Annotated in this window: 59 protein-coding genes (2 of these 59 running past the window's edge); 28 read left to right on the top strand and 31 right to left on the bottom strand. The window is 64.7% G+C overall.

Annotated features, from left to right (window positions below; translation table 11 throughout):
- Positions 1-190: the 3' portion of a hypothetical protein gene (locus AC1D0O_RS05215; RefSeq protein ID WP_477652483.1), read on the top strand. Its footprint begins 74 nt before the window's first position; only the last 190 of its 264 coding nucleotides appear in the window; the start codon falls outside the window, past its left edge; the stop codon is at positions 188-190.
- Between the two features lie 66 nt (positions 191-256).
- Here the strand turns inward: AC1D0O_RS05215 and grxD are convergent, their stop codons facing one another.
- The 4 genes from grxD to hemA all read right to left on the bottom strand — a co-directional run bounded on the left by grxD (position 257) and on the right by hemA (position 4,105).
- Positions 257-586, bottom strand: a complete 330-nt coding sequence (gene grxD, locus AC1D0O_RS05220; RefSeq protein WP_411877371.1) for a Grx4 family monothiol glutaredoxin — start codon at positions 584-586, stop codon at positions 257-259.
- Between the two features lie 147 nt (positions 587-733).
- Positions 734-1,588, bottom strand: coding sequence for a peptide chain release factor N(5)-glutamine methyltransferase (gene prmC, locus AC1D0O_RS05225; RefSeq protein ID WP_477652484.1), 855 nt, complete (start codon positions 1,586-1,588; stop codon positions 734-736).
- 10 nt (positions 1,589-1,598) lie between these two features.
- Positions 1,599-2,720: a peptide chain release factor 1 gene (gene prfA, locus AC1D0O_RS05230; RefSeq protein ID WP_477652485.1), complete on the bottom strand. Its 1,122-nt coding sequence runs from the start codon at positions 2,718-2,720 to the stop codon at positions 1,599-1,601.
- Between the two features lie 95 nt (positions 2,721-2,815).
- Positions 2,816-4,105, bottom strand: a complete 1,290-nt coding sequence (gene hemA / locus AC1D0O_RS05235; protein ID WP_477652486.1) for a glutamyl-tRNA reductase — start codon at positions 4,103-4,105, stop codon at positions 2,816-2,818.
- 121 nt (positions 4,106-4,226) lie between these two features.
- On the opposite strand from hemA, the gene AC1D0O_RS05240 reads away from it, so the two are divergent.
- Positions 4,227-4,517: a hypothetical protein gene (locus tag AC1D0O_RS05240; protein WP_477652487.1), complete on the top strand. Its 291-nt coding sequence runs from the start codon at positions 4,227-4,229 to the stop codon at positions 4,515-4,517.
- A gap of 4 nt (positions 4,518-4,521) precedes the next feature.
- Here AC1D0O_RS05240 and ugpQ read toward each other — a convergent pair whose 3' ends face one another.
- The 5 genes from ugpQ to ugpB form a co-directional block, all read right to left on the bottom strand.
- A complete protein-coding gene (gene ugpQ, locus AC1D0O_RS05245; protein WP_477652488.1) occupies positions 4,522-5,274 on the bottom strand; it encodes a glycerophosphodiester phosphodiesterase in 753 nt (250 codons plus the stop codon).
- A 7-nt stretch (positions 5,275-5,281) separates the two neighbouring features.
- Complete coding sequence (locus tag AC1D0O_RS05250; RefSeq protein ID WP_477652489.1) at positions 5,282-6,301, bottom strand: sn-glycerol-3-phosphate import ATP-binding protein UgpC; 1,020 nt, start codon at positions 6,299-6,301, stop codon at positions 5,282-5,284.
- Positions 6,302-6,338: 37 nt separating this feature from the next.
- Positions 6,339-7,190: a sn-glycerol-3-phosphate ABC transporter permease UgpE gene (ugpE, locus tag AC1D0O_RS05255; protein WP_477652490.1), complete on the bottom strand. Its 852-nt coding sequence runs from the start codon at positions 7,188-7,190 to the stop codon at positions 6,339-6,341.
- A 30-nt stretch (positions 7,191-7,220) separates the two neighbouring features.
- Entirely contained in the window at positions 7,221-8,102 is an 882-nt protein-coding gene (ugpA, locus tag AC1D0O_RS05260; RefSeq protein WP_477652491.1) for a sn-glycerol-3-phosphate ABC transporter permease UgpA, read from the bottom strand.
- A 131-nt stretch (positions 8,103-8,233) separates the two neighbouring features.
- Complete coding sequence (gene ugpB / locus AC1D0O_RS05265) at positions 8,234-9,547, bottom strand: sn-glycerol-3-phosphate ABC transporter substrate-binding protein UgpB (protein WP_477652492.1); 1,314 nt, start codon at positions 9,545-9,547, stop codon at positions 8,234-8,236.
- A 233-nt stretch (positions 9,548-9,780) separates the two neighbouring features.
- On the opposite strand from ugpB, the gene AC1D0O_RS05270 reads away from it, so the two are divergent.
- The 16 genes from AC1D0O_RS05270 (at position 9,781) to AC1D0O_RS05345 (ending at position 26,690) form a co-directional block, all read left to right on the top strand.
- Positions 9,781-13,683, top strand: a complete 3,903-nt coding sequence (locus tag AC1D0O_RS05270; RefSeq protein ID WP_477652493.1) for a DUF3683 domain-containing protein — start codon at positions 9,781-9,783, stop codon at positions 13,681-13,683.
- An 85-nt stretch (positions 13,684-13,768) separates the two neighbouring features.
- Positions 13,769-14,182 carry a gamma-butyrobetaine hydroxylase family protein gene (locus tag AC1D0O_RS05275; protein ID WP_477652494.1) on the top strand — a complete coding sequence of 138 codons (414 nt, stop codon included), beginning with the start codon at positions 13,769-13,771 and terminating at the stop codon, positions 14,180-14,182.
- 167 nt (positions 14,183-14,349) lie between these two features.
- The gene (gene ubiE / locus AC1D0O_RS05280; RefSeq protein ID WP_477652495.1) at positions 14,350-15,081 is read left to right on the top strand and encodes a bifunctional demethylmenaquinone methyltransferase/2-methoxy-6-polyprenyl-1,4-benzoquinol methylase UbiE; all 732 of its coding nucleotides are present in this window, start codon (positions 14,350-14,352) and stop codon (positions 15,079-15,081) included.
- A 54-nt stretch (positions 15,082-15,135) separates the two neighbouring features.
- Positions 15,136-16,146, top strand: coding sequence for a Tim44 domain-containing protein (locus AC1D0O_RS05285; protein WP_477652496.1), 1,011 nt, complete (start codon positions 15,136-15,138; stop codon positions 16,144-16,146).
- Positions 16,147-16,295: 149 nt separating this feature from the next.
- Positions 16,296-16,910: a ubiquinone biosynthesis accessory factor UbiJ gene (locus tag AC1D0O_RS05290; RefSeq protein WP_477652497.1), complete on the top strand. Its 615-nt coding sequence runs from the start codon at positions 16,296-16,298 to the stop codon at positions 16,908-16,910.
- A complete protein-coding gene (ubiB, locus tag AC1D0O_RS05295; protein ID WP_477652498.1) occupies positions 16,907-18,466 on the top strand; it encodes a ubiquinone biosynthesis regulatory protein kinase UbiB in 1,560 nt (519 codons plus the stop codon). Before AC1D0O_RS05290 ends, ubiB begins: the two co-directional genes overlap by 4 nt.
- A gap of 120 nt (positions 18,467-18,586) precedes the next feature.
- Entirely contained in the window at positions 18,587-18,958 is a 372-nt protein-coding gene (locus AC1D0O_RS05300; RefSeq protein WP_477652499.1) for an FmdB family zinc ribbon protein, read from the top strand.
- Positions 18,958-19,599 (top strand): DUF502 domain-containing protein, encoded by a 642-nt coding sequence (locus tag AC1D0O_RS05305; RefSeq protein ID WP_477652500.1) that lies wholly within the window; start codon positions 18,958-18,960, stop codon positions 19,597-19,599. The genes AC1D0O_RS05300 and AC1D0O_RS05305 overlap by 1 nt, the downstream gene beginning before the upstream one ends.
- A gap of 44 nt (positions 19,600-19,643) precedes the next feature.
- Entirely contained in the window at positions 19,644-21,449 is a 1,806-nt protein-coding gene (gene aspS / locus AC1D0O_RS05310; RefSeq protein WP_477652501.1) for an aspartate--tRNA ligase, read from the top strand.
- A 38-nt stretch (positions 21,450-21,487) separates the two neighbouring features.
- Positions 21,488-21,934 carry a dihydroneopterin triphosphate diphosphatase gene (gene nudB, locus AC1D0O_RS05315; protein WP_477652502.1) on the top strand — a complete coding sequence of 149 codons (447 nt, stop codon included), beginning with the start codon at positions 21,488-21,490 and terminating at the stop codon, positions 21,932-21,934.
- Between the two features lie 134 nt (positions 21,935-22,068).
- Complete coding sequence (gene clsB / locus AC1D0O_RS05320; protein WP_477652503.1) at positions 22,069-23,298, top strand: cardiolipin synthase ClsB; 1,230 nt, start codon at positions 22,069-22,071, stop codon at positions 23,296-23,298.
- Positions 23,299-23,431: 133 nt separating this feature from the next.
- A complete protein-coding gene (gene folE / locus AC1D0O_RS05325) occupies positions 23,432-24,154 on the top strand; it encodes a GTP cyclohydrolase I (RefSeq protein WP_477652504.1) in 723 nt (240 codons plus the stop codon).
- A gap of 2 nt (positions 24,155-24,156) precedes the next feature.
- Positions 24,157-24,579: a BLUF domain-containing protein gene (locus AC1D0O_RS05330; protein WP_436157645.1), complete on the top strand. Its 423-nt coding sequence runs from the start codon at positions 24,157-24,159 to the stop codon at positions 24,577-24,579.
- An 80-nt stretch (positions 24,580-24,659) separates the two neighbouring features.
- On the top strand, positions 24,660-25,412 hold the full coding sequence (locus AC1D0O_RS05335; protein ID WP_477652807.1) for a DUF429 domain-containing protein: 753 nt from the start codon (positions 24,660-24,662) through the stop codon (positions 25,410-25,412).
- Positions 25,413-25,528: 116 nt separating this feature from the next.
- Entirely contained in the window at positions 25,529-26,023 is a 495-nt protein-coding gene (locus AC1D0O_RS05340) for a thermonuclease family protein (RefSeq protein ID WP_477652505.1), read from the top strand.
- Positions 26,024-26,183: 160 nt separating this feature from the next.
- Positions 26,184-26,690 (top strand): BON domain-containing protein, encoded by a 507-nt coding sequence (locus AC1D0O_RS05345; RefSeq protein ID WP_477652506.1) that lies wholly within the window; start codon positions 26,184-26,186, stop codon positions 26,688-26,690.
- Positions 26,691-26,796: 106 nt separating this feature from the next.
- Here the strand turns inward: AC1D0O_RS05345 and AC1D0O_RS05350 are convergent, their stop codons facing one another.
- From AC1D0O_RS05350 to AC1D0O_RS05380, 7 genes are all read right to left on the bottom strand, one after another.
- A complete protein-coding gene (locus AC1D0O_RS05350; protein ID WP_477652507.1) occupies positions 26,797-27,111 on the bottom strand; it encodes a BON domain-containing protein in 315 nt (104 codons plus the stop codon).
- A 96-nt stretch (positions 27,112-27,207) separates the two neighbouring features.
- Positions 27,208-27,768: a ferritin-like domain-containing protein gene (locus AC1D0O_RS05355; RefSeq protein ID WP_477652508.1), complete on the bottom strand. Its 561-nt coding sequence runs from the start codon at positions 27,766-27,768 to the stop codon at positions 27,208-27,210.
- Positions 27,765-28,214 carry a hypothetical protein gene (locus AC1D0O_RS05360; RefSeq protein WP_477652509.1) on the bottom strand — a complete coding sequence of 150 codons (450 nt, stop codon included), beginning with the start codon at positions 28,212-28,214 and terminating at the stop codon, positions 27,765-27,767. The genes AC1D0O_RS05355 and AC1D0O_RS05360 overlap by 4 nt, the downstream gene beginning before the upstream one ends.
- A gap of 22 nt (positions 28,215-28,236) precedes the next feature.
- Positions 28,237-28,602 (bottom strand): hypothetical protein, encoded by a 366-nt coding sequence (locus AC1D0O_RS05365; protein WP_477652510.1) that lies wholly within the window; start codon positions 28,600-28,602, stop codon positions 28,237-28,239.
- A gap of 30 nt (positions 28,603-28,632) precedes the next feature.
- Entirely contained in the window at positions 28,633-29,016 is a 384-nt protein-coding gene (locus AC1D0O_RS05370) for a hypothetical protein (RefSeq protein ID WP_477652511.1), read from the bottom strand.
- A gap of 113 nt (positions 29,017-29,129) precedes the next feature.
- A complete protein-coding gene (locus AC1D0O_RS05375; RefSeq protein ID WP_007867921.1) occupies positions 29,130-29,294 on the bottom strand; it encodes a DUF1328 domain-containing protein in 165 nt (54 codons plus the stop codon).
- Between the two features lie 235 nt (positions 29,295-29,529).
- Positions 29,530-30,870, bottom strand: a complete 1,341-nt coding sequence (locus AC1D0O_RS05380) for a sensor histidine kinase (RefSeq protein ID WP_477652512.1) — start codon at positions 30,868-30,870, stop codon at positions 29,530-29,532.
- Positions 30,871-31,003: 133 nt separating this feature from the next.
- On the opposite strand from AC1D0O_RS05380, the gene AC1D0O_RS05385 reads away from it, so the two are divergent.
- Positions 31,004-31,636, top strand: coding sequence for a response regulator (locus AC1D0O_RS05385; protein ID WP_007867910.1), 633 nt, complete (start codon positions 31,004-31,006; stop codon positions 31,634-31,636).
- A gap of 2 nt (positions 31,637-31,638) precedes the next feature.
- Here AC1D0O_RS05385 and AC1D0O_RS05390 read toward each other — a convergent pair whose 3' ends face one another.
- Positions 31,639-32,019 (bottom strand): response regulator, encoded by a 381-nt coding sequence (locus AC1D0O_RS05390; protein ID WP_477652513.1) that lies wholly within the window; start codon positions 32,017-32,019, stop codon positions 31,639-31,641.
- A gap of 412 nt (positions 32,020-32,431) precedes the next feature.
- Between AC1D0O_RS05390 and AC1D0O_RS05395 the strand changes: the two genes are divergently transcribed.
- The gene (locus tag AC1D0O_RS05395) at positions 32,432-34,453 is read left to right on the top strand and encodes an AsmA family protein (protein ID WP_477652514.1); all 2,022 of its coding nucleotides are present in this window, start codon (positions 32,432-32,434) and stop codon (positions 34,451-34,453) included.
- A gap of 9 nt (positions 34,454-34,462) precedes the next feature.
- Here the strand turns inward: AC1D0O_RS05395 and AC1D0O_RS05400 are convergent, their stop codons facing one another.
- The 3 genes from AC1D0O_RS05400 to gpmA form a co-directional block, all read right to left on the bottom strand.
- Positions 34,463-35,218: a HesA/MoeB/ThiF family protein gene (locus AC1D0O_RS05400; RefSeq protein WP_477652515.1), complete on the bottom strand. Its 756-nt coding sequence runs from the start codon at positions 35,216-35,218 to the stop codon at positions 34,463-34,465.
- Between the two features lie 116 nt (positions 35,219-35,334).
- Positions 35,335-36,774, bottom strand: a complete 1,440-nt coding sequence (locus AC1D0O_RS05405; RefSeq protein ID WP_436157399.1) for a S41 family peptidase — start codon at positions 36,772-36,774, stop codon at positions 35,335-35,337.
- 185 nt (positions 36,775-36,959) lie between these two features.
- Positions 36,960-37,703, bottom strand: a complete 744-nt coding sequence (gene gpmA, locus AC1D0O_RS05410; protein WP_477652516.1) for a 2,3-diphosphoglycerate-dependent phosphoglycerate mutase — start codon at positions 37,701-37,703, stop codon at positions 36,960-36,962.
- A gap of 133 nt (positions 37,704-37,836) precedes the next feature.
- Here gpmA and AC1D0O_RS05415 point away from each other — a divergent pair, with 133 nt between their 5' ends.
- From AC1D0O_RS05415 to AC1D0O_RS05430, 4 genes are all read left to right on the top strand, one after another.
- A complete protein-coding gene (locus AC1D0O_RS05415) occupies positions 37,837-38,247 on the top strand; it encodes a rhodanese-like domain-containing protein (protein WP_477652517.1) in 411 nt (136 codons plus the stop codon).
- 107 nt (positions 38,248-38,354) lie between these two features.
- Positions 38,355-38,618: a glutaredoxin 3 gene (grxC, locus tag AC1D0O_RS05420; RefSeq protein ID WP_007867884.1), complete on the top strand. Its 264-nt coding sequence runs from the start codon at positions 38,355-38,357 to the stop codon at positions 38,616-38,618.
- A gap of 90 nt (positions 38,619-38,708) precedes the next feature.
- Entirely contained in the window at positions 38,709-39,176 is a 468-nt protein-coding gene (secB, locus tag AC1D0O_RS05425) for a protein-export chaperone SecB (protein ID WP_477652518.1), read from the top strand.
- A 43-nt stretch (positions 39,177-39,219) separates the two neighbouring features.
- Positions 39,220-40,230, top strand: a complete 1,011-nt coding sequence (locus AC1D0O_RS05430) for an NAD(P)H-dependent glycerol-3-phosphate dehydrogenase (protein WP_477652519.1) — start codon at positions 39,220-39,222, stop codon at positions 40,228-40,230.
- Between the two features lie 20 nt (positions 40,231-40,250).
- Here AC1D0O_RS05430 and AC1D0O_RS05435 read toward each other — a convergent pair whose 3' ends face one another.
- From AC1D0O_RS05435 to panD, 9 genes are all read right to left on the bottom strand, one after another.
- Complete coding sequence (locus AC1D0O_RS05435; RefSeq protein WP_477652520.1) at positions 40,251-40,580, bottom strand: cupin domain-containing protein; 330 nt, start codon at positions 40,578-40,580, stop codon at positions 40,251-40,253.
- Positions 40,581-40,670: 90 nt separating this feature from the next.
- Complete coding sequence (locus AC1D0O_RS05440; protein WP_477652521.1) at positions 40,671-41,129, bottom strand: N-acetyltransferase family protein; 459 nt, start codon at positions 41,127-41,129, stop codon at positions 40,671-40,673.
- A 2-nt stretch (positions 41,130-41,131) separates the two neighbouring features.
- A complete protein-coding gene (gene panC / locus AC1D0O_RS05445; RefSeq protein WP_477652522.1) occupies positions 41,132-41,980 on the bottom strand; it encodes a pantoate--beta-alanine ligase in 849 nt (282 codons plus the stop codon).
- A 144-nt stretch (positions 41,981-42,124) separates the two neighbouring features.
- A complete protein-coding gene (gene panB, locus AC1D0O_RS05450) occupies positions 42,125-43,027 on the bottom strand; it encodes a 3-methyl-2-oxobutanoate hydroxymethyltransferase (protein ID WP_477652523.1) in 903 nt (300 codons plus the stop codon).
- Between the two features lie 88 nt (positions 43,028-43,115).
- A complete protein-coding gene (gene bioB / locus AC1D0O_RS05455) occupies positions 43,116-44,135 on the bottom strand; it encodes a biotin synthase BioB (protein ID WP_477652524.1) in 1,020 nt (339 codons plus the stop codon).
- Between the two features lie 68 nt (positions 44,136-44,203).
- Positions 44,204-45,403 carry an 8-amino-7-oxononanoate synthase gene (gene bioF, locus AC1D0O_RS05460; RefSeq protein WP_477652808.1) on the bottom strand — a complete coding sequence of 400 codons (1,200 nt, stop codon included), beginning with the start codon at positions 45,401-45,403 and terminating at the stop codon, positions 44,204-44,206.
- Positions 45,400-46,092: a dethiobiotin synthase gene (gene bioD, locus AC1D0O_RS05465; RefSeq protein ID WP_477652525.1), complete on the bottom strand. Its 693-nt coding sequence runs from the start codon at positions 46,090-46,092 to the stop codon at positions 45,400-45,402. Before bioD ends, bioF begins: the two co-directional genes overlap by 4 nt.
- The gene (locus tag AC1D0O_RS05470) at positions 46,085-47,416 is read right to left on the bottom strand and encodes an adenosylmethionine--8-amino-7-oxononanoate transaminase (protein WP_477652526.1); all 1,332 of its coding nucleotides are present in this window, start codon (positions 47,414-47,416) and stop codon (positions 46,085-46,087) included. The genes bioD and AC1D0O_RS05470 overlap by 8 nt, the downstream gene beginning before the upstream one ends.
- Positions 47,417-47,477: 61 nt before the next feature.
- Positions 47,478-47,858: an aspartate 1-decarboxylase gene (gene panD / locus AC1D0O_RS05475; RefSeq protein ID WP_007867856.1), complete on the bottom strand. Its 381-nt coding sequence runs from the start codon at positions 47,856-47,858 to the stop codon at positions 47,478-47,480.
- A 169-nt stretch (positions 47,859-48,027) separates the two neighbouring features.
- Here panD and nadC point away from each other — a divergent pair, with 169 nt between their 5' ends.
- The 4 genes from nadC (at position 48,028) to AC1D0O_RS05495 (ending at position 53,482) form a co-directional block, all read left to right on the top strand.
- Positions 48,028-48,897 (top strand): carboxylating nicotinate-nucleotide diphosphorylase, encoded by an 870-nt coding sequence (gene nadC, locus AC1D0O_RS05480; RefSeq protein ID WP_477652527.1) that lies wholly within the window; start codon positions 48,028-48,030, stop codon positions 48,895-48,897.
- A 2-nt stretch (positions 48,898-48,899) separates the two neighbouring features.
- Complete coding sequence (nadA, locus tag AC1D0O_RS05485) at positions 48,900-50,015, top strand: quinolinate synthase NadA (protein ID WP_477652528.1); 1,116 nt, start codon at positions 48,900-48,902, stop codon at positions 50,013-50,015.
- A 6-nt stretch (positions 50,016-50,021) separates the two neighbouring features.
- Positions 50,022-51,803, top strand: a complete 1,782-nt coding sequence (gene pabB / locus AC1D0O_RS05490; protein WP_477652529.1) for an aminodeoxychorismate synthase component I — start codon at positions 50,022-50,024, stop codon at positions 51,801-51,803.
- An 83-nt stretch (positions 51,804-51,886) separates the two neighbouring features.
- A complete protein-coding gene (locus tag AC1D0O_RS05495) occupies positions 51,887-53,482 on the top strand; it encodes a tetratricopeptide repeat protein (RefSeq protein WP_477652530.1) in 1,596 nt (531 codons plus the stop codon).
- 252 nt (positions 53,483-53,734) lie between these two features.
- Here AC1D0O_RS05495 and AC1D0O_RS05500 read toward each other — a convergent pair whose 3' ends face one another.
- Together AC1D0O_RS05500 and nadB are read right to left on the bottom strand one after the other, a co-directional pair.
- Positions 53,735-54,094: a 5-carboxymethyl-2-hydroxymuconate Delta-isomerase gene (locus tag AC1D0O_RS05500; RefSeq protein ID WP_477652531.1), complete on the bottom strand. Its 360-nt coding sequence runs from the start codon at positions 54,092-54,094 to the stop codon at positions 53,735-53,737.
- A 40-nt stretch (positions 54,095-54,134) separates the two neighbouring features.
- Positions 54,135-54,886, bottom strand: the final stretch of a protein-coding gene (gene nadB, locus AC1D0O_RS05505; protein ID WP_477652532.1) for an L-aspartate oxidase. The gene runs 859 nt beyond the window's last position; 752 of the gene's 1,611 nt are visible here — the last part of the coding sequence; the start codon falls outside the window, past its right edge; it ends in the stop codon at positions 54,135-54,137.

Consider the following 54,886-nt stretch of genomic DNA (forward strand, 5'->3'; position numbering starts at 1 on the left):
GGCGCAGACCCAGCCGGCACCGGAGGGCGAGAAGCCCGCCAAGGCCAAATCAAAAAAAGCCGCGAAATCTGGCAGTAAAGCCAAATTCATCCCGGGTTCCGGTGAAACGGTCGCCCAGCGCACAGCCCGCCTCAAACGTGAATGCAAGGGTGCCGTGGACGCGGGCGCCTGCTCAGGCTATACGCGCTGAGCGGTAGTTGACGGTTGTGTGGCCGGCGGGCAGCTCACAGGCGCCCTGCCTTGGCCGCCGGGCCGCTCAGGCGGCGGGTGTGCCCAGCACCTGCTGGAGTTCGCCGCTCTGGTACATCTCCATCATGATGTCCGAGCCGCCTATGAATTCACCCTTCACATACAGCTGGGGGATGGTGGGCCAGTTGCTGAATTCCTTGATGCCGTGGCGGATTTCTTCGTCTTCCAGCACGTTCACGGTGGCGGGCTTGTTCACGCCGCAAGCCTTCAGGACCTGGATAGCGCGGCCGGAAAAACCGCACATAGGGAACTGGGCCGTGCCCTTCATGAAAAGGACCACGTCGCTGGATTTGACGATTTCGGCGATGCGTTGCTGGGTGGGGTCTGTGGTGCTCATGGTGAAATCCTTTGCAAATCCGTGGGGGTAGGGGTTTGGGCCCCGCGCCGGCTCCGTGTCGGGGCAGGCGACTTCAGTTAGATGGAATCTGGGAAGCAGAATTCAACAGCCCGATTATCCCGCCGTTTCACATCCCGCGTGGCTGCCTCACCCGCCTGCCCATAGCCCGCCCGAGCAGCGCGCGATACCGGCCAAGTCCAGCCGGCTCTGGACTTGCGCAAAGCCTGCCTGGGCCAGCAGATTGCACACCGCCTCGGCCTGGTCGTAGCCATGCTCCAGCAGCAGCCAGCCGCCCGGCAGAAGGTGGCCGGGCGCCTGCCGCACGATTTCGCGGATGTCGGCCAGCCCGTCGGTGCCGGCGGCCAGGGCGGACAGGGGCTCATAGGCCAAGGCCTCCAGATGATGATCAGCGCTGGCGATATAAGGCGGATTGCTGGCAATCAGGTGAAAGTGTCCGCTAACTTCTTCAAACCAGTGGCTCTGGAGGAAATCCAGGTCGAGCCCGAGGCGGGAGGCGTTACCCCGGGCCACCTCCAGCGCGGCCGCGCTCGCGTCCACGGCCACGACCTTGCCCTGGCGGCCCTCTGTTTGCAGGCTGTGCGCGATGGCCAGCGCAATCGCGCCGCTGCCCGTGCCCAGGTCCAGCACCGCCGGCACCGGCGGTATGCCGGAGGCCCGCAGCCGCTCAAGCGCCCAGCCCACCAAGGTTTCAGTGTCGGGCCTCGGCACCAGCACGCGGGCGTCCACCTGCAGCGTGAGACCGAAAAACTCCTTGTGGCCGAGGACGTAAGCCAGGGGCTCCCCGGCGATCCGGCGCAGGCACATGGCCCGGAAGTCTTCAGCCGCTTGCTCCGGCAGGGTATCAGTGTCGTGCGCCAGCAACCAAGCCCGCGCGTCGCCGGGCTTGCCCAGCGCATGCAGCAGCAGGAGCTGGGCGTCCAGCCGATCCAGCCCTTGGGACTGGGCGGCGGCCAGGGCTTGCGCGCAGTTTGACGGGTTCACGGCGAACGCCTCAAAGCCCGCTGTTCGCGGTTTCCAGCTCGGCGAGCTGCTCGGCGCCGCGCGCCACCTGCAGCGCGGTGATCACGTCGCCCAGGTCGCCTTCCATGATGGCCAGCAGCTTGTACAGCGTCAGGTTGATGCGGTGGTCGGTCAGCCGGCCCTGCGGGAAGTTGTAGGTGCGGATTCGGTCGCTACGGTCGCCCGTGCCGACCAGGCCCTTGCGCAGGGCCGCGTCCTTGGCGGCGCGCTCGGCGCGGTCTTTTTCATGGATGCGGGCGGTCAGCACCTTGAGCGCCTGAGCCTTGTTGCTGTGCTGGCTGCGGCCTTCCTGGCATTCGGCGACGATGCCGGTCGGGATGTGCGTGATGCGCACTGCCGAGTCGGTCTTGTTGATGTGCTGGCCGCCGGCGCCGCTGGCGCGGTAGGTGTCTATGCGCAGGTCGGCCGGGTTGATCTGTATGGCCACCGCCTCGTCGGGCTCGGGCATCACGGCCACGGTGCAGGCGCTGGTGTGGATGCGGCCCTGGGTTTCGGTGGCCGGCACGCGTTGCACGCGATGGCCGCCCGATTCAAAGCGCAGCTTGCCGTAGACGCCCACGCCCATGGCGTCGGCGGCGCCCTCGATGCGCAGCACCACCTCCTTGTAACCGCCCAGCTCGCTCGGCGACTCACTGATGATCTCGACCTGCCAGCGGTTGCGCTCGGCAAAACGGGTGTACATGCGGAAGAGGTCGCCCGCGAACAGCGCCGACTCGTCGCCGCCGGTGCCCGCGCGGATTTCCACAAAGGCCGGCCGCAGGTCGTCCGGGTCCTTGGGGATCAGCATCAGTTGCAGGGCCTCGTCGATTTGCGCGATGTCGGCCTTGGCCGCGTCAATCTCTTCCTCGGCCATGGCGGCCATCTCGGGGTCATCCTTCGCGTCGGCCAGCATGCTTTCGGCGCCAGCCAGGTCGGCCTCGCGGCCGGTCAGCCGCGTGTACTGCCCGGCGATCACGCTGGCTTCTGCGTGCTCCCGGGTCAGCGCGCGAAAGCGGTCCAGGTCGCTGACCACGTCGCTGGCGGACAGCAGCGAGTCCAGCTCGTGCAGCCGCAGAAGCTGGCGGTCCAGGGTTTGGCGAAGAAAGGGTTTCATGGAAATGGAGGCCGGAAAAGCCGAAAAAGGTGCCGCAAGGCTGTCGACAAAGGCGCCGGCGGGCGCCGGCAGGAGAAGTCAGCGCTGAGTGGGCGCTAACGCTCTTTGTCGCCGGACTTGATCTTGGGCAGCTGGCCGCGCAAGAACAGCCGGGAGACGGCCTGAGCCGTAGCTTCACGACTACTGGCATCGCCCGCGTGCAGTTCGGCCAGCGTGCCGTGCAGCATTTTCTGTGTCAGGCCCCGGGTCAGCGCGTCCAGCACGGTGTCTATGGGTTCGCCTCGGGCGAGCAGCTTCTTGGCCCGCACGATTTCGGCTGCGCGCCACTCGTCGGTTTGCGCATTGAGCTGCTGGATCAACGGCACGCTGCGGCGCTGGCCCAGCCAGTGCATGAAGTTCTGCACGCCGGCGTCGATGATGACCTCCGCCTGCGCCACGGCGGCCTTGCGGCTGTCCTTGCCGGTCTGCACCACGTGCGCCAGGTCGTCCACCGTGTAGAGGTAGATGTCGGGCAGGGCCTTGACTTCGGGTTCGATGTCGCGCGGCACGGCCAGGTCGACCATGAACATGGGGCGGTGCTTGCGCAGCTTGACGGCGCGTTCGACGGCGCCCAGGCCGATGATGGGCAGCGTGCTGGCGGTGCAGCTGATCACCGCATCGAATTCGTGCAGGCGGCTGGGCAAATCAGCCAGGCGCATCACTTCGGCACCGAAGCGGCCGGCCAGCTTTTCGCCGCGCTCCAGCGTGCGGTTGGCAATCGCCATGGCTTTCGGGTTTTTTGCGGCGAAGTGGGTGGCCGCGAGGTCGATCATTTCGCCGGCACCGACAAACAGCACCTTGATGTCGCTGAGGTTCTCAAACAGCTGGCCGGCCAGGCGCACGCTGGCCGCCGCCATGCTGATGCTGTGCGCGCCGATTTCGGTGCTGCTGCGCACCTCCTTGGCCACGGCAAAGGAGCGCTGAAACAGCTGGTGCAGCGTGGTGCCCATGGCGCCGGCGTCTTCGGCGGCGCGCACCGCGTCTTTCATCTGGCCCAGGATTTGCGGTTCGCCCAGCACCATGGAGTCGAGGCCGCTGGCCACGCGAAAGGCGTGGCGGGCGACCTGGTCGCCCTGCAGCGTGTAGGCATGCGATCGCAGCAGGGCCGGCGAGACACCGCCGTTGTGCGCCAGCCACTCCAGGGTGTGGTCCAGGTCGGTGTTGTCGCCGGCGCAGTAGATTTCGGTGCGGTTGCAGGTGGAGAGCAGGGTCGCCTCAGGCTGGCGCGCCAGCGAGGCGCGCAGGCCGCGCAAAGTGGGCTCGACCTGGTCCAGGGCGTAGGCAAATCGCCCGCGCAAATCGAGCGGTGCGGTGTTATGGTTTAGCCCAAGGGCCCAGACTGACATCCTCCGATTATAAAATTGAAGCGGCCGGCCCGGCTGGAAGCCCTGACAATCGCCTTGATAGCCCTTTTTTCGGGGCTTTTTGAGATGCTTCCCGGCGATTCTTCAACCGTTCCCCAAGCGCATGACCTTTTACCTGCTGGCCAACCACCTGTTCAACCTTGTCCTGCCGGCCGCCGCGGTCGCCGTGCTGCTGGTGCTGTCCAGCCGTATTTTTGGCGGAGTTTTCAGGTCTAAAAACCCCGTCGCCGCCAGTTGGTGGGCGCAGGCGGTGATTGTTTTCGCCGTGAATGTGCTGGTGCTGGTCGCCGGCCTGGTGTTTTTCGGCCATGACGGGAAGATGCTGACCTATGCCGCGATGGTGGCCGGCGCTGCGCTTTCCCAGTGGGTACTTCTGGGGGCCTGGAAAAACTGAAAGCCTAGTCTGGCTTGAAGACGTTCACCGCGTCCGTGATGATGCCGTCGGTGCCCAGCGCCAGCAGCCTCTGCACGTTGGCCTCATCGTTAACGGTGTAGCTCAGCAACTTGAATCCGGCTTTTTTGGCTTGCGCCACCGTGTCGGCATTCCACAGTTTGTGGTTGCAGACGATCGCCACACAGCCCAGCCCGGTCGCCGTTTCCAGCCAGTTGGCGGGGAGTTCGTCGAGCAGCAGGCCGCGCGGCAACTGGGGCTGCGCTGCACGGGCCGCTTCAAGCGACAGCGGCTGGAAGGACGTCAGCAGCGGCGGAATAGCCGTACCCTGCCACAGCCGGGCCGCCTCATTGGCCACGACGGTGCCGGTGCGGCTCTCGATACCCGGCGTGGGCTTGATCTCGATGTTCAGGAAATAGCCCTTGTCCAGGCAAAAGCGGGCGATGCGCTCAAAGCTGGCCAGGCCCTCGGCGGCAAAGACCGGCGAATGCCAACCGCCCGCGTCGAGCTTTGCCAAGGCCTCCCAGTTCAGCTCACCGGCCACGCCTTTGCCGTTGCTGGTGCGTTCCAGCGTGGCGTCGTGCAGCAAAAACGGGATGCCGTCGGCGCTGAGCTTCACATCGCACTCGAACATGCGGTAGCCATGGCTGGCGCCCAGCATGAAAGAGGCCAGGGTGTTTTCAGGCGCCAGCTTGCCAGCGCCGCGGTGCGCCACCCAGCGGGGATAGGGCCAGTTGGAGGCCGTCACGGGATTCGTCATGGCGCAATTACAGCCGTTTGCCCGTCTCGGCGTCAAACCAGTGCAGGCGGTCCGCGCGCGGCGTGACGTGAATGGTCGCGCCGATCTCTGGCGCTATTGACAGGCTTTCGTCGGTGCGCACGATGATGGCTTCGCTGCCCATGCGGCAGTACAGCAGGCGCTCGGCGCCCAGCATTTCAATCGTGTCGACCTGCACCGCCCAGCCGGTGGTGCCGACCTGCAGGTGCTCGGGCCGTATGCCCAGGATGGCGCCCGGCTTGCCGCCGAAGTCGGCGTTGGGCGCCTGCTTGAGCAGGTTCATGGGTGGTGAGCCCATAAAACTGGCCACAAAGGTGGTGGCGGGGCGGTTGTAGACCTCTTCGGGTGTGCCGAACTGCTCCATGCGGCCGGCGTTCATCACCATCATGCGCTGCGCCAGCGTCATGGCCTCGACCTGGTCGTGGGTGACGAAGAGCGAGGTGATGCCAAGTTCGCGGTGCAGCTTCTGGATTTCCAGGCGCGTCTGCACGCGCAGCTTGGCGTCCAGGTTGGACAGCGGTTCGTCGAACAAAAATACCTGCGGCTGGCGCACGATGGCACGGCCCATGGCCACGCGTTGGCGCTGGCCGCCAGAGAGGGCGCGGGGCTTGCGGTCCAGCAGATGGCCGAGTTCGAGGATCTTCGCGGCCTTGTCGACGCGGGTCTTGATCTCGTCCTTGGGCACCTTGGCGATCTTCAGGCCGTAGGCCATGTTGTCGAACACGCTCATGTGCGGGTAGAGCGCGTAGTTCTGAAACACCATGGCGATGTCGCGCTCCGAGGGTTCCAGCTCGTTGACGACCTTGCCGCCGATCGAAATCTGCCCGTCGCTGACTTCCTCGAGGCCGGCCACCATGCGCAGCAGGGTTGATTTGCCGCAGCCCGAGGGCCCGACGATGACGATGAATTCGTGGTCCTTGATTTCGGCGTTGACGCCGTGCAGCACCTGCAGCGCGTCCTTGCCGGTGCCGTAGCGCTTGATGATGTTGTTGAATGAAAGGGATGCCATAGTTGTGTTCCGTCTTGTCTTTGCTTGCGTGTTTCTTTTATTTCTCGGTGTCGACCAGGCCCTTGACGAACCATTTCTGCATCAGCACCACCACCAGGGCGGGCGGCAGCATCGCCAGGATGGCGGTCGCCATGACCACGTTCCATTCGTTCTGGCCGTCGCCGCCGGCGATCATGCGCTTGATGCCCACGACGACCGGGTACATGTCTTCACTGGTCGTGGCCAGCAGCGGCCAGAGGTACTGGTTCCAGCCGTAGATGAACTGGATCACGAAGAGCGCCGCGATCGAAGTCTTGGACAGCGGCAGCAGCACGTCGAAGAAAAAGCGCATGGGGCTGGCGCCGTCCATGCGCGAGGCCTCGGTCAGCTCTTCAGGCACCGTCAGGAAGAACTGGCGGAACAGAAAGGTCGCCGTGGCTGAAGCAATCAGCGGCACCGTCAGGCCTGCATAGGTGTTGAGCATGTTCAGGTCCGACAGCACCTTGTAGGTCGGCAGTATGCGCACCTCGACAGGCAGCATCAGGGTGATGAAGATGGCCCAGAAGCAGGTCTTCTTGAAGGGAAAGCGGAAGTACACGATGGCGAAGGCCGATAGCAGCGAGATGGTGATCTTGCCGACGGCGATCACCATCGCAGTGACGAAGCTGACCCACATCATGTGCGCCACCGGCGCATTGGAGCCGGTCGCGGACTCGCGCCCGAACAGCGCCGCCTTGTAGCTGTCGAGCATATTCGTGCCCGGCAGCATCGGCATGGGCGCCTGGACGATTTCCTGCGCCGTATGGGTCGAGGCCACAAAGGCCAGGTAGAGGGGGAAGGCGACGATGAAGACGCCCAGCATCACCACCACGTGGGCGAGGATGCCTTGTGTTCCGCGTTTTTCAACCATGGTGGGCCCTCGTTTTATTTTTTGTTTTCATCAGTATTGGACCTTTTTCTCGACATAACGGAACTGAATGACCGTCAGCGCGACCACGATCACCATCAGGACGACGGATTGCGCGGCCGAGCCGCCCAGGTCCATGGCCTTGAAGCCGTCGTGGTAGACCTTGTAAACCAGGATGGCCGTGTCTTTGCCCGGACCGCCTTCGGTAGCAGCGTGGACGATCGCAAACGTGTCGAAGAATGCGTAGACCACGTTGATGACCAACAGGAAAAAAGTGGTGGGTGACAGCAGCGGGAACTGGATGGTCCAGAAGCGGCGCCAGGGCCGGGCACCGTCAATGGCGGCGGCCTCGATCAGTGACTTGGGGATCGACTGCAGGCCCGCCAGGAAGAACAGGAAGTTGTAGGAAATCTGCTTCCACACTGCAGCCATCACAATCAGCGTCATCGCGTGACGGGAGTTCAGCAGGTGATTCCAGTCAATGCCTATCTTGCCCAGGGCATAGGCCACCACGCCCAGCGAGGGCGAAAACATGAAGACCCACAGCACGGCCGCGACAGCTGGGGCGACGGCATAGGGCAGCACCAGCATGGTCTTGTAGAACATGCCGCCGCGCGTGATGCGGTCGGCGAAAACGGCCAGCAGAAGTGACAGGCTGATGCCTATGCCGGCCACCATCACCGAGAAAAACGCGGTGGTCTTGAACGACTCCACATAGCTCGGGTCGTCGAACAACTGCTGAAAATTGGCCATGCCGACGAACTCGACGGAGGTGCCGAAGGCATCCTGCTGTTGCAGCGACTGCAGGATGGCCTGCGCGGCAGGCCAGAAGAAGAACACCAGGATGACCGCCATTTGCGGCAGCAGCAGCAGCCAGGGCAGCCAGCTGGATCGAAAGACAACGCGTTTTTCCATAGGGCCTTCAGTGGGCAGAAACTTGGGGGCGCTTAAACATAAAAACCCGCCTGGCCTTCTCTTGTCTGGAAGAGGGAGTCAGGCGGGCCGAGTGTAGCCCGTCGGGCGGGCTTGCTCTGTCGCTTGCGTGATCAGCCTTTGTTGGCTTTCTGGAAGCGCTCAATCTGTTCGTTGCCGCGCTTGACGATGGAGTCCAGGGCTTCCTTGGCCGTCTTCTTGCCGTTCCAGACTTGCTCGAGTTCCTCGTCCTCGATCGCGCGCACCTGCACATAGTTGCCAAGGCGGATGCCGCGGCTCTTGTCGGTCACCTTGCGAATCATCTGCGTCACGGCGACGTCAGTGCCCGGGTTTTGCGTATAGAAGCCCGATTTTTCGGTCAGTTGGTAAGCGGCAGTGGTCACCGGCAGATAGCCGGTGCGCTTGTGGCTGGCCGACTGCACTTCAGGCGTGGAGATAAAGCTGAAGAACTTGGCAACGCCCTTGTATTCGGCCGGTTTCTTGCCCGACATGACCCAGAGGCTGGCGCCGCCGATCACGGTGTTCTGCGGCGCGCCGGGAACGTCCTGGTAGTAAGGCAGCGGGGCCAGGCCATAGGCGAACTTGGCGTTCTTGGCCACGTTGCCGTAGAAGCCCGAGGAGGTGTTGATCATGGCGCACTCGCCCGACACAAAGCTGGCTTCCGGCACGTTGCCGCGGCCTTTGTAGACGAAAAGGCCTTGCTTAGCCATGTTGGCCAGGTTTTCGATGTGACGCTGGTGCAGCGGCGAGTTGATCTTCATGCGCGCGTCGAGCCCGGCCAGGCCGTTGCTCTTGGTCGCGAACTCGACGTTGTGCCAGGCCGAGAAGCTCTCCAGCTGGGTCCAGCCCTGCCAGGCGGTGGTGAAGGGGCACTTGTGGCCGGCGGCCTTGAGCTTGGCGGCGGCATTCACCACCTCGGGCCAGGTCACCGGCGCTTTGTCGGTAGGAAGGCCGGCGGCCTTGAAGGCATCCTTGTTGAAGTAGAAGATGGTGGTGGAGCTGTTGAACGGGAAGCTCAGCATCTGGCCGTTGGGCGCCGTGTAGTAGCCCGCGACGGCCGAAATGTAGGCGTTGGGATCGAATTTCTCGCCGGCGTCCTTCATGACCTGGCCGACCGGAATGACCGCGCCCTTGCTGGCCATCATGGTGGCGGTGCCGACTTCGAACACCTGCAGGATGTGGGGCGCGTTGCCGGCGCGAAAGGCCGCGATGGAGGCCGTCATGGATTCGTCGTAGCTGCCCTTGAAGGTGGGAACGATCTTGTATTCCTTCTGGCTTTCGTTGAACTGCTTGGCCAGGTCATTGACCCATTCACCGTTGACCGCCACCATGGAGTGCCACCACTGGATCTCGACTTGCGCCTGGCTGGCCAAAGGCATGCACAGGCCTAGGGCCGCAAAAGCAAACGCGGAAAGACGGTTTTTCATCAAAACTCCTGGGATTTGGGCGCGCACAAGGGGCGCCAAGTTAAACGGGACAGTCTAGAAACTGTTTATGACACACGGATTTAAGCGATTTCGAAGACCTCAGACAAGCGGGATTTCCATAAGACAACTTAGGACTATTCCCCCAGGCCTGTATGGTACGGCCCCGAATGTTGCGCTGCGGTAATATAGGGCAACAGCGCTGGACACGGGTCTGAAGCCGCTGGCTTTTCACGATGAACGCCCCTACCACACTCCAAGAACTCCACGTCTTTGCCGGTGACGCAAAGGCCGGCGAAGCCCGCATCCGCGAGATTCCCTACAACTACACCTCGTTTTCCGATCGCGAAGTGGTCATCCGCCTGCTCGGCGAGCGCGCCTGGGACCTGCTGAACCGCCTTCGCGACGAGCGCCGCACCGGCCGCTCCGCGCGCATGCTCTACGAAGTGCTGGGCGACGTCTGGGTGGTGCAGCGCAACCCCTATTTGCAGGACGACCTGCTCGACAACCCCAAGCGCCGCAAGCTGCTGGTCGACGCCCTGCAGCACCGCCTGACCGAGGTGGAAAAACGCCGTACGCCGGATGCGGACCCGCAGCGCGACGCCATCGTGGGCGAATTGCTGGACGCCGCCCGCGGTGCAGTCGCCCGCTTCTACACCTCCTTTAGCGAGATGTACGACCTGCGCCGCCTGACGGAACGCAAGCTGCGCAAGCTGACCCTCAAGGACAACATCAAGTTCGACGGCCTCTCGCGGGTTTCACACGTCACCGACGCGACCGACTGGCGCGTCGAATACCCCTTTGTGGTCCTCACGCCCGACACCGAAGTTGAAATGGCCGGGCTGGTCAAGGCCTGCATCGAACTCGGCCTGACCATCGTCCCGCGCGGCGGCGGCACCGGCTACACCGGTGGCGCGATCCCGCTGACCTGGAAGTCGGCCGTCATCAACACCGAAAAACTCGAGGCCATGACCGAGGTCGAAATGGTCTCGCTGCCGGGCCTTGAACAGCCGGTCGCCACCATCTGGACCGAAGCCGGCGTGGTCACCCAGCGCGTGGCCGATGCGGCCGAGCGCGGCGGTTTTGTGTTCGCGGTCGACCCGACCTCGGCCGAAGCCTCCTGCATAGGCGGCAACATCGCGATGAACGCGGGCGGCAAGAAGGCCGTCTTGTGGGGCACCGCGCTCGACAATCTGGCGTCCTGGCGCATGGTCACGCCCGAGGCTCAGTGGCTGGAAGTCACGCGCGTGGGCCACAACCTAGGCAAGATCCACGACGCCGAGATGGCCAGCTTCGAGCTGCAGTATTTCGAGGCCGACGGCAAAACCCCCATTCGCACCGAGCGGCTGGATATTCCCGGCAAAACATTCCGCAAGGAAGGCCTGGGCAAAGACGTTACCGACAAGTTCCTGAGCGGCCTGCCTGGTATCCAGAAGGAAGGCTGCGACGGCCTCATCACCAGCGCACGCTGGATCGTGCACCGCATGCCGGCGCATACCCGCACCGTGTGCCTGGAGTTCTTCGGCAATGCCAAGGACGCAGTGCCCAGCATCGTCGAGATCAAGGACTTCATGTTCGCCGAGCAAAAGCGCGGTGGCGCCATCTTGGCGGGGCTTGAACATCTGGATGATCGCTACCTGAAGGCGGTCGGCTACGCCACCAAATCGAAAAAGCATGGGGGCTTGCCGAAGATGGTGCTGTTTGGCGACATTGCCGGCGACGATGCCGATATCGTGGCGCGTGCCACGTCGGAAGTCGTGCGCATTGCCAACTCGCGCCACGGCGAAGGTTTTATCGCCATCAGCCCTGACGCCCGCAAGAAATTCTGGTTGGACCGCAAGCGTACCGCCGCGATCTCCAAGCATACAAACGCCTTCAAGATCAATGAAGACGTGGTGATCCCGCTGCCCCGTATGGCGGAGTACACCGACGGGATCGAGCAGATCAATGTCGAGCTCAGCCTGGCCAACAAGATCAAGCTGTGCAACGAGCTGGAGGCTTTTTTCCTCAAGGGCAACCTGCCCCTGGGCAAGTCGGACGACGCCAACGACATTCCGTCGGCCGAACTGCTGGAAGACCGCGTCGGCCAGGCGCTCGCTCTGGTGGGCGAAGTGCGCGCACTCTGGTCGGGCTGGCTCGAAGGCGTGGCCACGCTGTTCCCGCAACTGCAGGACCATTCGCTGCGCGCGAGCTGGAAAACCCAGATTCGCGCTCCGCTGCAGGCGATTTTCTCAGGCGGCGCGTTCTTGCCCATCCTCGAGGAATGCACGGCCATCCACAAGCGCGTGCTCAAGGGCCGCGTCTGGGCCGCGCTGCACATGCATGCCGGCGACGGCAACGTGCACACCAACCTGCCTGTCAACAGCGACGACTACGAGATGCTGCAGACCGCGCATGTGGCCGTGGCGCGCATCATGGTGCTGGCCCGCTCGCTGGACGGCGTGATTTCCGGCGAGCACGGCATCGGCATCACCAAGCTGGAATTCCTGACCGACGAGGAACTGCGGCCTTTCACCGAATACAAACAGAAGGTCGACCCTGAAGGGCGCTTCAACAAGGGCAAGCTGCTGCGAGACCAGGGGCACCTTGGCAAAGAAGGACAAAGTCTTCAAGCCGATTTGACCAACGCCTATACGCCCAGCTTCGGCCTCATGGGCCACGAGTCGCTGATCATGCAACAGTCCGACATAGGCGCCATCGCCGACAGCGTGAAGGACTGCCTGCGCTGCGGAAAATGCAAGCCGGTCTGCGCTACCCACGTGCCGCGCGCCAACCTGCTGTACAGCCCACGCAACAAAATCCTGGCGACCTCGCTGCTGGTGGAGGCTTTCCTCTACGAAGAGCAGACCCGGCGCGGCGTGAGCATCAAGCACTGGGAAGAGTTCGAGGACGTGGCAGACCACTGCACGGTCTGCCACAAGTGCCTCACGCCTTGCCCGGTGGACATCGACTTCGGCGAAGTTTCGATGAACATGCGCAACCTTCTGCGCAAGATGGGGCAGAAGTCCTTCCGGCCCGGCAATGCCGCCGCCATGATTTTCCTGAACGCGACCAGCCCGCAGACCATCAAGTTCATGCGCGGCGCCATGGTCGATGTGGGCTTCAAGGCCCAGCGCCTGGCCAACGACCTGCTGCGCCGGCTGGCGCGCAAGCAGACGGCCCTGCCGCCGGCCACGGTCGGAAAGGCGCCCGTGAAAGAGCAGGTGATCCACTTCATCAACAAGAAGATGCCGGGCGGCCTGCCCAAAAAGACCGCGCGCGCGCTGCTGGACATCGAGGACAAGGACTACGTCCCCATCATCCGCAACCCGAAAAGCACCACGTCGGAAACTGAAGCCGTGTTTTATTTCCCCGGTTGCGGCTCCGAGCGGCTGTTCAGCCAGGTGGGCCTGGCGACGCAGGCCATGCTCTGGCATGCGGGCGTGCAGACCGTGCTGCCGCCGGGCTATTTGTGCTGCGGCTACCCGCAACGCGGCAGTGGCCAGTTCGACAAGGCCGAAAAAATCATCACCGACAACCGGGTGCTGTTCCACCGCGTGGCCAACACGCTGAACTACCTGGACATCAAAACCGTGGTGGTCAGCTGCGGCACCTGCTACGACCAGCTGCAGGGCTATGAGTTCGAGAAAATCTTCCCGGGCTGCCGCATCATCGACATCCACGAGTACCTGCTGGAAAAAGGCATCACGCTGCGCACCGACCAGCCGGGCGCGGGCTACCTTTACCACGACCCCTGCCACAGCCCCATGAAGCTGCAGGAGCCCATGAAGACCGTCAAGGCCCTGATGGGCGACAACGTGCTCAAGAATGACCGCTGCTGCGGCGAATCCGGCACGCTGGGCGTGACCCGCCCCGACATCTCGACGCAGATCCGCTTTCGCAAGGAAGAAGAGCTGCGCAAGGGCGAAGCCGCCCTGCGGGCGTCCGGTGCCGTCGCCGAAAGCGGCAGCGTCAAGATCCTCACCAGCTGCCCGAGCTGCCTTCAGGGGCTTTCGCGCTACGGCGACGACCTGCAGAACGGCTTGCTCGAGGCCGACTACATCGTCGTGGAAATGGCCAACCAGATCCTGGGCAAGGAGTGGCTGCCGGCCTATGTGGAAGCGGCCAACCACGGCGGCATCGAGCGGGTGCTGGTCTAGCCAGGCTTCGGTGTCAATGGGCTTATTGCCAAAACCATGATGGCCGGATGCGTCCGGCCATTTCCTCTCAGAAAGCGATCACTCCATGGCAGGCCTTCAACCCGGCTCCCCGACGCCCACGGCGCTGACGGTTCACAGCCAGTCGCGCGTCCTTGAAATCGCTTTTTCCGATGGCGCCGAGTTCCGGATTCCGTTTGAACTCATGCGCATCTACTCGCCGTCGGCCGAGGTCCAGGGCCACGGCCCGGGCCAGGAAATCCTGCAGACCGGCAAGCGCGAGGTGAACGTGGTTGAGCTCGAACCCATCGGCAACTACGCGGTCAAACCGGTGTTTTCCGATGGCCACGAGAGTGGGATTTTTTCCTGGGACTACCTCTACCACCTGGGCGCCGAGCAGAGCCGCCTCTGGGACGACTACCAGCGGCGCCTGCAGGCGGCCGGCGTGGACCGCGACGCGCCCATGCCGCAAGCCGGCGGCCACGGCTGCGCAAGCCACTGACTGCGCAGGCTGCGCGAAGGCCCCGGCCGTGCCGGGCGAGTGCGGCGAAAGCCGGCTTCGCGGCACTGTTGTTTTTCCAGCATAAAAGCCGGCAATAAGGCCGCAATGCCCCGCGTCATCCCAGGGTTGTCGCGGTCATTCCGGGCATTGCCCTCTAGCATTGATGCATGAGCAGCACCCATTTCGGTTTTGAATCCGTCGATGAGCAGGACAAGGCGCGCCGCGTGCGCGGCGTTTTCGATTCCGTGGCGCCCAAATACGACGTGATGAACGACCTGATGTCCATGGGCCTGCACCGCGCCTGGAAGGCCTACACCGTGCTGGTGGCCAACGTCAAGGAGGGCTACCAGGTGCTGGACATCGCCGGCGGCACCGGCGACTTGGCGCTGGCTTTTGCCCCCAAGGTGGGCAGCACCGGGCGTGTGGTGCACACCGACATCAACGAGGCCATGCTGCGCGAAGGCCGCAACCGGCTGCTGGACGCCGGCGTGAACCTGCCGACGCTGGTCTGCGACGCGGAGCACCTGCCTTTCCCCGATGCGAGCTTCGACGTGGTGACCGTGGCCTTCGGCCTGCGCAACATGACGCACAAGGAAGACGCGCTGCGCGAGATGAGCCGCGTGCTCAAGCCCGGCGGCAAGCTGCTGGTGCTCGAATTCTCCAAAGTGGCCAAGCCGCTGGAAAAAATTTACGACTGGTATTCCTTCAAGGTCCTGCCCCGGCTGGGCAAGCTGGTGGCCAACGACGACTCAAGCTACCAGTACCTCGCCGAGTCCATCCGCATGCATCCGGGCCAGGAAGAACTTAAAGCCCTGATGCGCAAAGGTGGTTTCGGCCATGTGGACTATCACAACATGTCGGGCGGTGTGGTGGCATTGCATGTTGGAATCAAGTGCTGAGGCATTGAACCGCTGAATTGAAATTGACGTGTTGAGTGTGATTAAGGAGACGATATGAAAACGAAAATCTGGTCCGCGATTCTTTCCACCGTGCTGGTCACGGCCATGGCCCTGGCCGGCACGTCGGCCGAGGCCAAGCGCCTGGCCGGCGGCAAGTCGATCGGCAAACAGTCGTCCAACGTCACACAACGCGAGGCAGCGCCGGGCGGCGCCAGCTCGGCCACCAATTCCGCCGCCAAGCCGGCCACGCCCGCCGCGGCGCCCGCGCAGGCGCCTAAACGCCCCTGGGGCGCAATGCTGGGCGGCCTGGCCGCTGGCCTGGGCCTGGCCTGGCTGGCTTCGTCGCTGGGCCTGGGCGGCGCCTTCGGACAGATCATCATGTTCGCCCTGCTGGCGCTGGTGGTCATGGTGGTGATCGGTTTTGTCATGCGCAGGCTCAAGGGCGGGGCGTCAGCGGCGCCCGGCGCGGCGTCCGGCCAGGCGCCGTTCGCCTTCCAGGGTGCGGGCAATGCCACCACCCCCAAGAACTACAGCCCCGAGAACGTGGGCAACGATGCCTCCGCGCGCCCCTGGGAGCGCAGCAGTATGGCTTTCGACGCCAACAAATACGACGCGGCCGCACCCGCCGCGGGCGGCTCCATGATCGGATCGGCCCTGCTGGGTTCGCAGTCCTGGGGCGTGCCGGCCGGGTTTGACGCCGAAGGCTTCCTCAAGGCCAGCAAGGCCAACTTCGTGACCTTGCAGGATGCCTGGGACCGCTCCGACATCCAGAGCCTGCGCGCCATGATGACCGACGACATGCTCGAGCAGATCAAGACACAGCTCGCCGACCGCGAATCGCACACCGGCGGCCAGGTCAACAAGACCGAAGTCGTGATGCTGGACGCCCAACTGCTCGGCATCGAGGAACTGAGCGACGTCTACATGGCCAGCGTCGAGTTCTCCGGCATGATCCGCGAAGACGCCTCCGCAGGCGCCAGCCCCTTCCGCGAAGTCTGGAACATGACCAAGCCGCGCAGCGGCGGCAGCGGCTGGCTGGTAGCTGGGGTACAGGCTTTGCAATAAGCCCCCACGCTTTTCACTTCGTGTAATGCGCTGCCCCCCCGAGGGGACGCTGCGCCTGGGGCCTGGCAAAGCCGGTTCCGCGGCCCCGACTGGCAGATAAATAGGCTACTTACCTCGTCGGGCGTTTTATCCTGCAAAATCGGGGGCGTATGAATACTCCGCCCACGTCCCCTTTTTCATTTCTGGAATCCATTGCCACCCGCTTTCAGCCGCCCGCCTGGGTGGTCGATGAAGGGCAGCAACGGCTGGTGCTCTTCCTGAACCACGTCCTGATGCAGGAAAAGCAGGCACAGGACCGCCTGCTGCGGCAAAAGGGGCGGGTGGTGCACTTGCGCTGGGGCCTGTTTTCGATCGACCTGGTGGTCACGCCGGCGGGCCTGGTGGACCGGGCGGCACCCGGCGACACGCCGGACCTCACGCTGGCCGTCGCCACCGAATCGCCCCTGACAGTCATGCAATCCGTGCTGGCCGGCAAGCCGCCGCCGGTGAAGATCGAAGGCGACGTGCAACTGGCAGCCGAGCTCGGCTGGCTGGCGGAAAACCTGCGCTGGGATGCCGAAGAAGACCTGTCGCGCCTGATCGGCGACGCACCCGCGCACGCGGTGGCCGACGCCGGGCGCCGCCTGTTTGAAGGACTCAAGCAGTTCCTGGCCAGGACGCCGCTGTCCCCGGCTCCTGTGTCATCCGGGGTTGCCAGCCCGGCGGCCCCCGCAAGCCCCGCGGCGGCAGGTGAGGGCGCCTCGGCCGCGAAGGCTTCTGCATGACCCGGCTTTTCCGGGGTATCTTCATCGTCTGGACCGTGCTGCGGTTCGGGCTGGACGAACTGGTGTTGTCCAGTTTCGAGCGCCCCTGGATACGCTTGCTGACGCGCATTGTTTCAGTGGGCCGCAACCTGAAGGCGCCGCGCGGCGAGCGCCTGCGCGAAGCCCTCGAAAGCCTGGGTCCCATCTTCGTCAAGTTCGGCCAGGTGATGTCCACCCGCCGCGACCTGCTGCCGCCCGACATCGCCGACGAACTGGCCCGCCTGCAGGATCGGGTGCCGCCCTTCGAATCGGCCGTGGCCGTCGCCATCATCGAGAAAGCCTTCGGCCGGCCGCTGGACCGGATTTTTGCGAGTTTCGAGCAGACGCCGGTGGCCAGCGCCTCCATCGCCCAGGTGCACTTCGCCACCCTGCCGAACGGGCGCGAAGTAGCCGTCAAGGTGCTGCGGCCCAACATGCTGCCCGCCATCGAAAAAGACCTGGCGCTGATGCACATGATGGCTGGCTGGATAGAAAGCGCCTCGTCCGACGGCAAGCGCCTCAAGCCCCGCGAGGTGGTCGCCGAATTCGACAAATACCTGCACGACGAGCTGGACCTGCTGCGCGAGGCGGCCAATGCGGCCCAGCTGCGCCGCAACATGCAAAACCTCGACCTGGTGATGATTCCCGAGATGGTCTGGGATTTCTGCATGCCCGACGTGATGGTGATGGAGCGCATGAAAGGTGTTCCCATCAGTCAAGCGCAGCGCCTGCGCGATGCCGGCGTGGACATGAAAAAACTGGCGCGCGACGGCGTCACCATCTTTTTCACCCAGGTGTTCCGGGACGGCTTTTTCCATGCCGACATGCACCCGGGCAACATCCAGGTGAGCCTGGCGCCGGCAAGCTTCGGCCGTTACATCTCGCTGGACTTCGGGATCGTGGGCACGCTGACCGAGGTCGACAAGGAATACCTGGCGCAGAACTTCAGCGCCTTTTTCCAGCGCGACTACAAACGCGTGGCCGAGCTGCACCTCGAGTCCGGCTGGGTGCCTCCCGAAACGCGGGTCGACGAGCTGGAAGCCGCCATCCGCGCCTGCTGCGAACCCTATTTCGACCGCCCCTTGCGGGAAATCTCGTTGGGACTGGTGCTGATGCGGCTGTTCCAGACCTCGCGGCGCTTTCACGTTGAAATCCAGCCCCAACTGGTGCTGCTGCAGAAAACCCTGCTCAACATCGAAGGCCTGGGGCGGGAACTGGACCCCGACCTGGACCTCTGGAGCACCGCCAAGCCTTTTCTCGAAAAATGGATGCTGGAGCAGGTGGGCCCCGAGAAACTGCTGGCGCAGCTCAAGGCCGAGGCGCCGGCCTACGCCAAGCTGCTGCCGGGCCTGCCGCGCCTGCTGTCGCAGTACCTCAAATCCCCGCCCGGCTTGCACCGCCGCGAGATCGAGGAACTGCTGTACGAGCAAAAACGCACCAACAAGCTGCTGCAAAGCGTGATTTACGGCGGCCTGGGCTTTGTTTTGGCGTTGGTCACCATGCAAGTCGTGCAGGTGCTGCGGTTCCGCTTGTTCTGAGCTTGACGGGCCCCTCAACGGCCTATAATTGAAGGCTTTGCATCTGGGTGCCTTTTCCGGGCAATCCAGGCGAATTTCCCCGGGTATTCCTCGGAACACCCCCTCAAAGCCTTAAGCACTATGCCAATCTACGCCTATAAATGCGAGTCCTGTGGGCATGCCAAGGACGTCCTGCAAAAAATCTCCGATGCGCCGCTCACGGTGTGTCCGCAATGCGGCGCACCCGCGTTCAAGAAGCAGGTCACGGCCGCGGGTTTCCAGCTCAAGGGCTCGGGCTGGTACGTGACGGACTTCCGCGGCGGCAACAGCACGGGCGGCGCCCCCGCACCCAAGTCCGACGGCGGCGAAACGGGCGCGGCTAAAGGCGCCGACAGCAAGCCAGTCGATTCCGGCGCAGCCGCGCCGGCAAGCACCGCCGCGGCCCCCGCTCCCGCGCCGGCCGCGCCCGCCAAGGCTCCGGCCGGCGATTCTTCCTCCAAATCGTCTTCGTGATGGCTTCAATCCGCCGATGGCTTCTGGCCGGACTGCTGGTGCTGGTTCCCCTGGCGATCACGCTGTGGGTGCTCGACTGGATCGTCGGCACGCTGGACCAGACGCTGTTGATCCTGCCGGGCTCCTGGCATCCCGACAAGCTGCTGGGTTTTCACATCCCGGGTTTCGGCGTGCTGCTCACGCTGCTGATCGTGCTGCTGATGGGCGCCATCGCCAGCAACTTCTTCGGCAAGAAGCTGGTCCGCTGGGGCAATTCCTTCCTGAGCCGCATTCCCATCGTCCGCTCTATTTATTCCAGCGTGAAGCAGGTTTCCGACACGGTGTTCTCGGAAAACGGCAACGCTTTCCGCAAGGCGCTGCTGGTGCAATGGCCGCGTGAAGGCGTCTGGACCATAGGCTTTCTCACTGGCACGCCCGGCGGCGACGTCGTCAACCACCTGCAGGGCGACTACCTGAGCGTTTACGTCCCGACCACGCCCAACCCCACCGGCGGCTACTTCGTGATGCTGAAAAAAAGCGATTGCATCGAGCTCAAGATGAGCGTCGATGAAGCCCTGACCTATGTGATTTCCATGGGTGTCGTGGTGCCTGCAAAACCTGCGCCGCTGCCCGCGACCCTGCCCCTGACCCCTCCCCTTTAAACGGCGAAAACTGCCCCAAAGGCGCTGAAAGTTCGAGTATTTTTATGGCCATCGTTTCCCAAATGCGTTCCAACTATTGCGGTCTGGTGACCGAGAGCCTCATGGGCCAAACCGTGAGCCTGTGCGGCTGGGTGAACCGCCGCCGCGACCACGGCGGCGTGATCTTCATCGACCTGCGCGATCGCGAAGGTTATGTGCAGGTGGTCTGCGATCCTGACCGCGCCGACATGTTCAAGACCGCCGAAGGCGTGCGCAACGAATTCTGCGTGCAGGTCAAAGGCGTGGTGCGGGCCCGTCCCGAAGGCACGACCAACGACAACCTCAAGAGCGGCAAGGTCGAGGTGCTGTGCCACGAGCTGATCGTGCTGAACCCCAGCGTGACGCCGCCCTTCCAGCTTGACGACGACAACCTGTCGGAGACGACGCGCCTCACGCACCGCGTGCTGGACCTGCGCCGCCCCTACATGCAGAACAACCTGATGCTGCGCTACCGCGTGTCCATGGAAACGCGCAAGTTCCTCGACGCCAACGGCTTCATCGACATTGAAACCCCGATGCTGACCAAGAGCACACCCGAGGGCGCGCGCGACTACCTGGTGCCCAGCCGCGTCAACGAAGGCATGTTCTTCGCGCTGCCGCAAAGCCCGCAGCTGTTCAAGCAGCTGCTCATGGTGGCCGGCTTTGACCGCTACTACCAGATCACCAAGTGCTTCCGCGACGAAGACCTGCGCGCCGACCGCCAGCCCGAATTCACGCAGATCGATATCGAAACGTCCTTCATGGGCGAACAGGACATCCGAGACCTGTTCCAGGGCATGATCAGCAACATCTTCAAGACCGTGCTGGCCACCGACCTGGGCGAGTTCCCCGTCATGGCCTATGCCGACGCCATGCACCGCTTCGGCTCCGACAAGCCCGACCTGCGCGTGAACCTGGAATTCACCGAACTGACCGACGTCATGGCCGACGTGGACTTCAAGGTCTTCAGCGCACCGGCCACGGCCGTGGGTGGCCGCGTGGTAGCCCTGCGCGTGCCCGGCGGCTCCGAGATGAGCCGCGGCGAGATCGACGGCTACACCGAGTTCGTGAAGATCTACGGCGCCAAGGGCCTGGCCTGGATCAAGGTCAACGACGTGAGCAAAGGCCGCGAGGGCCTGCAAAGCCCCATCGTCAAGAACCTGCACGACGCGGCCATCGCAGAAATCCTCAAGCGCACCGGTGCGCAGAACAACGACATCCTGTTCTTCGGCGCCGACAAGGCCAAGATCGTCAACGACAGCATAGGCGCGCTGCGCCTGAAGGTCGGCCACAGTGAATTCGGCAAGAAGACCGGCCTTTTCACCAAGGGCTGGAAGCCGCTGTGGGTAGTGGACTTCCCGATGTTCGAATTCGACGAGGACGGCCAGCGCTGGAGCGCCGTGCACCACCCCTTCACCGCGCCCAAGGACGGGCACGAGGACTGGATGGACACCGACCCAGGCCGCTGCATCGCCAAGGCCTACGACATGGTGCTCAACGGCTGGGAACTGGGCGGCGGTTCGGTCCGTATCCACCGCGCAGAAGTGCAGAGCAAGGTGTTCAGCGCGCTGAAGATCGGCCCTGAGGAAGCGCAAGAGAAATTCGGCTTCCTGCTGGACGCGCTGCAGTACGGCGCGCCGCCGCACGGCGGCCTGGCTTTCGGCCTGGACCGCATCGTCACCATGATGACGGGCGCCGAGTCCATTCGCGACGTGATCGCTTTCCCGAAAACCCAGCGCGCGCAGGATCTGCTCACGCATGCGCCCAGCCCGGTGGACGAAAAGCAATTGCGCGAACTGCACATCCGCCTGCGCAATCCCCAGCCGGTTTAAAACTCCGCGCAAAACTGCCAGCCCAGAAAGGGGATGCCTTGAAAGCCTTCAAGATCCCCGAATCAGTACTGGTCGTCATCCACACACCGCAACGCGAGGTGTTGCTGATAGAGCGCGCCGACAATCCCGGTTTCTGGCAAAGCGTCACCGGCTCTAAAGACACGGTGGAGGAGGCTTTGCTGGAGACGGCCATGCGCGAAGTGCTGGAAGAGACCGGTATCGCGGCCGCCGCCGCGCAGTTTCGCGACTGGGGCTTGTCCAATGTGTACGAGATATACCCAGTTTGGCAGCACAGGTACGCAGCCGGCGTCACCCATAACACCGAACACGTCTTCAGCCTGTGCCTGCCCGATGCCTGTGAGGTGAGGCTCAATCCCGCGGAGCACACCGCCTGGCGATGGCTGCCGCACCACGAGGCCGCCGATTTGTGCTTTTCGCCCTCGAACGCGGAAGCGGTGCTGCTGCTGCCGACATTCATGGCGTGAGCCGCGCGGCGCGGCGGGCGCAACACTTTGTGAGTTGGCGTTTCATGGGATTGGCAAACACCGGTCGCTCGGTTTAAATGGGCTGGACCTCACGCCCACTTCTCGCCACTCGCAAGGGACGACTGCCACCGGCCATGCTGTACCCATTTCACAAGACAGGCGAGCTGCAGTTGCTGCAAGGCGGGCGAGACTATTTTCCCGCCTTGATCCGGGCACTGGACGCGGCGCGCACCTGGATACAGCTGGAAACCTATATTTTCGATTTCCATGGCGCCGGGGCCGAGGTGGCCGAGGCGCTGGTGCGCGCGGCCGGCCGCGGCGTGACGGTGCAGGTGCTGGTGGACGGCATAGGCACCAACCCCCTGCCGCCGCAGTGGCGGGAGAAATTCGCGCAGGCCAAAGTCGAGTGGTTTGTCTATTCGCCCCTGGGGACGGGCCTGCGCGGCCTGGGCCTGCTGCTTCCGGAGCGCTGGCGCAGGTTGCATCGCAAGCTCTGCGTGGTGGACCAGCACACGTTATTTTGCGGCGGCATCAATGTGCTCGACGATTTTTACGACCCCAACCATGGCGAGCTTCAGGCGCCGCGTGTCGATTTCGCCGTGTCCGCCACCGGGCCGCTGGCGCGGGAAGCCGCCGATGCCATGGCGCTGCTGTGGTGGCGCGTGCAGGCGGGTTACAGCGCGCGGCAGCGGCACATGACCGCGGCGTGGGAGACGTTCAAGGCGGCGGGCTACGGCGGGCGCACCCAGGCCGAGCCCTCTGTCGCAGGCAATAGCGCCGGCGCCACCGGTCCTCGGGCGGCGCTGGTGCTGCGCGACAACCTGCGCAACCGCAGCAGCATAGAGCGCGCCTACCGCAAGGCCATCGGCAAGGCGCATCGCGAGATCATCATCGCCAACGCCTACTTCCTGCCGGGCGGCAAGCTGCGGCGCGCCCTGATCGGGGCCGCGCGGCGCGGCGTGCGCGTGACGCTGCTGCTGCAGGGGCGCTACGAATACTTCATGCAGTACCACGCGGCCCGGCCTGTCTACGGTGCCTTGTTGGAGGCCGGCGTGGAAATCCATGAATACGAGGCCGGCTTTCTGCATGCCAAGGTGGCCGTGGTGGACGGGCATTGGGCCACTGTCGGTTCATCCAACCTCGATCCGCTGAGCCTGCTGCTGGCCCGCGAAGCCAATGTGGTGGTCGAGGACAAGGCCTTTGCCGAAGGCTTGGCGGCCATCCTGCGCGAGGCCATGCTGACCCAGGGGCGGCGCATGGAGCCGGCGGCCCACAGCCACCGCCCCCTGGGCCAGCGCCTGCGGGGCTGGGTGGCTTACGCGCTGGTGCGGCTTGCGCTGCTGGTGGCCGGCCAGCGTTATTGAGGCCTTGAGGTCGCGCTGCCTCTAACAGCTACCAAATTGATAGCTGCTTGTGCCCATGTGGAAAGGGAGAAATGCCAAAGACCCTGTCAAATTCCGGACAAGACGGCACAGGGTCAGGCTGGTAATATCTGGCATGCTTATGAAATCCGACACGCCCCCCCAGGACGCGACCGGCGAGGGTACGCCTGTCTCCGTCAAGATCCGCGAACGGCTCGCCCTGGCGCGCAAGCGCTTTCACGCCAATGACAACATCGCCCAGTTCATCCAGCCCGGAGAGCTCGAAAAACTGCTGGACGAGGTCGAGGTCAAGATGCAGGGTGTGCTCGACAGCCTGGTGATAGACACCGCCGGGGACCACAACACCAACAACACGGCGCGCCGCGTGGCCAAGATGTACCTCAACGAGGTGTTCAAGGGCCGCTATGTGCAGCCTCCCACCATCACCGAGTTTCCCAACGCCGAGCACCTCAACGAGCTCATGATCGTCGGGCCCATCACGGTGCGCAGCGCCTGCTCCCACCACTTTTGCCCGGTCATCGGCAAGATCTGGATAGGCGTGCTGCCCAATGAGCACACCAACGTGATCGGCCTCTCAAAATACGCGCGCCTGGCCGAATGGGTCATGGGCCGCCCGCAGATCCAGGAGGAGGCCGTGGTGCAGCTGGCCGACCTCATCATGGAAAAAACCCAGCCCGACGGCCTGGCCATCGTGATGGAAGCCAGCCACTACTGCATGGCCTGGCGCGGCGTGAAAGACATGGACAGCAAGATGATCAACTCGGTGATGCGTGGCGTGTTCCTCAAGGATTCGACCTTGCGCCGCGAATTCCTCGCACTGATTCCGCAGAAAGGCTAAGCATGTTGGTACGTTTACTTTACGCAAGCCGCGCGGTCGACACCAGTCCCGAAGCCATCGAGGGCATCCTGTCGCAGTCGCGCCAGCACAACCCGGCCACCGGCATCACCGGCATCCTCTGCTATGGCGGCGGCATCTTCCTGCAGGCCATCGAAGGCGGGCGCATGGCGGTCAGCGACCTGTTCGGCCATATCCAGCACGATGCACGCCACAAGGACGTGGTGCTGCTGCACTTCGAGGAAATCTCCGAACGGCGTTTCGGCGGCTGGACCATGGGCCAGGTCAATCTCTCCAAGCTCAACCATTCCATCCTGCTGAAGTATTCCGAGAAAGCCGAGCTCGATCCCTATTCCGTCTCCGGCAAGGTTTCGTACGCGTTGCTCGAAGACCTGATGGCCACCGCCTCCATCTGCGGGCGCGTTTGAGCCTGGCGGCAGCGCCGGTGACAGGGCTGCTTCTGGGCTGCGATTTCTCCAGCAGCCCGAGCCGCCGCAAACCCATCGTGATGGCCACCGGCTCCGCCGCCGGCGGCCGCGTGCTGCTCGCGGGCCTGGAACGCATCGAGTCGCTGGACGGCTTCGAGCAATGGCTGCGCCGCGAACCCGCCTGGCTGGGTGCTTTTGATTTTCCCTTCGGTTTGCCGCGCGAACTGGTCGAGCAACTCGGCTGGCCCGGCCAATGGCCGGAGTTGATGCTGCACTATGCGGCCCTGAGCCGACCCGACATCCGCACCGCCTTTGCCGCCTTTTGCGATGCCCGTCCCGTCGGGCGAAAATTCGCCCACCGCGCGGCCGACGGGCCGGCCGGCTCCAGCCCGTCGATGAAATGGGTCAACCCGCCGGTCGCCTACATGCTGCATGCCGGCGTGCCCCGGCTGCTGGCGGCCGGCGTGCACCTGCCCGGCCTGCATCAGGGCGACCTGAGCCGCGTCGCGCTGGAAGGTTACCCCGGCCTGCTGGCGCGCGAGGTGCTGGGCAGCCGCTCTTACAAAAGCGACGACAAGGCCAAGCAGACGCCGGAACGGCTGATCGCACGCAAAGACCTGATCACCGCGCTGGAAAACGGCCAAACCCGGCTGGGGCTGCGTCTCAAGGTCAGCCATGCCCAGCGCGATGCGCTGGCCGACGACGCCAGCGGCGACAGCCTGGACGCCGTGCTGTGCCTGATGCAGGCGGCCTGGGCCTGGCAGCAGGGCGCGCCGCGCTATGGCTTGCCGCTCGAGATGGACCCGCTCGAAGGCTGGATCGTCACGGCCTGAGATCTGCGCGAAGGCGGGCGAACCGTACTGTTTGTCTGTCCAGTATATTCAAGGCCCTTCCTTCCGCAGTTCACGGGCCTCTTCGAACAATGTCTTCCCTTTCACGCACCCTTGCCATGGCTGCATTGCTGATCGCATGGCTTCCGGCCCAAGCCTCTTCACCGGCCAAATCCTCGGCGCCGGCCTGGTCCGGTGTCGTCAGCTATGTGGTCGACGGCGATACCGTCAGGGTGCGGCCGCCCGGCGGCGGCAAGCCCATCAGTGTTCGCATCAACGGCATAGACGCGCCGGAAATCTGCCAGGCCGGCGGCACCGCCTCCCGCGACGCGCTCATGCGCAAGCTGCTGGGCCGGCGCGTGGCGGTGCATGGCCGGCACCATGACGACTATGGCCGCCTGCTGGAGAAGATCACGCTCAAGGGCGAAGACGCAGGCGGATGGATGGTGGCGCAGGGCCTGGCCTGGTCTTACCGCAGTCGCGGCAGCGCCGGCCCTTACGCAGTACAGCAGCGGCGCGCCAAGGCCGCAGGGCTGGGAATTTTTTCACCGTCGCACGCTATGCCGCCCGTGTATCCAGCGCAGTTTCGCAAACGGTACGGAAGCTGCCACTAGCCATGGGCGCTGTCCCTTGTCCTACGGCTGTTTCAGCCGGCGCCGATGTGCGGCAACGGGCCCGCTGGCTAGAGTGAATGTGCGCGAACGCTGCTTCGCCATCCCCTAGCGCCCGACCGGCCTAAGCCGGGCCGGCGCACATTCCCAACAAGGAGCCATCATGATTCCAAGCCTTTTGAACCCCTCGCATGCGGGCCATTCCCTCCGTCCCCTGGCTGTCGTCGGTGCGTTGTCCGTCGCGCTGGCTTTGTCGGCCTGCAACAAGCCGGACGATGGAAAAACCGCCGGCCAGCAGCTTGACTCGGCCATTGCGAAAACTGAAGACGCCGCCGCCCGCGCCAAGGCCAAGGCCGAAAGCGAAATGGCCAGTGCAGGTGCCGCCGTGAAAAACGCCACCCAGGGCGCCGAGTCTTCCGGCAAGGATATGGCTGCCAAAGCCGGTGAAAAAATCGACGACCTCACGATCACGACGACCCTCACCGCCGGGTTCGCGAAGGACCCCGATCTGAGCGTGCTCAAGATTAACGTGGACACCCGCAACGGCGCCGTGACTCTCAATGGCTCCGCGCCCACGGCGGCCGCCCGCGACAAGGCCGGTAGCCTGGCCAAAGACGTCAAAGGCGTCAGCTCGGTGGACAACAAACTCGTGGTGAAGGCCGCCGGCTAGTCCAGGCTGTCGGCCTTATCCGGCCGGACACAAAAAAAGGCAGGCATGGGAAACCATGCCTGCCTTTTTGCAGCCGCCTCGCGGGCGGCCGGCCTTGCAAAACCGTTTACGGACGAACGACGATGTCGTTGCGCACGGCCTTGACGTTCTTCACGTTGCGGGCAATGTTTTCAGCCTGGGCTTTTTCCGCACTGGATTTGGCAAAGCCGGACAGCTGGACCGTGCCGTTGAGCGTTTCCACCTTGATGGAGGAAGCCGCCACGGTTTTGTCCTCGACGAATTTCGCCTTCACGGAAGTCGTGATGGCGGCGTCGTCGACATAGGCGCCTGCGGACTCCTGGCCACGCCCGACAGCGCAGCCGCTGCCAATGATGGTGATGCCTGCCAGAGCGGCGAATGCAATTGCGCGAGCGTATTTCATATTGTTTTCCTCTTCGGTTGATTTCAATGGTTTTTGGTGCAGGGTTGAAAAAGCCTGCCGGTGGGCGGCACCACGCCCACCGGCCTGCGGTAACGGTTATTTCTCCAGCCAGTCCTTGAGTTCGTCGGCGTGCTCTTCCTCGTCGGCAAGAACGTCTTCGAGCATGCGCCGCGTCGTCGGGTCCTTGTCGCCGATCAGCGCGATCATCTGGCGGTAGGTCTCCACCGCGATGCGCTCGGCGACCAGGTTGACGCGCACCATGGTCTTCAGGTCGTTGGATTCGTCGTAGTCCGCATGGCTGCGCTGCAGCAGCGTGCCGGGGGAGAAGTCGGGTTCGCCGCCCAGTTGCACGATGCGCCTGGCGATGCGGTCCGCGTGCCCGGACTCTTCGTTGGCGTGCACCAGGAATTCGTCGGCGATGGGCGGAGACGACACGCCGCTGGCCATGAAGTAGTGGCGCTTGTAGCGCAGCACGCAGACCAGTTCCGTCGCGAGGGCGTCATTGAGCAGTTTCACGATGGCATCGCGGTGCGGCCCATAGGCCGGCGTGATGGCGCCGTCGGCCAGGCTGTTGCGGGCCGCGTCCAGGCCGGTCTCGTCCAGCACAAGTTCGCCGGAAGCCGCTGTGGGGAGTTTGGAAATGACGGAGGAGTTCATGGAGGTGTCCTTTGAGTCTGTTCGTTGCCTTGCGCCGGGCTGGAGAGCATCGACAGCAGGGCGCCGGAGATCTCCGACGACTTGAGCGCGGCCAGCAGCACGCTGCCCAGCGACACCAGCCGCCAGGGCTTGAATACCACGGCCGCCGCGCCCGCCACCGCGGCGATGCCCAGCAGCTGCAGGGGTTTTTCCCTGGCGTAATTGCCGAGCACCGGCCGCGCCAAGCTGAACGCGGCGCTCACGGGGTGGTGCTGCCACCAAGCGCCCAGCGCGTGTTTGATGAAGCCCCAGCCTCCGTCCCGGGCGTGTTCCGGATCTTCTTCACCATGCTGTCCGGATTGCTCCTGCTCATCGTGGGACAGCTTGTCGCGGCTCATGTGCCGGACGATGGCCTTGCGGCTGCTGGCCAGTCTTTCCTGCGGCGTGGGCTGGGTGAGCGATGTCATGGCGCGGTCTTTGGTACGGTGTTCACGCGGCCATGCGCAAGGCGCGGGCGTCGCTGTCGATCTGCGCCTTCAGCTCGGGAAAGCGTTCCGTGGCGAAAGGCTTGCGCGCCCGCAGCATGGCAACGACAAGAATCGCCAGTGCTACGCCCGGCACCACCACCAGCGCCCAGTGGAACTGGTTGTGCAGCATTCCCAGCATCACGGCCGTGCCGGCCAGGCCCAGGAAGACAGCGGCCGCCACAACCGCCACGGCCCAGGCCACCACGCGCGCCACCACCTCCGAGCCGGCTTCGGAAGCTTCTTCCTGGAACAGCGCCGCGTAGGCCGACAAATGGTCCACGACCAGGTCGGGCCGCTGCACGATGGTGGAGAAAAGAGGGTGGAGCATGGGCGGGATGGTCTTGGTGGCGGCGATGGCTCAATAACGGTCGTGGTTGCGGTGGCGTGCCGAGGAAATCAGCAGCGCGACACCGGCGCCCACCGCCGCGGCGATCAGCACGGAACGCAGCGGCTGGTCGGCGACGTAGCGCGAAGTGGCGCCCGCGGCATTGGACAGTGATCGCTGTGCGCGTTCCTTGGCTTCAGCGGCGAGGTCCAGGCTCTGGCGGGCCAGGTGCTGGGCCTTGGAGGCCAACATGTCGACCACGGGATCGACGCTGCCGCGCAGGTCGCGCACCTTGTTCTCGGCCTTGTCGAGGGCTTCGTTGGCGTAGCTGCGGGTGGTGCCCACGGCTTTCTCGGCGGTCTGCAGCAATTCATCGGAGGTTTGTCGTGCGGTGCTGGCGGCGGTCTGGGTGTTCATGGCAAATCCTTGGCGGGTTGAAGGGAGGAGTGAAAAGAAGAAGGGAAAACAAAAGCCGGGTCACCGGGTGACGCGGCTCATGCGGGGGAGCTCCGGTGAAAAACGCGGGGCCGTCAGTTCTTGCGCAGAAGGCTGATGACAAAACTCACCACGGCCATCACGGCGAAGATGAAGAACAGGATCTTGGCGATCTCGACGGCGCCGGCCGCGATGCCGCCGAAACCGAAGACGGCGGCGATCAGCGCGATGACGAGGAAAACGACGGAATAGTGCAGCATCTTGGGCTCCTTGGCTATGGGTGTGCGGCCTATGCTTCGTTTGAAAAGGCCTTGAGCCAAGCTTAGTGAGCGCCCCTGCTTTGCCTCATCGGCTGCCAGCGTGTGCCTCTGTCAGTTCGAATGGCCATGCCCTGTAGGAGGGGGCCGACAGTTTGTTACGCAGCTTTTGCGCGTCGTATGCGCGTCGCCGCCCCGGCCGACCAAAGGGATCGACGCGTCTTCGGGTCAGCGATGCTCAAAGCGTCTTCGGCAGCACTGCGGAAATTTTGGTGCCTTCGCCTTCGGTGCTGGTGACCGTCAGGCGCCCGCCGGCGGCCTCCACGCGATGCCGCATGCCGGCCAACCCATGGCTGCCGGCGCTCACGCTGCCGACCTTGAAGCCCTTGCCGTTGTCCTTGACCTCGACAGTGATGTAGCTGTCGAAGTTGTGCAGGCTGATTTCGGCCTGCTTGGCTTCCGCGTATTTGCCCATGTTGGTCAACGACTCCTGCACCAGGCGATAGACAGTCAGTTGCGCGGAGCCGCCGAGTTCGACGGCTTCCAGGTCGGTGGTGATGGACAGGCCCGAGCGTTCCTCGAACTCGCGCGCCAGGATCTCCAGCGATGCCACCAGGCCCAGGTGCGACAGCGAGGACGGCCGCAGGTCTTCCACGATGCGACGCTTGAGCGCGATGCCGCTGTTGAGCGTGTTGGTCAGGTGCGTCAGCCGTTCCGCGGCTTCCGGCAGGTTGCCCGCCAGGCGCGACTTCAAACGGGCCACGTCGAGCTTGGCCGCCGTCAGCAGTGCCCCCAGTTCATCGTGCAGTTCGCGCGCGAGGTGGCCGCGCTCGTCTTCGCGCACGTTCTGCAGGTGGGTGGCCAGCTCGGCCAGGTTGGCGGTCCGGTCGCGGACCTGCACCTCCAGGAAGTCGCGCTCACGCTGCAGCGATTCCTGCTCGCGGCGGCCGGAAGCCAGCAAGGCCTTGGTCTGCAGCAGGTACATGTAGAACGCCAGCAGGCCCGCAAGCGCCATGGTCGCCACGCCGATGCGCGACAGCTGCAGCGTTCGCCTGATCTGATCTTGCCCCTGTTCCATTTTGCTGACGCTGCTGGCGGCCAGCTTGGCGGACTGCTGGCGGATGGCCTCCATGTGCTCCTTGCCGACGTCGGTGGTCAGCACGAATTTCCAGGCGTCCTCGTTGCCCTCCTTGCGCATGCGGATGCTCAGGTCCATTTCGGCCAGCTTGCGCGAGACATGCCGCGACATCAGGCCGAATTCCGCGAGCTGCTCCCGGTACGGGGTGAACAGCTGGCGCAGCGCGTTCAGGTTGTCGTCGATATCGGCCAGGGCGGCGTTGTAAGGCTCCAGGTAGCGCACGTCACCCGTCAGCAGGTAGCCCCGCTGGCCGGTTTCCGCGTCCAGCATATGCTGCAGAAGTTTATTGATGGCGCCGCGCGTCAACTGCGCCTCTTCAATGCTGGCCGCCGCCTCGGTAGACTTGCGAAAACTCGCCTCATTGATGAAGATGAGGAAGGCGGCAGCCAGCACCGCCAAGGGCAGGCTGATGGCCATTCTGGGTATCGCAAATGGTTTCACGGCAAACTCCGTTTGGTACTTCGGTGAAGAATTCGTCAATAATGGATGCTGAAAATTAAAGCAGGTGCCGTTCCCGGCATCTCTCTTTCACGGCACCGCCGGCTTGCGCGGGCTTTATAAGGAAGACAGCGACATGATCAAAATCGGAATTGTGGACGACCACGCCATTGTGCGTTCCGGGCTTAAGCAGTTTTTCTCGGACCAGGTCGACTTGCGCGTCGTTGGCGAGGCCGGCAGCGGCCGCGAGGCCATTGACCTGGTTCGCAATGTCGAACTCGACATCCTCGTCATGGATTTGTCCATGCCCGGGCAGAGCGGTATTGATGCACTGGCCATGATCCGCGCGAAGGCGCCCGACGTCGGCATTCTGATCCTGAGCGGCTACCCCGAGGAACACTATGCGGTCAACCTGATTCGCCAGGGCGCCAGCGGCTACCTCAACAAGGAGTGCGATCCCTCCGAAATCGTCGACGCCATCCGCGTGATCTCGCTGGGAAAACGCTACATCACCCCGGCGGTGGCCGAGCTGCTGGCGCAACAGCTGAACCGGCCCAACGACGTGGCCTCGCACGAGCAGCTGTCCGAGCGGGAGTTCCAGGTGTTCCTGAAACTGGCCAAGGGTGAAACGGCGGGCGACATTGCCAAGGCGCTGTCGCTGAGCGTGAAAACGGTGAGCACTTACCGCACACGCGTGATGGAAAAAATGAGCCTTTCCTCCAACAGCGACCTGACTTATTACGCCCTCAAGAACAAGTTGATCGACTGAGTTCAATCGACGGCGGCGCTCTGCTGGATGCAATAGTCCACCAGGGCGTCGATCTCGTTGGATTTGTCGAACACCGCGTCGACACCCAGCTGGGTGCAACGCTGGCGGATATCGGCTGTGGCGTAGTTGCTCAGGACCACGACCTTCTGCCGCGAAGGGCGATCCCTGCAGGCGGCCAGCACGCCCAGGCCGCTCCCCTGTTTGAGAAACAGGTCAACGATCGCCAGATCCCAGTCCCCGCTGTTTTCCGTCAGCCAGGCCTTGCCTTCGTTCTCGGTTTCTGCGGTTCCCACGGCATCAATGCGTGCCAACTCCTCAAGCGTCCCGATCAGGTTTTCACGAATCGTGGGATTGTCTTCTACGATGTACGTTTTCAGTCTCACTGCTCAGGTCCAGGTAGGAGGCGGCGTGGCTCTCGAAGTATTACGAAAGTCCAAAGAATTCGAGAGTCTCTTGTTTCCTAATGTATCTTTTATCAGGGCCCATTCTGCCAGCGGCCAAGGCCAGCACTTGTAGGAGGGCTCCTACGCCCCCCGATTTGCCCAAGCGCTAGACGCTCGTTTGCGCGCTGTAGGCACTTGCCCACAGGGTGTCGTGGCGCCTGCCGACTGTTGCGTTGTGCGATTCCGATCGATAGTAAGGCACCTGGAAAAACAGAGCCCTGCGTCGTTCCCGACGCGGACATCACACCCACAAACGCAGGGAGGCGGCGCATGTCCGGCAGTGTTTCCAACGCCTTCCCGGCCACTGCATGGCAAGCCTCACGCCTTCCTTTTGATGCAGGCTTGACCCTCTATGCCATCCATGAACGACACACAGTCTCCCCCGGTCCTTTGGCGAAGATGGCTTGCCGGTATTGCCGCCGTGCTGGCCGTCCTTGTCCTGGTGCTGGTGTTTTTCCCCTGGGATGTGCTACGCGGCCCCATCAACCGCCATGTCTCCGACCAGCTGGGCCGGCGCTTTGAAATCACGCGGCACCTGTCGGTACATCTGGGGCGCACCGTCACGGTCAGGGCCGACGGCGTGGAGTTCGCCAATCCCGAGTGGGCCGACAAGCCCTACCTGGTCAAGGCGCAGGCGGCCGAATTCGACATCAAGCTGCTGCCGCTGCTGATCGGCAAGGTCGTGTTGCCCCGCATCGCGCTGACGGCGCCCGAGATCGGGCTGCAGATGGAGCCCGACGGGCGCAGGACCTGGGCGCTGTCGCGCGACACCTCCGATGAAGGCGCCATCCCGCGCATCGATGCCCTGCTGATCGACGGCGGCAGCGTCGATTACCAGGCTGCGGCGCAGGGCGCGAACATCCATGTGGATTTTTCGCTCGCCCGGGAAACCACCGGCCAGCTGCCGCTGAGCTACAAGGCCACGGGTAAATGGCAGAGCGAGCCCTTCAGCGCCAGCGGCCGCACCGGCGGCGTGCTGCAGTTGAGCAAGGATATCGAAGCGCCTTTTCCCATCGAAGTGAACGCGGTGGCCGGCAAGACCAGCCTGAAGGCCAAGGGGACCATCGCCAACCTCGCGGAGCTTGCGGGGGTGGATGCCAGCTTCGACCTGCAGGGGCGCAACCTGGAGGAGCTCTACAAGTTGCTGGGCGTGGTGCTGCCTTCCACCCCCCCTTACAAGCTGCGCGGCAAGCTTGCCAAGCACGGCAAGGTCTGGGCCGCCAGCCAGATCCAGGGCACGCTGGGAAGCTCGGACCTCAGCGGCGCGCTCAGTTTCGACCAGTCGGCGGCGGTGCCGCTGCTGACCGGCAAGGTGCAGTCAAAACTGCTGGACTTTGCCGACCTGGCGCCGGTGATCGGGCTGCCTCCGCCCGCCGGGCCTACGCCCGTGAAAGCAGCTGCGACCAAGGCAGAGGATGAACCCGCACCGGCAAAAAGAAGCACGCCGGGCACCGCATCGCGCAAAGTCCTGCCCGTCGCGACACTGGACGTCACCCGGCTCAAGGCCATGAATGCCGACGTGGTGTATTCCGCATCGGACATCCGGCATGTGGAAGTTCTGCCGCTCGACAAGGGCAGCGTCCACGTCAAGCTGGACGCCGGCGTGCTGCAGTTGGAGCCGATCTCCCTGGGCATCGCGGGCGGCACGGTGGCCGGCAGCATACGCATCGATTCCAATGTGATGCCCGCGACCTTCGCGACGCGGCTGGACCTGCGCGCGGTGCAGCTCAACCAGCTCTTTCCCGCGGTGGAAACCAGCAAAAGCAGCTTGGGAAAAATCAGCGGCCAGTTCGACCTCAAGGGGCGGGGCAATTCGCTGGCCCAAATGCTGGGTACCTCGTCCGGCGACGTGGCCGTGCTGATGGGCAAGGGCCAGATCAGCAACATCCTGCTTGAATTCATGGGCCTGGACGGCGGCGAAATCATCAAGTTCCTGGTGCGCGGCGACCGCAATGTGCAGCTGCGCTGCGCGGCTGCCGCGTTTGAGGTCAAACAAGGCCTGATGAGCACCAAAACCATCGTGCTGGACACCACCGACACGGTGATCAACGGGCGCGGCACCATCAGCCTGGCCGATGAGACGCTGGACTTGATCCTGGACCCGGCGCCCAAGGACCGCAGCATCCTGAGCTTCAGGTCGCCCTTGAGGATAAGCGGCACTTTCGCGGCCCCGTCGGCCGGGCCCGACAAGAGCGCGCTGGCCGGCCGGGCCGGCATTGCGCTGGCGCTGGGCGTGGTCAATCCGTTGCTGGCCTTGGCCGCGACCATCGAAACCGGACCGGGCCAGGACGAGAATTGCGTGGCGATCCTGAAACAGGCCGCTGCATCCAGTGCCGGTTCGCGTATGCCGACGCAGACACCGGCCGTCAAATAAAAGCGGCGCTCAGCCGTGAACGCTGCCGCAGACAGCGCAAGCGGTGTTGCGTGCCAGCTTCATCTCGCTCCACTCCATGCGTTTGCCTTCCAGCATCAGCAAGCGCCCGGTGAGCGCCTCGCCCACGCCGCAGATCAGCTTCAGGGCCTCGGCGGCCTGCGTGCTGCCGATGATGCCGACCAGCGGCGCGAAGACGCCCATGGTGGCGCAGAGCGCTTCTTCCATCAGCTCCGATTCGGGGAACACACAGGCGTAGCACGGCGATCGCGCATCGCGCGCGTCGAAGACCGCGACCTGCCCGTCGAAGCGGATGGCCGCGCCCGAGACCAGCGGCTTGCGATGCTTCACGCAGGCGCGGTTGATCGCGTGGCGGGTGGCGAAGTTGTCGGTGCAGTCGAGCACCAGGTCGGCCTCGCCGACCAGCCGGTCGAGCAGCGCGCCCTCGGCCCGTTGCGTGACCGGCGTGACCTCGACGTCCGGGTTGATCGCCGCGATGGCCTGCCGCGCCGACTCGGACTTGAACTCGCCGACGCGGCCCAAGGTGTGGGCGACCTGCCGCTGCAAGTTGGTGGCATCGACCCGGTCATGGTCGGCGATGGTGAGGTGGCCGACACCGGCGCTGCCCAGGTAGAGCGCCACCGGCGAGCCCAGGCCGCCGGCCCCGACGATCAGCACATGCGCCTTGAGGAGTTTGTCCTGGCCTTCGATGCCGATTTCGTCGAGCAGGATGTGCCGGGAATAGCGGAGCAGCTGGTCGTCGGTCATGGGAGGAAGAGGCTGCCCTGAGGTAGAGCGGCCCTGTGGAAGAAGAGGAACGCGAGAAACGAAACCGGGAAAGGCCGGCATCTCCGGCGCTACCCTGTCACTATGCCGTCACGGCCTTAGTTCTCTTTTTTCTCGTTTTTTGGCTCAACTACGGCCGTCTTGCTGACCAGCACTGGCCGGCCCTTGAGCTGGTTGATCGCCTGGGCCAGCTGGAAGTCCTTATCGCTGCCCAGTTCGGGCGGGCGGCGCTGTTCCGGCGTCTTCTTGGCTTCTTCCTCGAGGCGCTTCATGGCAGCTTCGCGGGCTTTTTCACGGTTGGCATCCTTGACTTCGGCGCCCTGGCCGCTGTTGAGGTGTTTTTCCAGGTCGGCTTCGCGGGTGCGCAGGGCGGCAAACGGGCTGCCTTCGGCGGTGTCGTCCACCATCACGTCGGGCACGATGCCGCGCGCCTGGATGGATTTGCCGCTGGGGGTGTAGTAGCGCGCCGTGGTGAGCTTCAGTCCCGTGTCGGGGCCCAGCGGACGCACGGTCTGCACCGAGCCCTTGCCGAAGGTCTGGTTGCCCATGATGGTGGCGCGCTTGTAATCCTGCAGTGCGCCGGCCACGATTTCGCTGGCCGAGGCCGAGCCTTCGTTGACCAGCACCACCAGCGGTACGGTCTTGAGCGCCGCGGGCAGGCGCTTGAGCGGGTCGGAGCCGTTGCGGCGCTGGTAGAACTCAGGCGAGGCCTTGTAGGTGAACTTGCTTTCGGCCAGCTGGCCGTTGGTGGACACCACGGTGACGTTTTCGGGCAGGAAGGCTGCCGACACCGCGACGGCGGCGTCCAGCAGGCCGCCCGGATCGTTGCGCAAATCGAGCACCAGGCCCTTGAGGTTGGGTTCCTGCTTGTAGATCTGCTCGAGTTTGGTCACGAAGTCGTCGACTGTGCGCTCCTGGAACTGGCTCAGGCGTATCCAGGCGTAGCCGGGCTCGACCACCTTGCTGCGCACCGACTGGGTGCGGATTTCTTCCCGCGTGATGGTGACCGGGAAGGTGCGGTTTTCGTCCTTGCGGAAGATCGTCAGCAGCACCTTGGTTTTGGGTTCGCCGCGCATTTTCTTGACGGCCTCATTGAGCGTCAGGCCTTTGACGGCGGTGTCGTCGATGCGTGTGATCAGGTCGTTAGGCTTGAGGCCGGCGCGGTCGGCGGGCGAACCTTCGATCGGCGAGACCACCTTTACCAGGCCGTCTTCCTGGCTGATCTCGATGCCGACACCGACAAAGCGGCCGGTCGTGCCTTCGCGGAATTCCTTGAAGGACTTCTTGTCGAAATAGACCGAGTGGGGATCCAGGCTGGCGACCATGCCGGAAATCGCGTCGGTGATGAGCTTTTTCTCGTCCACCGGCTCCACGTAATCGCTCTTGACCATGCCGAAAACGGCGGCCAGCTGCTGCAGCTCCTCGAGTGGCAGCGGGGCGATGCCCGCGCGGGCCACCGCCTGCAATTGCACTGTGGTGAGGGCCCCTGCCACGGCGCCGATTGAAATCCAGCCTGCTATCTTGAGCTTCTGACCCATAAAAATACCTTCTTTAGCCTGTTGGGGAACCCTTGTTCCCCCTGTGGGAAGCAATATACACCTTGGAGAAAGGCCGGGGGCCCCAGTTCCGTCCCTGGTGCGGCGCGGTGCGAAAAAAGAGGCGAAACAGGCGGCTATTTACAGGACTTTTACAAAAACCAGGCCGGGCGAGCCCTCGGGAGGAATCAGGCCTTGCCTTGTGCGCCCACAGCCGCCGCGGCCTTGGCCGCAGCCTCGCTGTCGCCCAGGTAATAGTGGCGCAGCGGTTTGAGTGCGGCGTCCAGTTCGTAGACCAGCGGAATGCCGTTGGGGATGTTGAGCCCCACGATGTCGCTGTCGGAGATGTTGTCCAGGTATTTCACCAGCGCGCGTATGGAATTGCCGTGGGCCGCCACCACGATGCGTTTGCCGGCCTTGATGGCGGGCGCCATCGATTCATTCCAGAACGGCAGCACGCGGTCCACGGTGTCTTTCAGGCATTCGGTCAGCGGCACCTGGCCGGGCTGCAGCCTGGCGTAGCGCGGGTCGTCGCGTTCGCTGCGCGGGTCATTCGCCTCGAGCGGCGGCGGCGGCGTGTCATAGCTGCGGCGCCAGACCAGGACTTGCTCGTCGCCGAATTTTTTCGCGGTTTCGGCCTTGTTCAGCCCCTGCAGGGCGCCGTAATGCCGCTCATTGAGGCGCCAACTGTGCACCACGGGCAGCCAGGTGCGGTCCATCTCATCCAGCGTGTGCCAGAGCGTGCGGGTGGCGCGCTTGAGCACGCTGGTATAGGCCAGGTCGAACTCATAACCGTCGTTTTTAAGCAGCTTGCCGGCGGTTTTGGCCTGCTCAATGCCGGTTTCCGTGAGGTCCACGTCGGTCCAGCCGGTAAAGCGGTTTTCAAGGTTCCAGGTCGATTCGCCATGGCGTATGAGCACGAGTTTGTACATGGTGGGAGGGATGAAGAGTGAGAAAAAAGGAGAAAAGAGGGAAAAAAGGGGAATAGGGAGGGCGGCCGGCGGGGCCTTTTCTCCCTCCATTCTAAAATCACGGGTTAGCCGAAAAATACACAAAGGGTATACCGTGAAATTTCTGATCGATAACTGGATGCTGATTTCGATAGCGCTCGCCTCGGGCGGCATGCTGGTTTGGCCCATGATTGCCAGCGGCATGAATGCCGGCGCGCTGACCGCCAGCGGCGCGGTGCAGCTGATCAACCGCGAAAAAGCGGTAGTCGTGGACGTCAGCGAAGCCGACGAATTCGCCGTCGGCCACGTCACGGGCGCCAAAAACGTGCCTTTCGGCGAGCTGGAAGACAAATTGCCCGCCACGGTCAAAAACAAGGGCCTCCCCCTGATCCTGGTGTGTGCCACCGGCGCGCGCGCCGGCCGTGCCGTCGCCGTCGCCAAAAAGCTCGGCTACGAGCAGGCCCAATCGCTGGGCGGCGGGCTCAAAGCCTGGAAAGAAGCTAACCTTCCCCTCGAAAAGGCCTGAATGAGGGTTGGCTGGCCGGGGCGGGCATGAAACCTGCCTCAGCCGACCTGCCCTGCTTCATCCACTTTCCCCGCGCCGTGCTCACGCCGGCGCGATCCGGAGAAACCATGCAAACCGTCAAGATTTACACCACCGGCACCTGCCCCTACTGCATCCAGGCCAAACAGCTGCTCAAGCAGCGCGGCGTCACCGAACTCGATGAAATCCGCGTCGACATGGTGCCCGGCGAACGCCAGAAGATGATGGACATCACGGGACGGCGCACGGTGCCGCAGATCTTCATCGGCGAGACCCACGTGGGCGGCTGCGATGACCTGATGGCTCTCGACGGCCGTGGTGGCCTGATGCCATTGCTGAATAATCCGGCCTGAATTTTTGAGGCGCGGATTGCCTGAGATAATGCGCGCTGGCCGCCGGCCTGCCGGCGCATCGATTCCCCTCCCAGCACCCGAAAGAACACCATGGCTGAAGCCAATCTTGACCCCGTATTCCAGATCCAGCGCGTTTACCTCAAGGACGTGTCGCTGGAGCAGCCCAATTCCCCCGAAATCCTGCTGAACCAGGAGCAACCCAGCGTGGACATCCAGCTGGGTGTGGGCGCCACCCCCATCGCCGAAGGCCTGTTCGAAGTCGCCGTGACGGCCACCGTGCAGACCAAGATCGCCGACAAGACCGTGTTCCTGGTGGAAGCGAAACAGGCCGGCATCTTTGAAATCCGCAACGTGCCGTCCGAGCAACTCGGCGCCATCCTGGGCATCGCCTGCCCGCAGATCGTTTACCCCTACCTGCGCGGCAACGTGGCCGACGTGATCCAGCGCGGCGGTTTCCCGCCCGTGCACATGGCGGAAATCAACTTCCAGGCCATGTACGAGCAGCAGCAAGCCGAAGCCGCAGCCGCCGCACCGGCCGCTTCCCAGATCATCGTGTGATGGCCCGCCGGGATGAATGTCCCGGCTGCCTCATGATGTCCTCATGAAAATACTGGTCATTGGCGCGGGTGCCTGGGGCACGGCGCTGGCCGTCAGCAGCGCCTCGCGCCACCAGGTCACCCTGTGGGTGCGCGATGCGGCGCAGCTGGCAAGCCTGAAGTCCGAACGCACCAACACCCGCTACCTGCCCGGCATTGCCTTGCCTGCTGCTCTGGCGCTGCAGGGCGGCGATACGCCGCTGGCCCAGGCCCTGGCCGGGCAAGACCTCATCATCTTGGCCACACCGGTCTCGGCGGCACGCGGCATGCTGCAAAGCCTGCGGCACGCCGGCGCGCCCGTGGCCTGGCTCAGCAAGGGTTTTGAGGCTCCGGTGGAGGCTGCCGCTTCGCCGTTCGGGCTGATGGTCCATGAAATCCGCGCCCAGGCGGCCCCCGATTTAAGGGCCGGCGTGCTCAGCGGCCCCAGCTTCGCCCTGGAAGTCGCTCGCGGTCAGCCGACGGCGCTGGTCGCCGCCAGCGAGCATGCCGAGGTGCGCGACGCCCTGGTCGCCGCTTTCCACGGCGCGACCCTGCGCGTGTACGCCAATGACGACGTCGTTGGCGTCGAGGTGGGCGGCGCCGTCAAGAACGTGCTGGCCATCGCCACAGGTCTGTGCGACGGCCTGCAGCTGGGCCTGAATGCCCGCGCCGCGCTCGTCACGCGCGGCCTGGCCGAAATGACGCGCCTGGGCGTGGCGCTGGGCGCCCGCGCTGAAACCTTCACCGGCCTGTCGGGCCTGGGCGACCTGGTGCTCACGGCCACCGGCGACCTGAGCCGCAACCGCAAGGTGGGCCTGCTGCTGGCCCAGGGCCAGACGCTGGCGCAGGCGGTGGCTTCGCTGGGCCATGTCGCCGAAGGTGTGTACTGCGCCCGCACCGTGGTGCAGCGCGCCGCCGGTTTAGGTGTCGAGATGCCGATTGCCCAGAGTGTGGTGGCCTTGCTGGACGGCAAGCTCCAGCCCGCCGAAGCGGTGGCGATGCTGATGGGCCGCGGGCCTACGGCTGAGCTGGCCTGATCCGCCGGCTCATGCCGGGCCTATTTGCACAAATGCAGCGTCACCAGTAGCGATGAGTCCTGCACCGCCGTCAGGCCGTGCGGCACACCGCCTGCCAGCCAGAGCAACTGGCCGGCTTTCATGGGCTGAGTCTGGCCGTTCGCGATGAAGGCCACCTCGCCCTCCAGGCATTGCACGGTGATTTCGCCCTTGACCTGGTGCGAAGGCACGGTCTTGCCGGCCGGCACGATGAGGCGCATGACTTCCAGTTCATCGCTTTTGAACAGCGCGACGGTCCTGGCTTCCGAGAGTTTTCCCGCCAGCGGCTGGACGTTGATCAGCTGCCCGGAAGCGGCGTGGGGAATGGCCATGGTGGAACTCCTGCAACGTGGGGGCAATATGACAAGCCTGTGAACTTTATACCCCAAGGCAGGTGTCGCCCGTCCCCGCGTTTGACCGGATCAGGCCGGCGAAACTGTCTTGTTGTAATACAGGAAGACCTCGTCGCGCACCCAGTTCAGTGATTCATACAAGGCCTGTGCGCTGTGGTTGGTTTTGGCGGTGCTGAGGTCCAGCCGCGCAAAGCCGTGCTGCCGGGCATGTTCGTAGGCCCCTTGCATCAGCGCGCGGCCGGCGCCGGTCTGGCGTGCTTCGGGCGCCACATAGAGGTCGTACAGCGTCAGAATCGGCTGGGCGATCACCGAGCAGAAGCTGGGGTAGAGCTGGCAGAAGCCGACGATGGATTCCGCGGCCTGGGCGACCAGGATCACCGATTCCTGGTTCCGCATGCGGTCGCCGATGAACTGCAAGGCCAGTCCGGCGTCGGCGGGCTGTTCGTAGAACTGCCGGTAGGCGTCAAACAGCGCGGCCACGGCCGGCAGGTCGGGCAGGGTCGCGAGACGGATGGATACCGCGCTCACGCCTAGATTTCCAGGTTGTCGATCAGCCGCGTGCTGCCCAGCTTGGCCGCGCCCAGCACCACCAGCGGCTCGCCGGCCAACGGGCCTTGCGGCGCCAGCAGGTCGGCGCGGCGGCGGACGGTGAGATAGTCGGGTTTCCAGCCGCGGCGCGCCAGCGCCTGCATGGCCTGGGCTTCCAGCGCCGGCAGGTCGGGCGTGCCGCCGGCACGGGCGGCCTCGCCCAGCGCGCGTATGGCCTTGGAGAGTTCCACGGCCTCGGCGCGTTCGGTCGCGCTCAGGTAGCCGTTGCGCGACGACAGCGCCAGGCCGTCTTCGGCACGCTGGGTTTCGCCGGCCAGGATCTCGATGGGCAGCGCGAACTGCTGCACCATGCGGCGCACCACCATGACCTGCTGGTAGTCCTTCTTGCCGAAAGCCGCCACGCCCGAAGGCATGCCGGCGAACACACAGCTGAACAGCTTGAGCACCACGGTGCTCACGCCGATGAAAAAACCGGGCCGGAAGTGGCCTTCCAGGATGTCGCTCAAGTCGGTGGCCGGGTGCACCTTGTAGGTCTGCGGCTCGGGGTACAGGTGTTTTTCGAGCGGCGCGAACAGCACATTGCAGCCGGCGGCTTTCAGCCGCTCGGCATCGGCGTCCAGGGTGCGCGGGTAGCTGTCGAAGTCCTCGTGCGGCGCGAACTGCAGTCGGTTCACGAAGATGCTGGAGACGCTCACGTCGCCCAGCGGCTTGGCCTGCCTGACGAGCGCGATGTGGCCGTCGTGCAGGTTGCCCATGGTGGGCACAAAGGCCGGGCACTTGTAGGGGCTGAGGGCTTCGCGCAGCTCGGGGATGGTGTGGACGATCTGCATCTTTTGTTCTCCTTGGGGTGTTACCCCTTCCCCCTCTGGGGGAAGGTTGGGATGGGGGCTGGCTGCGTCAATGACCCGGCGGCTGCTACCAGTGCCAGCCGCCCCCATCCCCGCCTTCCCCCAGTGGGGGAAGGAGAAAAACCGTTACCACGCATGCGTGGCGTTCACCGGGAAGCTTCCGTCCTTGACGGCGCGCACGTAGGCTTCCATGGCGCCGCGCACGCTGGCGCTTTTGTTGTCGGGGCCTTCCATGAAGTTGCGCACGAACTTCGGCATCTTGCCCAGGTTCATGCCCAGCATGTCGTGCAGCACCAGCACCTGGCCGGCCGTGCCGCTGCCGGCGCCTATGCCTATGGTGGCGCAATGCGTGAGCTCCCGGGTCAGTTCGGCCGACAGGGCCGCGGGCACCATCTCCAGCACCATCATGGCGGCGCCGGCGTCCTGCAATTCGCGGGCTTGCTGTTTGAGCGTGGCGGCGGCTTCCTCGCCCTTGCCCTGCACACGGTAGCCGCCCAGCGCATGTACCGTCTGCGGCGTCAGGCCCAGGTGGGCGCAGACAGGGATGCCGCGCTCGACCAGGAAGCGCACGGTCTCGGCCGTCCAGCCGCCGCCTTCCAGCTTGACCATGTGGGCGCCGGCCTGCATCAGCACCACGGCGCTGCGCAAGGCCTGCTCCGGGGACTCGTGGTAGCTGCCGAAGGGCAGGTCGCCGATCAGCCAGGCCGTGGCCTGGGAGCGGCGCAGGCCGTTGGCCACACATTCGGTGTGGTGGCGCATGGTCTCCAGCGTCACGCCGACGGTGCTGGTCAGGCCCTGGCAGACCATGCCCAGCGAATCGCCGACCAGGATGCATTCCACGCCCGCCGCGTCGGCCACGGCCGCGAAGGTTGCGTCGTAGGCCGTCAGCATGGTGATTTTTTCGCCGTGCGCATGCATTTCGCGCAGGCGCGGCAGGCTCAGCGGCTTGCGCGCCGACGGCGTGGACGAGGGAGGCAGCGTGCCGTAAGGCGTGGCGCTGGTGTTGGAGGTATTGGAGGGAGACGTCATGGGACAGGTCCGGAATTTAGCGAGAGTCTAACCAGCTTCACCGTGCTTTTTTAGGCGCGGTTTAGAGAGCCCAGACAAGCTGTGCGTGTTACCGAACTTCAGGCGCCGAGCGGCTCATGCCCAGGCGTTCCAGCAGCTTGACGTCGGCCTCGGTGTCGGGGTTGCCGGTGGTCAGCAGCTTGTCGCCGTAGAAGATCGAATTGGCGCCGGCCAGGAAACACAGGGCCTGCACGCCGTCGCCCATCTGCTGGCGGCCGGCCGACAGGCGCACGCGCGCGGTCGGCATGGTGATGCGGGCCACGGCAATCGTGCGCACGAACTCGAACGGGTCCAGGTCGGCCTGGTTCGCCAGTGGCGTGCCTTCGACCTTCACCAGGTTGTTGATGGGTACCGACTCGGGGTAGGGCGTGAGGTTGGCGAGCTCGGCCACCAGGCCGGCGCGCTGGCGGCGCGTTTCGCCCATGCCGACGATGCCGCCGCAGCAGACCTTGACGCCTGCGCTGCGCACGCGCGCCAGCGTGTCCAGGCGGTCCTGGTAGTCGCGCGTGGTGATGATGTCGCCGTAAAAATCAGGCGCGCTGTCGAGGTTGTGGTTGTAGTAGTCCAGGCCCGCGCTTTGCAGGGTTTGCGCATGGCCGTCTTCCAGCATGCCCAGCGTGGCGCAGGTTTCCAGGCCCAGGGCCTTCACGGTGCGCACCAGCTCGGCGACTTTTTCGATGTCGCGGTCTTTGGGCGAGCGCCAGGCCGCACCCATGCAAAAGCGCGTGGCACCGGCGGCTTGCGCGCGTTGCGCGGCGGCCAGCACTTCGGCGGGCTCCATCAGTTTGCTGGCCTCCACGCCGGTGTCGTAGCGCGCGGCCTGCGGGCAGTAGCCGCAGTCTTCGGCGCAGCCGCCGGTCTTGACCGACAGCAGGGTGGCGAACTCGACGTGCGTCGGGTCGAAATTTTCGCGGTGCACCGTCTGCGCGCGGTGCATCAGTTCAGGGAAGGGCAGGTTGAACAGCGCCTCGATGGCGTCAACGCTCCAGCGTGGGTCGCCGGCGGGGGCTGGCGCGGCTTTGGCGCGGGGGCGGTGCAGGGTGACGGTTTGTTCTGCGGCGTGGGACATGTGTTCTTCCTTCCGAAGCGTGGGTTTTGGAGTCTAGCTGATGAGATTGGGGCAATAAGGTGTAACGATCAAGCGGCCTGCCGCGCCAGCGTGCCCAGGGCGTCAACCAATTGGTCGACGTCGGCCTCGATGTGCGCGGCCGACAGCGCGATGCGCAGCCGGGCCGTGCCCTCGGCCACGGTGGGCGGGCGTATCGCTGGCACCCAGATGCCGCGCTCGCGCAGGCCGTCCATCACGGCCAGGGCTTTGTCATTGGGGCCTATCAGCAGTGGCTGGATGGCGGTTTGCGAGGCCGACAGCTGCCAGCCGCTGCCCTCAAGGCTTGCCGTGAGGCCATCACGCAGGCGTGCGATGAGGCGCTGCAGGTGCGCGCGCCGCCACTCGTCCTGTTCAATCACTTGCAGGCTGGCGCGCAGGGCGCTCGCCAGCAACGCGGGCGCGGCGGTGGCAAATATATAGCTGCGGGTTTTCTGCAGCAGCCATTCGACCAGCGCCTCGTCGCCCGCCACAAAGGCGCCGGCGACACCGGCGGCTTTGCCCAACGTGGCCATATAGAGCACGTGGCGCGAGGCTTGCGCGCCATAGAGGCCGGCGGCGGCCAGGCTGCCGCGGCCCTGCGGGCCCAGCACGCCGAAGCCGTGGGCGTCGTCCAGCAGCAGCAGGGCATCGTGGCGCTCGCACAGCGCCAGCAGCGCCGGGATGTCGGCGCTGTCGCCGTCCATGCTGAACACGGCGTCGCTGATCACCAGCTTGCGCGGTGCGGTGCTGCGCGAGAGTTCGCCTGCCAGCGCGTCGAGGTCGGCATGCGCATAACGGTGGATTTGTGCGCGCGACAGCCGCGCGCCGTCGATCAGGCAGGCGTGGTTGAGTGCGTCCGAAAAGATCGCGTCGCCGGCACCCACCAGCGCCGGCACGATGCCGATGTTGGTGGCGTAGCCCGCGTAAAAATACAAGGCACGCGGCAGGCCCACAAAGGCCGCGAGCTCGCGCTCCAGCGCCGCGTTGGCCGCATTGTGGCCGCTGACCAGCGGCGAGGCGCCGGCCCCCACGCCATAAGCCTGCGCGCCTTCACAGGCCGCCTGCACCAGGGCCGGGTGGGTCGCCAGGCCCAGGTAGTCGTTGCTGCAAAAGGCCAGCATGCTCTGGCCGTCCACCATCAGGCGTGCCCCGCTTTCGGGCACGACCTCGCGGCGCCGGCGGCGCAGGTGCGCGCCGTCCAGCTCAGCCAGGCGTGCCGGGAATTCATCGAGCCAGGAAGAGGTCGTCATTGCCATGCGGGGGGAAGCTCAAAGATGACCGCGCGCGGGTCGGGCGCGGCCTGGTGGGGAATGGTGGCCAGCAACGGCGCCTGCAGCTTTTGCCGCAGGAAGGCGATGTTGTCCTCTTGCGCCAGCATGGCGGCATCGACGTGGTTGGCCACCCAGCCCGCCAGCGTGAGGCCGCGCGCGCGTATCGCGTCGGCCGTGAGCAATGCGTGGTTCAGGCACCCAAGCCGCAGGCCCACCACCAGCACTACCGGCAGGCCCAGCGCCTGGGCCAGGTCGGCGCCGGTGTCGCGGCCCGAAAGCGGCACCTGGAAGCCGCCCGCGCCTTCCACTACCACGGCGTCGGCCAGCTGTGCGAGCCGGCGCTGGCAGTCCACCAGCTCCGCGATGCGTATGGGCCGGCCGGCACGCGCCGCCGCGATGTGCGGCGACACCGGGTCGGGCAGCAGCACCGGGTTGTCGAGTTCGGGCGGCACACGGCAGGTCGAGGCGGCGCGCAGCGCGACCACGTCTTCATTGACGTCTTCACCGTCGATGTGCACCGTGCCCGCCGCCACCGGTTTCATGCCGACGACGCGCACATGGTGGCGGGCCAACGCATGCAGCAGCGCGGTGCTGGCCAGGGTCTTGCCCACGCCGGTGTCGGTGCCGGTCACGAACAGCGAGAGCGGCCTGCGCGCGGCTTCAGCCATGGGCGCCTTCTTCAGCCAGCGTGGCCTCCAACGCCGCCAGCGCGCCGCGCGCCAGGTGCTGGGCGGCCTGCGCATCCATCACGTAAGGCGGCATCACGTAAATCGTCTGGCCTATCGGGCGCAGCAGCACGCCGTTGGCCATGGCGTGCTGCGTGTAGCGGCGCGCGAAGTGGGGAAGGCTGCCGGGCTCCACGTCCCAGGCCCAGATCATGCCCAGCCGGCGCGCATGCCGGACGGCCTTGTGTTGCGTCAGCGGCGCGAAGGCCGCGTCCAGCACCTGGGCCGTTTCGGCATTGCGCGCCAGCACGTCGGTCTGCTCAAACAGCTCCAGCGTGGCCAGCGCGGCGCGGCAGGCCAGCGGGTTGCCGGTGTAGGAATGCGAATGCAGAAATCCGCGCGCGACCTCGTCGTCGTAAAAGGCGTCGTAGACCGCGTCGGTGGTCAGCACCGCCGACAGGGGCAGCGTGCCGCCGGTCAGCCCTTTGGAGAGGCAGATGAAGTCGGGCCGTATGCCGGCCTGCTGGTGCGCGAACATCGTGCCGGTGCGGCCGAAGCCGGTGGCGATTTCGTCGGCGATCAGGTGCACCTCGTAGCGGTCGCACAGCGCGCGGGTTTCGCGCAGGTAGGCCGCATCATGCATGGCCATGCCGGCGGCGCACTGCACCAGGGGCTCGACGATAAGCGCGGCGGTCTCCGCGTGGTGCTGTTCCAGCCAGGCCTGCAGGCTCGCGGCGGCGCGGCGCGCCGTGTCCGCCGCGCTTTCGCCGGCCTGGGCGCCGCGCGCATCGGGGCTGGGCACGGTGGCGGCCAGGCGCACCAGCGGCGCATAGGCTTCACGGAAGATCGCGATGTCGGTCACCGCCAGCGCACCCACGGTTTCGCCGTGATAGCCGCCGGCCAGGCCGATGAAGCGGCTTTTTTCGGGCCGGCCGCTGTTGCGCCAGTAGTGGGCGCTCATCTTGAGCGCGATCTCGGTGGCACTGGCGCCGTCGCTGCCGTAGAAGGCATGGCCCAGCCCCGTCAGCGCGCCCAGGCGTTCGGAGAGCTCCACCACCGGGGCATGCGTGAAGCCGGCCAGCATCACGTGGTCCAGCGTGTCGAGCTGCTCGCGCAGCGCCGCCTTGATGTGCGGATGGCCGTGGCCGAACAGGTTGACCCACCAGGAGCTGACGCCGTCCAGGTAGCGCCCGCCTTCAAAGTCGTAAAGCCACACGCCTTCGGCACGCGCGATGGGCACGGGCGGCTGGGCCTCATGCAGCTTCATCTGCGTGCACGGGTGCCACACATGGCGCAGGCTGCGCCGGATCATCGCTGCGTTGTCCATGAAGCCTTTTGAAGAGGTGAGAGGGAAGGCCGGGCCCCGCGCATCGCCGGGGCCGGAATTCTCAGGGCTGCTGCACCGGGATGGTGGAGCGCTCTTCCTTGATGCGGTTGTCCGGGTTCACGAAGACCAGCTTGGGGCTGAAACCCGCGACGTGCTCCTCATGCACCTGGGCAAAGGCGGCGATGATGACCAGGTCGCCCACGGCGGCGCGGCGCGCGGCCGAGCCGTTGACCGAAATGATGCGGCTGCCGCGTTCGGCGCGTATCGCGTAGGTGATGAAACGCTCGCCGTTGTTGATGTTCCAGATGTGAACCTGTTCGTTCTCGGCCAGGTTGGCGGCGTCCAGCAGGTCTTCGTCGATGGCGCAGGAGCCTTCGTAGTTGAGTTCGCAATGCGTCACCGCGGCGCGGTGGATCTTGGATTTGAGCAGGGTTCTGAACATGGTGGGCGTCGATGAAAATGGGGCAAGAGGCAAAGCGCCACTGTGGGGCGGGTGGGCGCGGATCGCGGTATACAGGCGCCTGGTCAGCCGCTGTAACATTTGCGACAGTTTTCGGCTCTATTTAATAGTTTAGTGCACGGTATGGCGTGCTTCCAATCTTAGATTGCTTATGAAAAAGTCATTTGATTTCACGGCCGAAGCGTTGGCCGCCCTGGCCCAGGCCGACGCGGCGCGCGCCCTCGCGGAAGACATAGGCGCGGGCGACCTGACGGCAGGCCTGATCGATCCGGCCCGCCAGGCCCGCGCGCAGGTCGTGGCGCGCGAAAGCGCCGTCGTCTGCGGCGCCGCCTGGGTTGAGGCCACGGTGCGGCAATTGGACCCGCAGGCCCAGCTGACCTGGCATGTGAAGGACGGCGAGCGCTGCGAAGCCGGCCAGGTGGTGTTCGAGGTGCGCGGCCAGGCCCGGGCCCTGCTGTCGGCCGAACGCACGGCGCTGAATTTTTTACAGCTCTTAAGCGCCGTTGCGAGTAAAACGGCGGTTTACGCCGACATCGTCAAAGGCACCAAGGCCGTCATTGTGGACACGCGAAAAACCTTGCCGGGCCTGCGCCTGGCGCAGAAATACGCGGTGGTGGCCGGCGGCGGCAGCAACCACCGGGTCGGTTTGTACGACGCGGTGCTGATCAAGGAAAACCACATCGCGGCGGCCGGCGGCATTGCGCAGGTGCTGGCGCGCGCGGCCGAGGTCGCTTCTCAGGCCGATTTTGTGCAGATCGAGGTCGAGAACCTCGATGAGCTGGCTCAGGCCTTGAACGCCGGCGCGCGCATGGTGCTGCTGGATAACATGAGCCTGCCCGACCTGAAAGAGTCGGTGCGCATCAACGCCGGTCGCGCTGTGCTCGAGATTTCGGGTGGCGTCACGCTGGACGGCCTGCGCGTCCTGGCCGAAACCGGCGTGGACCGGATTTCCATCGGCACGCTGACCAAGGATGTCCGGGCGATCGATTTTTCCATGCGCTTTGACGCACAGGCGGCCTGAGCATGCAAGCGACCTTGCCGATCCGCGTCGAGTACGAGCAGCCCGAAGCCGCGGGTGCCTGCAGCACGCACCAGGCCTGGGCCCGCGTGCCGGCCGAGCCCACGCAGGCCGAGCGTGCGGCGCTCAAGACGCGCATCCGCGAGCTGCTGAAGGCGCGCAACGCCGTCATGGTGTCGCACTACTACGTGCACCCCGACCTGCAGGACCTGGCTGAAGAAACCGGCGGCCTGGTGTCGGACTCGCTCGAAATGGCGCGCTTCGGCCGCGACCATGCGGCACAAACCCTGGTGGTCTCCGGCGTGCGCTTCATGGGCGAGACGGCCAAAATCCTGTCGCCCGAAAAACGCGTGCTGATGCCCGACCTCGACGCGACGTGCTCGCTGGACCTGGGTTGCCCGGCCGGCGAATTCAGCGCGTTTTGCGACGCCCATCCGGACCGCACCGTGGTGGTCTACGCCAACACCAGTGCCGCCGTGAAGGCGCGCGCCGACTGGGTGGTCACCTCCAGCTGCGCGCTCGACATCGTGCGCGCGCTCAAAGCGCAAGGCCAGAAGATCCTCTGGGCGCCCGACCGGCACCTGGGCGGCTACATCCAGCGCGAGACCGGCGCCGACATGGTGTTCTGGAACGGCGCCTGCATCGTGCACGACGAGTTCAAGGCCTTCGAGCTGCAGGCCCTGAAAGCCGAACACCCCGGCGCGCGCGTGCTGGTGCACCCCGAGTCGCCCGCCGACGTGGTCGCGCTGGCCGACGCCGTGGGATCCACCTCCGGCATCCTGAAAGCCGCGCGCGAGATGGATGCCAAAGAATTTATCGTCGCGACCGACAACGGCATGCTGCACAAGTTGCGCACGCTGAACCCCGGCAAGACCTTTATCGAAGCGCCCACCGCCGGCAACAGCGCCACCTGCAAAAGCTGTGCGCACTGCCCCTGGATGGCCATGAACGGCCTGGCCGGCCTGGCGCAGGTGCTGGAGACCGGAACGAACGAGATCACCGTCGATGCGGCGCTGGGCCAACGCGCGCGCCTGCCGATTGACCGCATGCTGGCCTTTACCGAAGCCCTCAAGGCGGGGCGGCCGGTGTCTGGCCTGGTGCCGCACATCGGCGCTGCCTGACCTGACGTGACAGGCAGCCTCTCCGCCCTTATCGACTTCGCCGATCCCCAGCAGCCCGAGGGGCCGCGTCTGCGGCAGGCCTTCGGCGCGCCGCGCGAAGCACTGGTGGCACATCGGTCCGAGGAGGTGCGCGCGGTGCTCGATGCCGCGCAGGCCGCGGCGCAGCGCGGCGCCTGGTGTGTGGGCTATCTGCGTTACGAGGCCGCCCCCGCTTTCGATGCCGCGCTGGTGGTGCACCCGGCCGACGGGCCGCTGGCCTGGTTCGCGGTGCATGAGGAGGCGCTGCCCTGGCCGCAGCCGATACAAGAGGCCTCGCCGCAACTGCAGTGGCAAGAAGCGATGGCGCGCCCGGCCTTCGACGCCGCCTTGGCCGAACTGCAGCGCGCGATTGCCGCCGGCGAGTATTACCAGGTCAATTTCACGGCGCAGATGCGGGCAGTGCTGGACGGCGGTTCGGGCAGCGCGCCGGCCTTGTTCCAGGCCCTGCAGCGCGCCCAGCCGGGTGGCTATGCGGCCTTCCTCGACACCGGCGAGGAGCAACTGCTGTCGGTCTCACCCGAGCTTTTTTTCGACTGGCGCGAGGGTATGCTGCTGGCCCGGCCCATGAAGGGCACGGCACCGCGCGGCGCGAACCCAGAGGACGATGCCGCGCAGGCCGAGGCCCTGCGCAGTTCGGCCAAGGAACGCGCCGAGAACGTCATGATCGTGGACCTGCTGCGCAACGACCTGTCGCGCATTGCCGAACCCTTCAGCGTGCGTGTGCCGCGCCTGTTCCACACCGAGGCTCTGCCGGCGGTCTGGCAAATGACTTCGGATGTGGAGGCGCGCACGCGGCCCGGCTGTAGCCTGGCCGATGTGTTTGCCGCGCTGTTCCCCTGCGGCTCGATCACCGGCGCGCCCAAGGTGCGGGCCATGCGGGCGATTCACGCGTTGGAGGCTGCGCCGCGCGGTGCCTACTGCGGCGCTATGGGCGTGCTGCGCCCGGGCGGCGCGGCCACCTTCAATGTGCCGATACGCACCGTGACCTTGCGAGGTAACGCGGCACGTTGCGGCATCGGTAGCGGCATCACTTCAGGCGCCACGGCCGACGGCGAGTGGCGCGAATGGAAACTCAAACAGGCATTCGTGCAGCGCGCCAGCGCGCCATTCGAGCTGCTGGAAACGCTGGGCCTCGCAGATGGCCGGTTGCGCGATGCGGATGCCCACCTGCTGCGCATGTCCCAAGCTGCGCAGCACTTTGGCTACCCGTGGGATGCACGGCACGTGCAGGGCGCATTGCAGTCGGTGGCCGACTCACATACCCAGGGCGCGTGGCGTGTCCGTTTGCTGCTGGATGCACAAGGGCGTGCCCGCGCCGAAGCCCATGCGCTGCCGGCTTCACCTGCGCGCGTGCGTCTGCAACTGGCCGTACGTGCGCTAGACGAAGCGCAGGGCGAATTCGTTCGCTGCAAGACCACCCGGCGCGCCCACTATGACGCCTTCACGCCCACACAGCCAGAGGTGTTCGACACGCTGCTCTGGAACACCGACGGCGAACTCACGGAGTGCACGCGCGGCAATGCCGCCTTCCTGCTGGATGGCCGTTGGGTCACGCCGCCGCTGCGCTGCGGCTTGCTGGCCGGCGTGGGGCGTGCCCGTGCGTTGCAAGACGGCCGCATCCAGGAAGAATCCGTGGTGCGCGTGAAAGACTTGCCGCGCGTGGGGGCACTGGCCTTTGTCAACAGCCTGCGGGGTTGGATACCTGCTGATCTGGAACCTTCCGCCGGGCTGGACCTTGGGCTTGCCTAGGCAAAGCCCCCGGGGGTTCCCAACCGCCAGGACAAGGCGACAATATGCCGGGTTCGTGTGGATTTTGAATTGAAAGGCAAGTTGTGCTGGAAAAACTAAAAACCTGGTTTGAATCGGAACCGCCTGTAGTTGCCCGTGACTCTGCATTCAAGAGGCAAGGCGACCAACACCTGGCTCTGGGCAAGTTTGACGAGGCCGCTGCTTGTTACCGTGACGCGATTTCGATCAATCCGGACTTTGTTGATGCGCATGTGGGCCTGGGGTTCTCTTTGATTGAACAGCGGAAATTCGGGGAGGCCGTCGCGGCGCTTGAACGCGCCCTGTCGATAGATCCCGCTCTTGCGGACGTTCATTACCTGCTGGGCAAGGCGTCAAAAGCCGTTGATGACCAGGCTGGCTCTATCCGGCATTTCACAAGGGCCCTGGAACTCAAACCGAATTTTGAATTTGCGTATCGCGATCTCTTCAGTCTTTTGCTTCAGTCCGGCAAGACTGAAGATGCCAAGGCGCTCATCCAGAAAGCAATCCTTGCATTTCCCCGGTCGGCGGAGTTTCACTTCTTCCTGGGTAATTTGCTTTTTAATGAGGCGGACTTTTTAAGCGCCATTCTTTACCATGGCAAAGCAGTGGCGCTGGAGCCCACCGCGGCGATGTCTTACAAAATCATGGGTGATGCGCACGGCCGTCTTGAGCACCGTAAAAAAGCCATTGAATGCTATGAAAAGGCGATTTCCATCGATCCCGTGAATGCGGATACCCATGTAGCCCTTGGCGGTGCCATGAATGCGTCGGGGAAAAGTGCAAATGCCATTGCATCCTATCGGCGCGCAATTGAGCTCAAGCCTGAGCATGTTGAGGCGCATCGCTTTCTGGGGAACATTCTCCTGGAGAGCGGGGACAAAGAAGGCGCGATTAACTGCTACCGGCGGATCGTCGAATTGGAGCCTGACAGCCCGGTCGCCCATCTGGTGGCCGCCATGTCGGGGGAAAACTCCGACCGCGCTCCCAGCGGGTATATCGAGCAGCTGTTTGACGAGTATGCGCAAACCTTTGACTCGCATCTGGTGCAGACGCTGCGCTACGACGCGCCGAAAAAACTGATTGACCTCATATGTGAGGCGACCACTCCGGCCGCGGGGCAATGGTCTGTGCTGGACCTCGGTTGCGGAACGGGGTTGTCTGGCGCAGCGATTTCTCCCTACGCAAAAGAGTTGGTGGGTGTTGACCTCTCCGGCAAGATGCTTGCGAAGGCTCGGGCTCGGGGCATCTACTCCCGGCTCGAGCACATGGATTTACTCGCCATGATGCAGAAGGAGGCAGCCCTCAGTTATGACATATTGATTTCCACAGATGTTTTTGTCTATATCGGAAGGCTGGATGACTTGTTCAGCGAAGCGCAAAGGCTGCTGCGCCCAGGTGGTTTGTTCGCATTTTCCGTGGAGTCCCTTGACACGATTGCCGATAAAGCGCCGGACTTGCCGGACGCTCGCGACTTTCGGCTGCACGCCACGGGCCGCTACACGCATTCCCTTGACTATGTGACCCGTACCGGTTCGCACAATGGTTTCGAGATGCTGAGCATGAAAAAAATGCAGGTCCGCGTCGAGTACGGCAGGGCCGTACCGGGCTACCTGATGCTGTGGCGCCAGCGGAACGGCGGGCCGCCATTGCCGGCTTAGCCGCTTGGGCAATCAACCGCCGCTGCCGATCAGAAGGAAGCAAAGCCGGTTTAAACCGCCTGCGCCTGGGTAGCAGGCGGCACCAGCACGGCAGACGCGGCCATCCCGGGATAGTCGCGGCTGACGGCAGGCAGTCTCTTCGATCGCAAAGCGGTCGTGCGGGTCGACGCCTTGGCCGCGGTGGATGCCTGGGCCTTTGTGAAAAGCCTCAGGGGCTGGATAGGCGCGACCCTTGCCTGAACCCGGCTTGCCTTAAAGCTTTTCCTTGACGTAGGACGCGCGGTCCATGTCCACCATTTCCACGCTCAGTTGCACCATCAAGCCCGCGGGCCGCGGGCTCAGGCGGCGCAGCACTTCGGCGATGCGCGCGCCCAGGTCTTTCTTGGCTTCAGGTGTACGGCCCGAGAGCAGGCGCAGCTGGGCATGCACAAAGGCGCGTGAGGCCGGCGCGGCGCCGATCTCAAAATCGTCCAGCGCCACCAGGCGGGTTTTCAGGTCGGACTCGTCCTGGATTTCAGGGCTGGCGGTGAGGACCTGGTTCAGGGCCCGCAGCACTTCGGCCTTGGGGAAGCCGGCGAGGTTGCTGGAGTATTCAACGATCAGGTGAGGCATGTAGTTTTCCACAGAGGGGGTGACAAAAAATCGGGAATGATCAGCTTCCGGGCGGCACCAGCACAGTGGGTATCGCCTGCTCGGCGATGCCGGGATAGTCACGGCTGAAGTGCAGGCCGCGGCTTTCATGCCGGCCGTGGGCCGAGCGCACGATCAAATCGGCCACCTGCACCAGGTTGCGCAATTCCAGCAGGTCGCGCGTGACGCGGAAATTGGCGTAAAACTCCTGGATCTCGGCATCTAGCAGCGCGATGCGATGCGCCGCGCGCTCCAGCCGTTTGGTGGTGCGCACAATGCCCACGTAATTCCACATGAAGCGGCGCAGCTCGTCCCAGTTGTGCGAAATCACCACGGCCTCGTCGGCGTCGGTGACCTGGCTTTCGTCCCAGGCGGGCAGGGCAGGCGTTTTGGCGGTGGCCTCGGCTTCAATCGCGGTCGCTGCGGCGCGCGCCAGCACCACACATTCGACCAGCGAGTTGCTGGCGAGCCGGTTGGCGCCGTGCAGGCCGGTGCAGGCGGTCTCGCCGATCGCATAGAGGCCCGCCACGTCGCTGCGGCCTTGCAGGTCGGTCAGCACACCACCGCAGGTGTAATGCGCGGCCGGCACCACCGGAATCGGCTGGCGTGTGATGTCTATGCCGAGTTCGAGGCAGCGCTTGAGGATGTTGGGAAAGTGCTCCTGCAAAAAAGCCGGGCTCTGATGCGAGATGTCCAGGTAGACGCAGTCCAGGCCGTGCTTTTTCATTTCAAAGTCGATGGCGCGTGCCACCACGTCGCGCGGCGCGAGTTCGG

The sequence above is a fragment of the Polaromonas sp. P1_F2 genome, assembly GCF_056405735.1.

Bases quoted from the DNA above. Each gene is read 5' to 3' on its own strand.
- grxD (WP_411877371.1), bottom strand. From the start codon at position 586: ATGAGCACCACAGACCCCACCCAGCAACGCATCGCCGAAATCGTCAAA.
- prfA (WP_477652485.1), bottom strand. From the start codon at position 2,720: ATGAAACCCTTTCTTCGCCAAACCCTGGACCGCCAGCTTCTGCGGCTG.
- hemA (WP_477652486.1), bottom strand. From the start codon at position 4,105: ATGTCAGTCTGGGCCCTTGGGCTAAACCATAACACCGCACCGCTCGAT.
- AC1D0O_RS05240 (WP_477652487.1), top strand. From the start codon at position 4,227: ATGACCTTTTACCTGCTGGCCAACCACCTGTTCAACCTTGTCCTGCCG.
- ugpQ (WP_477652488.1), bottom strand. From the start codon at position 5,274: ATGACGAATCCCGTGACGGCCTCCAACTGGCCCTATCCCCGCTGGGTG.
- AC1D0O_RS05250 (WP_477652489.1), bottom strand. From the start codon at position 6,301: ATGGCATCCCTTTCATTCAACAACATCATCAAGCGCTACGGCACCGGC.
- ugpE (WP_477652490.1), bottom strand. From the start codon at position 7,190: ATGGTTGAAAAACGCGGAACACAAGGCATCCTCGCCCACGTGGTGGTG.
- ugpA (WP_477652491.1), bottom strand. From the start codon at position 8,102: ATGGAAAAACGCGTTGTCTTTCGATCCAGCTGGCTGCCCTGGCTGCTG.
- ugpB (WP_477652492.1), bottom strand. From the start codon at position 9,547: ATGAAAAACCGTCTTTCCGCGTTTGCTTTTGCGGCCCTAGGCCTGTGC.
- AC1D0O_RS05270 (WP_477652493.1), top strand. From the start codon at position 9,781: ATGAACGCCCCTACCACACTCCAAGAACTCCACGTCTTTGCCGGTGAC.
- AC1D0O_RS05275 (WP_477652494.1), top strand. From the start codon at position 13,769: ATGGCAGGCCTTCAACCCGGCTCCCCGACGCCCACGGCGCTGACGGTT.
- ubiE (WP_477652495.1), top strand. From the start codon at position 14,350: ATGAGCAGCACCCATTTCGGTTTTGAATCCGTCGATGAGCAGGACAAG.
- AC1D0O_RS05285 (WP_477652496.1), top strand. From the start codon at position 15,136: ATGAAAACGAAAATCTGGTCCGCGATTCTTTCCACCGTGCTGGTCACG.
- AC1D0O_RS05290 (WP_477652497.1), top strand. From the start codon at position 16,296: ATGAATACTCCGCCCACGTCCCCTTTTTCATTTCTGGAATCCATTGCC.
- ubiB (WP_477652498.1), top strand. From the start codon at position 16,907: ATGACCCGGCTTTTCCGGGGTATCTTCATCGTCTGGACCGTGCTGCGG.
- AC1D0O_RS05300 (WP_477652499.1), top strand. From the start codon at position 18,587: ATGCCAATCTACGCCTATAAATGCGAGTCCTGTGGGCATGCCAAGGAC.
- AC1D0O_RS05305 (WP_477652500.1), top strand. From the start codon at position 18,958: ATGGCTTCAATCCGCCGATGGCTTCTGGCCGGACTGCTGGTGCTGGTT.
- aspS (WP_477652501.1), top strand. From the start codon at position 19,644: ATGGCCATCGTTTCCCAAATGCGTTCCAACTATTGCGGTCTGGTGACC.
- clsB (WP_477652503.1), top strand. From the start codon at position 22,069: ATGCTGTACCCATTTCACAAGACAGGCGAGCTGCAGTTGCTGCAAGGC.
- folE (WP_477652504.1), top strand. From the start codon at position 23,432: ATGCTTATGAAATCCGACACGCCCCCCCAGGACGCGACCGGCGAGGGT.
- AC1D0O_RS05330 (WP_436157645.1), top strand. From the start codon at position 24,157: ATGTTGGTACGTTTACTTTACGCAAGCCGCGCGGTCGACACCAGTCCC.
- AC1D0O_RS05335 (WP_477652807.1), top strand. From the start codon at position 24,660: ATGGCCACCGGCTCCGCCGCCGGCGGCCGCGTGCTGCTCGCGGGCCTG.
- AC1D0O_RS05340 (WP_477652505.1), top strand. From the start codon at position 25,529: ATGGCTGCATTGCTGATCGCATGGCTTCCGGCCCAAGCCTCTTCACCG.
- AC1D0O_RS05345 (WP_477652506.1), top strand. From the start codon at position 26,184: ATGATTCCAAGCCTTTTGAACCCCTCGCATGCGGGCCATTCCCTCCGT.
- AC1D0O_RS05350 (WP_477652507.1), bottom strand. From the start codon at position 27,111: ATGAAATACGCTCGCGCAATTGCATTCGCCGCTCTGGCAGGCATCACC.
- AC1D0O_RS05355 (WP_477652508.1), bottom strand. From the start codon at position 27,768: ATGAACTCCTCCGTCATTTCCAAACTCCCCACAGCGGCTTCCGGCGAA.
- AC1D0O_RS05360 (WP_477652509.1), bottom strand. From the start codon at position 28,214: ATGACATCGCTCACCCAGCCCACGCCGCAGGAAAGACTGGCCAGCAGC.
- AC1D0O_RS05365 (WP_477652510.1), bottom strand. From the start codon at position 28,602: ATGCTCCACCCTCTTTTCTCCACCATCGTGCAGCGGCCCGACCTGGTC.
- AC1D0O_RS05370 (WP_477652511.1), bottom strand. From the start codon at position 29,016: ATGAACACCCAGACCGCCGCCAGCACCGCACGACAAACCTCCGATGAA.
- AC1D0O_RS05375 (WP_007867921.1), bottom strand. From the start codon at position 29,294: ATGCTGCACTATTCCGTCGTTTTCCTCGTCATCGCGCTGATCGCCGCC.
- AC1D0O_RS05385 (WP_007867910.1), top strand. From the start codon at position 31,004: ATGATCAAAATCGGAATTGTGGACGACCACGCCATTGTGCGTTCCGGG.
- AC1D0O_RS05395 (WP_477652514.1), top strand. From the start codon at position 32,432: ATGCCATCCATGAACGACACACAGTCTCCCCCGGTCCTTTGGCGAAGA.
- AC1D0O_RS05400 (WP_477652515.1), bottom strand. From the start codon at position 35,218: ATGACCGACGACCAGCTGCTCCGCTATTCCCGGCACATCCTGCTCGAC.
- AC1D0O_RS05405 (WP_436157399.1), bottom strand. From the start codon at position 36,774: ATGGGTCAGAAGCTCAAGATAGCAGGCTGGATTTCAATCGGCGCCGTG.
- gpmA (WP_477652516.1), bottom strand. From the start codon at position 37,703: ATGTACAAACTCGTGCTCATACGCCATGGCGAATCGACCTGGAACCTT.
- grxC (WP_007867884.1), top strand. From the start codon at position 38,355: ATGCAAACCGTCAAGATTTACACCACCGGCACCTGCCCCTACTGCATC.
- secB (WP_477652518.1), top strand. From the start codon at position 38,709: ATGGCTGAAGCCAATCTTGACCCCGTATTCCAGATCCAGCGCGTTTAC.
- AC1D0O_RS05430 (WP_477652519.1), top strand. From the start codon at position 39,220: ATGAAAATACTGGTCATTGGCGCGGGTGCCTGGGGCACGGCGCTGGCC.
- AC1D0O_RS05435 (WP_477652520.1), bottom strand. From the start codon at position 40,580: ATGGCCATTCCCCACGCCGCTTCCGGGCAGCTGATCAACGTCCAGCCG.
- panC (WP_477652522.1), bottom strand. From the start codon at position 41,980: ATGCAGATCGTCCACACCATCCCCGAGCTGCGCGAAGCCCTCAGCCCC.
- panB (WP_477652523.1), bottom strand. From the start codon at position 43,027: ATGACGTCTCCCTCCAATACCTCCAACACCAGCGCCACGCCTTACGGC.
- bioB (WP_477652524.1), bottom strand. From the start codon at position 44,135: ATGTCCCACGCCGCAGAACAAACCGTCACCCTGCACCGCCCCCGCGCC.
- bioF (WP_477652808.1), bottom strand. From the start codon at position 45,403: ATGACGACCTCTTCCTGGCTCGATGAATTCCCGGCACGCCTGGCTGAG.
- bioD (WP_477652525.1), bottom strand. From the start codon at position 46,092: ATGGCTGAAGCCGCGCGCAGGCCGCTCTCGCTGTTCGTGACCGGCACC.
- AC1D0O_RS05470 (WP_477652526.1), bottom strand. From the start codon at position 47,416: ATGGACAACGCAGCGATGATCCGGCGCAGCCTGCGCCATGTGTGGCAC.
- panD (WP_007867856.1), bottom strand. From the start codon at position 47,858: ATGTTCAGAACCCTGCTCAAATCCAAGATCCACCGCGCCGCGGTGACG.
- nadC (WP_477652527.1), top strand. From the start codon at position 48,028: ATGAAAAAGTCATTTGATTTCACGGCCGAAGCGTTGGCCGCCCTGGCC.
- nadA (WP_477652528.1), top strand. From the start codon at position 48,900: ATGCAAGCGACCTTGCCGATCCGCGTCGAGTACGAGCAGCCCGAAGCC.
- AC1D0O_RS05500 (WP_477652531.1), bottom strand. From the start codon at position 54,094: ATGCCTCACCTGATCGTTGAATACTCCAGCAACCTCGCCGGCTTCCCC.